At 45.0% G+C, this 57,671-nt stretch carries 44 protein-coding genes, 1 tRNA gene and 2 pseudogenes (2 of these 47 cut by a window edge); 21 read left to right on the plus strand and 26 right to left on the minus strand.

The window, feature by feature from the left end:
• The 7 genes from H6F63_RS04115 to H6F63_RS04145 form a co-directional block, all read left to right on the plus strand.
• Window positions 1–477: the 3' portion of a class I SAM-dependent methyltransferase gene (locus H6F63_RS04115; RefSeq protein WP_190635134.1), read on the plus strand. It extends 384 nt beyond the left edge of the window; only the last 477 of its 861 coding nucleotides appear in the window; its start codon lies beyond the left edge, outside the window; it ends in the stop codon at window positions 475–477.
• A gap of 39 nt (window positions 478–516) precedes the next feature.
• A complete protein-coding gene (locus tag H6F63_RS04120; RefSeq protein ID WP_190635136.1) occupies window positions 517–1,680 on the plus strand; it encodes a glycosyltransferase family 4 protein in 1,164 nt (387 codons plus the stop codon).
• Window positions 1,668–2,567, plus strand: a complete 900-nt coding sequence (locus H6F63_RS04125; protein WP_190635138.1) for an NAD-dependent epimerase/dehydratase family protein — start codon at window positions 1,668–1,670, stop codon at window positions 2,565–2,567. The genes H6F63_RS04120 and H6F63_RS04125 overlap by 13 nt, the downstream gene beginning before the upstream one ends.
• 8 nt (window positions 2,568–2,575) lie before the next feature.
• A complete protein-coding gene (locus H6F63_RS04130) occupies window positions 2,576–3,553 on the plus strand; it encodes a glycosyltransferase family 4 protein (RefSeq protein ID WP_190635140.1) in 978 nt (325 codons plus the stop codon).
• 322 nt (window positions 3,554–3,875) lie between these two features.
• Entirely contained in the window at window positions 3,876–6,437 is a 2,562-nt protein-coding gene (locus tag H6F63_RS04135) for an efflux RND transporter periplasmic adaptor subunit (protein WP_190635142.1), read from the plus strand.
• 55 nt (window positions 6,438–6,492) lie between these two features.
• Window positions 6,493–8,286 carry a pentapeptide repeat-containing protein gene (locus tag H6F63_RS04140; protein WP_190635144.1) on the plus strand — a complete coding sequence of 598 codons (1,794 nt, stop codon included), beginning with the start codon at window positions 6,493–6,495 and terminating at the stop codon, window positions 8,284–8,286.
• Between the two features lie 36 nt (window positions 8,287–8,322).
• Window positions 8,323–9,264, plus strand: coding sequence for a hypothetical protein (locus H6F63_RS04145; RefSeq protein WP_190635146.1), 942 nt, complete (start codon window positions 8,323–8,325; stop codon window positions 9,262–9,264).
• Here the strand turns inward: H6F63_RS04145 and H6F63_RS30380 are convergent, their stop codons facing one another.
• Window positions 9,265–9,393, minus strand: a complete 129-nt coding sequence (locus H6F63_RS30380; protein ID WP_277876338.1) for a hypothetical protein — start codon at window positions 9,391–9,393, stop codon at window positions 9,265–9,267.
• Between the two features lie 170 nt (window positions 9,394–9,563).
• Here H6F63_RS30380 and H6F63_RS04150 point away from each other — a divergent pair, with 170 nt between their 5' ends.
• The 3 genes from H6F63_RS04150 to H6F63_RS04160 are packed head-to-tail and all read left to right on the plus strand — an operon-like array spanning window position 9,564 to window position 13,261.
• On the plus strand, window positions 9,564–10,712 hold the full coding sequence (locus H6F63_RS04150) for an aminotransferase class V-fold PLP-dependent enzyme (RefSeq protein ID WP_190635267.1): 1,149 nt from the start codon (window positions 9,564–9,566) through the stop codon (window positions 10,710–10,712).
• A 59-nt stretch (window positions 10,713–10,771) separates the two neighbouring features.
• The gene (locus H6F63_RS04155; protein WP_190635148.1) at window positions 10,772–12,181 is read left to right on the plus strand and encodes a cytochrome P450; all 1,410 of its coding nucleotides are present in this window, start codon (window positions 10,772–10,774) and stop codon (window positions 12,179–12,181) included.
• 36 nt (window positions 12,182–12,217) lie between these two features.
• A complete protein-coding gene (locus tag H6F63_RS04160; protein WP_190635150.1) occupies window positions 12,218–13,261 on the plus strand; it encodes a glutathione S-transferase family protein in 1,044 nt (347 codons plus the stop codon).
• Between the two features lie 107 nt (window positions 13,262–13,368).
• On the opposite strand, the gene cysS is transcribed toward H6F63_RS04160, so the two are convergent.
• Together cysS and H6F63_RS04170 are read right to left on the minus strand one after the other, a co-directional pair.
• Entirely contained in the window at window positions 13,369–14,883 is a 1,515-nt protein-coding gene (gene cysS / locus H6F63_RS04165; protein WP_190635152.1) for a cysteine--tRNA ligase, read from the minus strand.
• Window positions 14,884–14,975: 92 nt separating this feature from the next.
• On the minus strand, window positions 14,976–15,128 hold the full coding sequence (locus H6F63_RS04170; protein WP_190635154.1) for a hypothetical protein: 153 nt from the start codon (window positions 15,126–15,128) through the stop codon (window positions 14,976–14,978).
• A gap of 26 nt (window positions 15,129–15,154) precedes the next feature.
• Here H6F63_RS04170 and H6F63_RS04175 point away from each other — a divergent pair, with 26 nt between their 5' ends.
• A complete protein-coding gene (locus H6F63_RS04175) occupies window positions 15,155–16,276 on the plus strand; it encodes a GTP-binding protein (RefSeq protein ID WP_190635157.1) in 1,122 nt (373 codons plus the stop codon).
• Window positions 16,277–16,413: 137 nt separating this feature from the next.
• Window positions 16,414–16,866, plus strand: coding sequence for a D-aminoacyl-tRNA deacylase (gene dtd, locus H6F63_RS04180; RefSeq protein WP_190635159.1), 453 nt, complete (start codon window positions 16,414–16,416; stop codon window positions 16,864–16,866).
• Between the two features lie 114 nt (window positions 16,867–16,980).
• Here the strand turns inward: dtd and H6F63_RS04185 are convergent, their stop codons facing one another.
• The 12 genes from H6F63_RS04185 to H6F63_RS04240 form a co-directional block, all read right to left on the minus strand.
• Window positions 16,981–18,249, minus strand: coding sequence for an endonuclease/exonuclease/phosphatase family protein (locus H6F63_RS04185; protein WP_190635269.1), 1,269 nt, complete (start codon window positions 18,247–18,249; stop codon window positions 16,981–16,983).
• 240 nt (window positions 18,250–18,489) lie between these two features.
• A complete protein-coding gene (locus H6F63_RS04190) occupies window positions 18,490–19,845 on the minus strand; it encodes a DUF2330 domain-containing protein (RefSeq protein ID WP_190635161.1) in 1,356 nt (451 codons plus the stop codon).
• Window positions 19,846–19,872: 27 nt separating this feature from the next.
• Window positions 19,873–20,739 (minus strand): RnfABCDGE type electron transport complex subunit D, encoded by an 867-nt coding sequence (locus H6F63_RS04195; protein WP_190635163.1) that lies wholly within the window; start codon window positions 20,737–20,739, stop codon window positions 19,873–19,875.
• A 177-nt stretch (window positions 20,740–20,916) separates the two neighbouring features.
• Window positions 20,917–21,717 carry a CPBP family intramembrane glutamic endopeptidase gene (locus H6F63_RS04200; RefSeq protein WP_190635165.1) on the minus strand — a complete coding sequence of 267 codons (801 nt, stop codon included), beginning with the start codon at window positions 21,715–21,717 and terminating at the stop codon, window positions 20,917–20,919.
• A 166-nt stretch (window positions 21,718–21,883) separates the two neighbouring features.
• On the minus strand, window positions 21,884–22,606 hold the full coding sequence (locus tag H6F63_RS04205; RefSeq protein WP_190635167.1) for a hypothetical protein: 723 nt from the start codon (window positions 22,604–22,606) through the stop codon (window positions 21,884–21,886).
• 172 nt (window positions 22,607–22,778) lie between these two features.
• Window positions 22,779–23,582: a hypothetical protein gene (locus H6F63_RS04210; RefSeq protein ID WP_190635169.1), complete on the minus strand. Its 804-nt coding sequence runs from the start codon at window positions 23,580–23,582 to the stop codon at window positions 22,779–22,781.
• 21 nt (window positions 23,583–23,603) lie between these two features.
• Window positions 23,604–24,746: a hypothetical protein gene (locus tag H6F63_RS04215; protein ID WP_190635171.1), complete on the minus strand. Its 1,143-nt coding sequence runs from the start codon at window positions 24,744–24,746 to the stop codon at window positions 23,604–23,606.
• A gap of 98 nt (window positions 24,747–24,844) precedes the next feature.
• Complete coding sequence (locus tag H6F63_RS04220) at window positions 24,845–25,273, minus strand: hypothetical protein (RefSeq protein WP_190635173.1); 429 nt, start codon at window positions 25,271–25,273, stop codon at window positions 24,845–24,847.
• A gap of 97 nt (window positions 25,274–25,370) precedes the next feature.
• Window positions 25,371–25,967, minus strand: coding sequence for a nucleoside triphosphate pyrophosphatase (locus tag H6F63_RS04225; RefSeq protein ID WP_190635270.1), 597 nt, complete (start codon window positions 25,965–25,967; stop codon window positions 25,371–25,373).
• Between the two features lie 79 nt (window positions 25,968–26,046).
• Window positions 26,047–26,592 carry a photosystem II reaction center PsbP gene (gene psbP / locus H6F63_RS04230; protein ID WP_190635174.1) on the minus strand — a complete coding sequence of 182 codons (546 nt, stop codon included), beginning with the start codon at window positions 26,590–26,592 and terminating at the stop codon, window positions 26,047–26,049.
• 132 nt (window positions 26,593–26,724) lie between these two features.
• Entirely contained in the window at window positions 26,725–27,795 is a 1,071-nt protein-coding gene (locus tag H6F63_RS04235) for an aromatic ring-hydroxylating dioxygenase subunit alpha (protein ID WP_190635176.1), read from the minus strand.
• Window positions 27,796–27,903: 108 nt separating this feature from the next.
• Window positions 27,904–29,850, minus strand: coding sequence for an FAD-dependent oxidoreductase (locus tag H6F63_RS04240; protein WP_190635178.1), 1,947 nt, complete (start codon window positions 29,848–29,850; stop codon window positions 27,904–27,906).
• Between the two features lie 28 nt (window positions 29,851–29,878).
• Here H6F63_RS04240 and H6F63_RS04245 point away from each other — a divergent pair, with 28 nt between their 5' ends.
• On the plus strand, window positions 29,879–30,652 hold the full coding sequence (locus H6F63_RS04245; RefSeq protein ID WP_190421824.1) for an ABC transporter permease: 774 nt from the start codon (window positions 29,879–29,881) through the stop codon (window positions 30,650–30,652).
• Window positions 30,653–30,855: 203 nt separating this feature from the next.
• Entirely contained in the window at window positions 30,856–31,746 is an 891-nt protein-coding gene (locus H6F63_RS04250; protein ID WP_190635179.1) for an ABC transporter ATP-binding protein, read from the plus strand.
• Between the two features lie 84 nt (window positions 31,747–31,830).
• Here the strand turns inward: H6F63_RS04250 and H6F63_RS04255 are convergent, their stop codons facing one another.
• Entirely contained in the window at window positions 31,831–32,448 is a 618-nt protein-coding gene (locus H6F63_RS04255; RefSeq protein ID WP_190635181.1) for a hypothetical protein, read from the minus strand.
• Between the two features lie 436 nt (window positions 32,449–32,884).
• On the opposite strand from H6F63_RS04255, the gene H6F63_RS04260 reads away from it, so the two are divergent.
• Window positions 32,885–33,331, plus strand: a complete 447-nt coding sequence (locus H6F63_RS04260) for a hypothetical protein (protein WP_190635183.1) — start codon at window positions 32,885–32,887, stop codon at window positions 33,329–33,331.
• 87 nt (window positions 33,332–33,418) lie between these two features.
• On the opposite strand, the pseudogene H6F63_RS30880 reads toward H6F63_RS04260, so the two are convergent.
• A pseudogene (locus H6F63_RS30880) lies at window positions 33,419–34,273 on the minus strand (transposase).
• Window positions 34,274–34,477: 204 nt separating this feature from the next.
• Window positions 34,478–35,437, minus strand: coding sequence for an aldo/keto reductase (locus H6F63_RS04270; protein ID WP_190635185.1), 960 nt, complete (start codon window positions 35,435–35,437; stop codon window positions 34,478–34,480).
• An 80-nt stretch (window positions 35,438–35,517) separates the two neighbouring features.
• Here H6F63_RS04270 and H6F63_RS04275 point away from each other — a divergent pair, with 80 nt between their 5' ends.
• Window positions 35,518–36,114: a DUF1802 family protein gene (locus H6F63_RS04275; protein WP_190635187.1), complete on the plus strand. Its 597-nt coding sequence runs from the start codon at window positions 35,518–35,520 to the stop codon at window positions 36,112–36,114.
• 104 nt (window positions 36,115–36,218) lie between these two features.
• On the opposite strand, the gene H6F63_RS04280 is transcribed toward H6F63_RS04275, so the two are convergent.
• On the minus strand, window positions 36,219–39,833 hold the full coding sequence (locus tag H6F63_RS04280) for a PAS domain S-box protein (protein ID WP_190635188.1): 3,615 nt from the start codon (window positions 39,831–39,833) through the stop codon (window positions 36,219–36,221).
• A gap of 1,145 nt (window positions 39,834–40,978) precedes the next feature.
• A complete protein-coding gene (locus tag H6F63_RS04285; RefSeq protein ID WP_190635272.1) occupies window positions 40,979–42,778 on the minus strand; it encodes a gamma-glutamyltransferase family protein in 1,800 nt (599 codons plus the stop codon).
• Window positions 42,779–42,930: 152 nt separating this feature from the next.
• On the opposite strand from H6F63_RS04285, the gene H6F63_RS04290 reads away from it, so the two are divergent.
• Window positions 42,931–43,653, plus strand: a complete 723-nt coding sequence (locus H6F63_RS04290; protein WP_190635190.1) for a Uma2 family endonuclease — start codon at window positions 42,931–42,933, stop codon at window positions 43,651–43,653.
• A 61-nt stretch (window positions 43,654–43,714) separates the two neighbouring features.
• Here H6F63_RS04290 and H6F63_RS04295 read toward each other — a convergent pair whose 3' ends face one another.
• The gene (locus H6F63_RS04295; protein ID WP_190635191.1) at window positions 43,715–47,767 is read right to left on the minus strand and encodes a PAS domain S-box protein; all 4,053 of its coding nucleotides are present in this window, start codon (window positions 47,765–47,767) and stop codon (window positions 43,715–43,717) included.
• 179 nt (window positions 47,768–47,946) lie between these two features.
• On the opposite strand from H6F63_RS04295, the gene H6F63_RS04300 reads away from it, so the two are divergent.
• From H6F63_RS04300 to H6F63_RS04310, 3 genes are all read left to right on the plus strand, one after another.
• On the plus strand, window positions 47,947–49,476 hold the full coding sequence (locus H6F63_RS04300) for a DEAD/DEAH box helicase family protein (protein WP_190635193.1): 1,530 nt from the start codon (window positions 47,947–47,949) through the stop codon (window positions 49,474–49,476).
• Between the two features lie 29 nt (window positions 49,477–49,505).
• Complete coding sequence (locus tag H6F63_RS04305) at window positions 49,506–50,720, plus strand: DUF790 family protein (RefSeq protein WP_190635194.1); 1,215 nt, start codon at window positions 49,506–49,508, stop codon at window positions 50,718–50,720.
• A gap of 262 nt (window positions 50,721–50,982) precedes the next feature.
• Window positions 50,983–51,423 (plus strand): hypothetical protein, encoded by a 441-nt coding sequence (locus H6F63_RS04310; protein ID WP_190635196.1) that lies wholly within the window; start codon window positions 50,983–50,985, stop codon window positions 51,421–51,423.
• A gap of 245 nt (window positions 51,424–51,668) precedes the next feature.
• On the opposite strand, the gene H6F63_RS04315 is transcribed toward H6F63_RS04310, so the two are convergent.
• Window positions 51,669–51,740, minus strand: a tRNA-Val gene (locus tag H6F63_RS04315).
• A gap of 118 nt (window positions 51,741–51,858) precedes the next feature.
• Here H6F63_RS04315 and H6F63_RS04320 point away from each other — a divergent pair.
• Complete coding sequence (locus tag H6F63_RS04320) at window positions 51,859–52,230, plus strand: hypothetical protein (protein ID WP_190635197.1); 372 nt, start codon at window positions 51,859–51,861, stop codon at window positions 52,228–52,230.
• Window positions 52,231–52,311: 81 nt separating this feature from the next.
• Here the strand turns inward: H6F63_RS04320 and H6F63_RS04325 are convergent.
• The 4 genes and pseudogenes from H6F63_RS04325 to tsf all read right to left on the minus strand — a co-directional run.
• Window positions 52,312–53,241 (minus strand): annotated as a pseudogene (locus H6F63_RS04325) (DUF4351 domain-containing protein).
• Complete coding sequence (recG, locus tag H6F63_RS04330) at window positions 53,238–55,724, minus strand: ATP-dependent DNA helicase RecG (protein WP_190635199.1); 2,487 nt, start codon at window positions 55,722–55,724, stop codon at window positions 53,238–53,240. Before recG ends, H6F63_RS04325 begins: the two are co-directional and overlap by 4 nt.
• A 23-nt stretch (window positions 55,725–55,747) precedes the next feature.
• On the minus strand, window positions 55,748–56,530 hold the full coding sequence (locus H6F63_RS04335) for a hypothetical protein (protein ID WP_190635200.1): 783 nt from the start codon (window positions 56,528–56,530) through the stop codon (window positions 55,748–55,750).
• Between the two features lie 220 nt (window positions 56,531–56,750).
• Window positions 56,751–57,671, minus strand: partial view of a translation elongation factor Ts gene (tsf, locus tag H6F63_RS04340; protein WP_190424651.1) — the 3' portion only. It continues 27 nt past the right edge of the window; 921 of the gene's 948 nt are visible here — the last part of the coding sequence; its start codon lies off the right edge, out of view; the stop codon is at window positions 56,751–56,753.

Here is a 57,671-nt window from a genome sequence, read left to right on the forward strand (position 1 = left end):
GTTCTAAATTGCTGTTCTGCTAATTATCTAACATCAGGTTTAACATCTTTACGCACTATCCCCGCTCAATCTGTAGATTATATTTGGTCTAATGCGGTACTCGAACACGTTAGAAAAAAAGATTTTCTCGACACTATGTTGGAATTGCGGCGAATCATCCGCAATAATGGGGTTTGTTCCCATCAAGTTGATCTCAAAGATCATCTCAGTAATGCGTTGAATAATCTCAGATTTCCAGAGCATATCTGGGAAAATGAGTTTATGGCTAACTCTGGCTTTTATACAAACCGGATTCAATATTCCCAAATGTTAGATATTTTCCGACAAGCAAACTTTGATGTAGAAATAATAAAAGTGGAGCGATGGGATAAATTACCAGTACTAAGAGCCAAACTCTCTAAAGAATTCAGACAAATTAGAGATGAGGAACTTTGCATATCAGGATTTTCTGTAAGATTAAGACCTAGTATAAAGTAAAAATATTTATATATAATAATTTATCAGAAGGTTTCAAGAATGAAAGTTTTGCATATCTGCGCCGTTGGCTTTACAGTTAAACATTTGTTATTACCTCAGATTAATTATTTATTGTCCCAGAATTTATCGGTTGAAGTAGCTTGTTCTGCTGGATTAGAAGTAGATAATTTGCGAACGCAAGGATACATTATCCACCCAATCCAGATTGACCGACGACTTGCCCCGTTTTCTAATATTAAAAGCATCTATCATCTAACAAAACTGATGGTAGAGCGTCAATACGATCTAGTTCACGTACATACCCCAATTGCTGCGGTACTAGGTCGAATTGCCGCTAAACTTGCCGGGGTTAAACGTATTGTTTACACAGCTCACGGATTTCCGTTTTACGAACGCTCCTCGCCAAGTCAATACCGCTTCTACTTTGCCGTAGAAAAATTCAGCGCTCTATTAACAGACTTAATCTTGAGTCAAAGTTATGAAGATGTTATAACTGCTCAAAATTTTGGGCTTTGCTCTCCAGAAAAAGTGCGTCACCTCAGCAACGGTGTAGATATTAATCACTTTAAACGCACTCGGATAAATCCCACCGCAAAAGCTGAATTAAAGGCATCTTTGGGCATCGCGAATACCGCTAATTTGCTCATTGGCACAATTGGACGTTTAACCCGGAAAAAAGGTAGTGGATATCTAATTCAAGCCGCAGCGTCGCTATTGCCCGAGTTTCCTAACCTGCATATTCTAGTGATCGGTGGTCAGCTCAGTACCGATCCAGAACAATTTCAAACAGAATTGGTTAAACTAATACACAATTTGGGAATCGAGAAGCACGTTACCCTCACTGGCTACCGAAATGATACACCAGAGCTTTTAGGTTTATTAGACATTTTCACGTTGCCTACCTTCACCCATGAAGGGCTACCGCGCTCTATATTGGAAGCTATGTCAATGGGTTTGCCCATTGTCACTACAGATATTCGGGGTTGTAGAGAAGCAGTGGTGCATGGGAAAACTGGTTTAATTGTTCCACCTGAAGACCAGGATAAGTTAATAGAAGCTTTGAGAATCTTGCTGTCAAACCCTGAACTCAGACAATCTTATGGAAAAGCGAGCCGCGAACTTATTGAATCTAAATATGATGAGCGCATGGTTTTTGAGCGTCTGCAATTTGCTTACCAAGATTTAGGTGTATGGAAAAAATAAAAATACTTCTGACAGGTGCAACTGGTTTGACAGGTACTCTGCTTTTGGAGCAGTTGGCTAAGAATAACCCTAGTGAGACAATCCATTGTCTAGTGCGTCACAGTAGCGATCGCTCCCTACTAAAATTTCTCAACCTCAATCTTTTATACTTAGTAGGCGATAGCGCCACCAGCCAAACCTGGGATGAAATTTTAGCAGAATACGCCCCCAGCACAATTATCCACATCGCCTCAATTCGTCACATCCCTGTTATTCTCAATAGTCTTCAAACAACTACGCAAACACCAAGATTAATCGTAATTGGTACCACTGGTATCTATTCCAAATACAACCAATACTCTGATATTTACAAAAACATTGAAAAGCAGCTGGCTCATTATCCAGGCTCCTACTGTCTCCTGCGACCAACAATGATCTACGGTTCGCACCGCGATAAGAACTTGCACAAGCTGATAAAGTTTTGCGATCGCTACGGCTGCTTTCCCGTTTTTGGCTCTGGTAACTGCCTGCTGCAACCAATCCATGCTCACGATCTAGCAAAAGCGATCCTGTCTGCCTTGGAAAACCAAGATGTTCGAGGTGCTTACGATCTATCCGGTGGTAGCGTCGTCACCTTTCGGGAACTTCTAGCTTTGGTAGAAAAACACCTTGGCAAACCAGTTCGCCCAATTAATTTACCCTTCAAATTAGGAGTTTGGTCGGCTACAGCGCTAGAGAAAATCTTGGGACGGCGATCGCCTGTGCGAGGCGAACAAATTCTGCGCTTGCAAGAAGATAAAACCTATCCCCATGATACTGCTGTCCGGGTGCTTGACTTTTTCCCGCGCTCTCTGGACGTTGGCTTACAGCAAGAAGTAAAGTTACTACGCGATCGAGGAATTATTTAATTCAAGTGATGTACCTAGCACTTCTTGTTGCCAGTTTTATTATTAGCTTGCTTGCTGTTGCCTTGATTAAGCAGCGCTTGAGTCAACATTTTTTAGATATTCCTAACGAACGCAGTTCCCACACTCAACCCACACCACGCGGCGGCGGCTTAGGTTTTATAATTGCTTTCGCTCTTACCAGCAGTTTAGCCTCAGCGTTACAAAGCAATTTTGCTTTCCCCAACCCCACCTTTGTCTGGCTAATTCTCACCCCTCTCGCTATCATTGGCATCATCGACGATCGGCGCGGCGTTCCGGCGAGTCTTCGCTACCTGGTGCAGCTAGTCGCTGCTGTAGTTGCAATAGCTTGTTTCGGAACCTTCCCCCAGCCTTGGTTGGATTTTGGCACTGTAGGCGCGATCGCCAGCATAACTCTGAGTGCGATCGCATTCACCGCCATGATTAATTTTTATAACTTTATGGACGGCTTGGATGGTCTTGTCGCTGGTGTCAGCGCAGTCCAACTCAGTTTTCTAGCACTTTACCTAAATCAACCCCTGTTATTTCTCCTCGTCGCCGCCCTCTTGGGCTTCCTCTGGTGGAACTGGTCGCCTGCTAAAATTTTTATGGGCGATGCTGGTAGCACCGTCCTGGGAGCAACAGTAGCTGTTGCGCTGCTCAACACCTCTGACCCGGTGCAAGCGTGGTCAGCTTTAGCCATCACCACCCCACTCACCGCCGATGCCATTTACACCTTGATTCTTCGTCTGATGCGCCACGAAAATATCTTTCAAGCGCACCGCAGCCATCTGTACCAACGCTTACAGCAGTCTGGTTGGTCGCACCGTCAAGTTGCTAGTACCTACATCGGCTTAACAATTTTTATTGCCATCAGCATCAGCCTTTTTGATGGCAAAGCTGCTTTGCTCAGTGCCGTTGGCGTTGCGGCTACGATAATTTTAGGTGAAGTTTATTTGCGATCGCTCAAAAATTCCTATCAGGAATGAGTCGCCCCAGCTATACCAGCTATATTAGTTTCTATAGGCTCAAAACATCAACAGCAACAAAAGAGCCGCATTGAAATCTGGAAGTTTACATTATAACCTTGTTTAAACTAATACACTAATTAACATAAGTTATGCTAAAAAAGATGCTTCCTGCATGGCATAACATTACCTCGGTACTACATTATCAATGGCTAAAACCTCACGTTGCTGTTGCTCTTAGAATTACTTTGCACTTGCACCATTGCCAATAAACACGGCAACTTTTTAACATTTGTCCAAATCATAGTAACCCAAGGCAAGCGAAATTCAGGGCTTTTTTAACATGTATAAAATATCACAAACCCGGCTGCGACAGGATCTGATCGTTACATTTACTACTAATAAAGAAACAGATAGCAAAACCCATCTCATCAAAGATCCCATTTCTGGAGAAACTTTTGAGTTTGGAGAAGAGGAATATTTTCTCTGTCAATCTATAAATGGAATTTCTACTACATCCCAAATAATCGCCGCATTTAAAAGTCGTTTCGATCTGTCAATTACAGAAAATGATTTTAATCAGTTCGCTGAACAAATAACCAGCTATGGCTTATTAGAACCCTGCGACACTCCAGTTTTTTCTTCATCTTCTTCATTAGTTTCATTCCAGGAAACAGAAGATTTTGGGCAACCAGATATCTCAAAGGAATCAGTAGAGAAAAACCAGGAAGAAAAAGTCAAACAAAAGCCTCGTCCCCAAAAAGTAGAAAATCTTAAAGAATTTAGATGGAAACTTTTTAATCCTGATACATTTTACACATTTGTAGCGAAATTATTACGACCTTTTGGATGGTTTTTTAAAGCTTTAATTTGGTTACTTATTCCGGGCGTACCTTTAGCACTTTTAATTTATTTTAAAGAACAATATGCTATTTGGCAAGACATAAAAACATTTTCAGTACCGGAAGCTTACTTTGTTAAGATTCTGGTTAACATGATGTCAATAAACATAATCAGTAGACTAATTCAAGGCATAGTTTGTACTGCTTTAGGTGGAACAGTAAAAGAGTTTGCCTTGCAGCTAAGATTTGGCATTCTTCCCCGTTTTCAGAACGATAGACGTGGCTATCGACAGCTTAGCCGTAGAGGGCAATTGTGGACAATTGCAAGTCCCTTATTAGCCAGACTTTTCTTTTTCGTTATAGGAACATTTATTTGGTATTGCACGCATGGAACAGGAACAAGCTTGCCGCTGATGGGTCTTTTCTTTGCCCAAGCTGGTCTTTTTGGCTTCTTGATACTTATCCTTCCTATTTGGGGTGAAGGTTATAGATTTTTTGTTCTTCTTTTTAAGCTTCCCCCCCAGTTGTTGCAGCGAGCTTTGCAAACCTTTATGTTTACAATCCAGGGTCGCTCCTTGCCAACAACAATATCCTCCGGTCAGAGGTGGAGTTTACTACTATATGCGCTGGTCATCATATCTTTTTGGTTCTACCTGATGACAAAAGTAGTCTTTTCCACTGCCAAAGGGCTAGTACTAAGTTACCCAGATATTTTTGGTAGAAGTACCAGATTCATCTTTATCGGCGCGATCGCATCAATGGCCTTATATTGGACGAGCAGAAAATGGTCAAGGATGACGCAAAAAGGCAAAAATCCGAATCCCTCTCCCGTAGTTGATCGTGAAGTAAATGTACCGGAAAAGGCACACTTACACATAGCGAAGAAAACCCGTTCCAAAACTAATCACTTAGTCAAAGTTTTACTTCTTGTTGGCTTAGGCATTGTCCTTTTCTTGCCCTACCCCTATAAACCAGGTGGCCCCATTCAGTTAATGCCTCCCGCACAAGCAAAAATTCAAGCTCCAATTTCTGGAAAAATTACCAAAGTATTCTTTGAGGGCGGAAACGGTAAATTGATAAAATCCGGAACCGTAATTGCCACAATGGAATCAACCGATCTAAATAACTCTATCTTAACATTGCAGCAGCAAGTAAACGAACAGCAAGCCGTTCTAGAAAAGCAGCAAGATAAAGTCAATCAACTGCTAAATACTCCCAGCAAACAAGAAGTAGAAGTGGCAAAAAAAGAACTAGAAGTTGCTAAACAAGAAGTAGAAGTTTCTAAAAGGCAGCTAGAAGTTGCCATGACCAAAGCCCAGTTTAGCGCTCGTCAAGCTGCACGTTTTGAAGGTTTATATAAACAAGGGGCTTATTCTTTACAACTACTGGAAGAGGCACAAAAACAGGCGGAAACAGACCGCATCAATACAGAAGCAATGCGCGATATTATTGCTAGGAAGCAAAAAGATGTAGAGAAATCAGAAGCCGATCTCCAGGTAGTTTTGAGTGGAGCGCCTCCAGATGAAATAGAAGCTGCTCGTCGGGATGTTAAAGCTGCTCGCGCTAATCTGAATCGGGTACAACAACAATTGAAATATGCTAATGAGCAACTAAAAACAACCAAGCTACTAATGCCCATTGATGGTCATTTAACCACTTCTTATCTTGGACAAAAACTAGGTACTTACCTAAAGGAAGGCGATACGTTTGCCCTCGCTGAGAACGATCGTAACTTTATCGGACAGATATCGATTCCGGAAGATAACATAGGTGAATTTGCAGTTGGCAATCAGGTGGAAATTAAGCTTTTAGCATATCCCGATAAACCTATATGGGGAAAAATAGTTTCTATTGAACCGATTGCTACCGATGAACCTAGCCAACCCGCGACGCAAGTTGTCAAGGTTAATGTGGAAATCGCCAATTCCGATTCCCAGAGAGTTTTGAAAACCGGAATGTCTGGTTATGCCAAGGTGAATGGAGGGACAAAGCCAGTCATTGTGGCGTTTACTCGCCCAATTGCCCGCTTCATCCAAGTGGAAGTCTGGTCTTGGCTTCCTTAGCACAACAGGAAAATTTCGCTCGCATATTTTTTAGTTTCAGCGATTCTGATAAACAATGCCTGAATATAGCAGTAGAAACGTAATACTGAAACGATATTCTCTAGGCGAACGGGATTTTCGTAAGGTCAATCTAAGTGGTGCAAACCTAAATGATGCAGACCTCAGTAAAGTGGATTTAACTGAGTCAATTCTGAATCAGGCAACTCTATGTCAGGCGATTTTGGCTGAAGCAAAACTAACTGGGAGCAATTTGAGTCAGTCGGCTCTAATTGAGGCAAATCTAGTTAGAGCCGACCTAAGTGAAGCAAATTTGACTGATACAATCTTATGTTGGGCAGACCTAAGGAATGCCAATTTATGTAGGGCAAATTTAAGTGAGGCAAATTTAGTTAAGGCCAACTTGAATCGAGCAAATTTGAATGGGGCTTCTTTGAATCGAGCAAATTTGAATGGGGCTTCTTTGAATCGAGCAAATTTGAATGGGGCTTCTTTGAGTGGGGCATTCTTATTAGAAGCAAATCTGCTGGGAGCAAATTTGAGTGGAGCTTCTTTGCGAGAAGCTAACTTGCAACAGACAAACCTTCAAGGAGTTTTCTACGATGCTACTACCCAGTTCCCGGAAAACTTCGATCCAATTTCAGCAGGAGCGTACTTAATCGCTCCTAAAGTCCATTTAGTGGGAGTAGACTTGCCAGCAGCCAATCTCCCACAAGCCAATCTTGCATCCTCTAACTTAAGTCAAGCCAACTTCAGCAAGGCTAACCTGCAACACGCTAACCTCAGCGCCACAATATTAAATCAAACCAATCTCAGGGAAGCTAACCTGCAACACGCCAACCTCGCAGGAGCGAGTTTAATTGCAGCAGACCTCAGAGCAGCCAACCTGAGTCAAGCCAACCTACAACAAGCAGAATTAGCCCAAGTTCTCTACGACCAGGAAACTCAGTTTCCCAGCGATTTTGAGCCAAATACTGCTAAAGCATACTTAATCGCCCCTTTTTCTGAGTTAGTGGGAGCTAATTTAGCTCAAGCAAATCTCAACAATAGTCAGCTGTGCAAAGCTAATCTTCGCGCCGCCTGCTTGGTGGGAGCCTGTTTACGAAAGACTGATTTAGCTCAAGCAAATCTTACTGATGCTGATTTGAGTGGTACCGATTTAGCAACAGCTAACCTAGTTGGAGCTTGTTACAACCAGCAGACGCGATTTCCCCAGGATTTTGAGCCACATCAAGCGGGAGCGTTCTTAATTGCTCCTTGTACTTCCCTTGTAGGAGTTGATTTGCAACAGCTAGATTTGCCAAATGCTAACCTGAGTGGGGCATCTTTGAGTGCAGCCAACCTGAGTAAAAGCAATCTCACTAGGGCTAATCTTAAAGCGGTTAAGCTGGAAAATGCGAATCTGTGCGACGCTAATCTCACAGGAGCCGACCTCAGACGCGCCGACCTAACTGGGGCTAATTTAATCGGAGCCAACTTACAGCAAGTTGTCTATAACCCAGCTACTCGCTTTCCCCAAGATTTTGACCCGATGGCTTCAGGAGCATACTTAATTGCTCCTGAAGTATCACTCCAAAAAGCTAATTTACAGGCTGTAGATTTGACTGGGGTGAATTTAACAAAAGCTAACTTAACAAAGGCTAATCTGTGCGGTGCTAAGCTATCTGGAGCAATTCTTTTAGGAGTTAATTTGTCTGGAGCTAATCTTCAGGGAGCCGATTTAAGCGGGGCAATCTTGAAAGGAGCAGACTTGAGTAAATCAAATTTAACTAATGCTAACCTGAGAGCTGTAGATTTAAAGCAGGTGATACTAGAAGGGGCAATCATGCCCGACGGAACAATCTACGAGTAATAAGAACAATTTACAATTTATTTTTCCAGTTTTATTGTGTCTTACTTGAATAAGAATATTTTAGAACTAAATCCAGTTGGAATCATAAATAATTTCATTCTTGAGCGATACACTAATAGCGCTAATGCTTTGCGCCAAGTGCCGATTAAAATTTACTACCCGCAAGCATCAGGATTATTCCCTGTCATTATTTTTTCGCATGGTTCGGGAGGGTCAAAAAATGCCTTCTCGTACCTGGGGCGCTTCTGGGCTAGTCATGGCTATATTTCCATCCATCCAACTCATTTTGGCAGCGACAAATCTGTGTTTCAGAGTGGTGGACGTGAGGCACTTGAGAACAGTGCTAAAGACCCTCAACAATGGCGCGATCGCGCTGCCGACATATCCTTCCTCATCGACTCCCTCAAGCAACTAGAAGGCAATATTCCCCCATTAACCCAAAAAATAGACTACTCCCGCATAGGTGTCTCCGGTCATTCCTATGGTGCTTACACAGCAATATTGATTGCTGGCGCGTTAGTGGACATACCCCAACAGCCAAATATTACTTTTCAAGACGAGCGCGCCTGCGCCTTTTTAGGGATATCTTCTCAAGGAAGTGGTACTTATGGTTTAACTAAAAGCTCTTGGAATGAAATTCAAGCGCCTGTAATGACAGTAAGTGGAACCAAGGAAACAGGAGGAAAAGGAAAACCTAAATCGTGGAGGTTGGAACCTTTTAAATATATGCCTCCAGGCAATAAATATCATACTCTTATTCAAAATGCTGATCACTCTTCCTATAATGATTACAAACGCAGCACAGAAATATCCAAATTAGAAATACAAGCTATAAATGATATTCATACTTACCTTCAGAGCGCAAGTATTGCTTTCTGGGATGCTTACCTCAAGCAGGATAATTCAGCAAGAGAATATCTAAAATCCAAAACACTCCAAATTTACAGTAACGGCAAGGCTTCAATTTTTGAAAGATGATTAATGACATTTAGCTGCGTTTAACCATGCTAACTGCACAAGTTCCAGTCCTTGTGTAAATAAACCGATACTACCGACGGCTGGAAGATTGGCGACTTGCTGCAATTTTTGCCGATAGTCAGCAGTCATCCGATTGAGAGTCCCCTGGGATGCGAAACCCAATATTGGTAAGGGTTTGGTGGGTAACGATAAAGCTCTACCTATCCTGCAATCCTACAAATAATTAGATTGATCTACTTACTTGCACCCAGCTAACTTTAAACTCTAAGTTATTGCTCGCTCGATTAACCCAAGAATAAATAATGCTAACATCCTCCATTAACAACACGACTCGACTGCAACTCGCCCCTTTAAAAATACCAACTCGTCTGCTACTGGGGCCAGGGCCTTCAAATGCCCATCCCGCCGTACTTCAGGCGATGAATACCCCGCCTGTGGGACACCTCGACCCAGCATTCCTGGGACTGATGGACGAAATCCAGACCTTGCTGCGCTATGTTTGGCAAACGGAAAATCCACTCACCATTGCAGTAAGCGGTACGGGAACCGCCGCAATGGAAGCAACCATAGCCAATGTTACTGAACCGGGTGATGTGGTTCTAGTTGGTGTAAATGGTTACTTCGGCAACCGTCTTGTTGATATGGCCGGACGCTATGGTGCCGATGTGCGAACCATTACTAAACCTTGGGGACAAGTGTTCGCCCTAGACGAACTCCGCACCGCCTTGGAAACTCATCGCCCTGCTATCCTGGCTTTAGTTAATGCTGAGACATCCACCGGGGCGCGTCAACCATTGGAAGGAGTCGGCGACCTCTGTCGTGAATTTGACTGTCTGCTGTTGGTGGATACAGTCACCAGTTTGGGTGGTGTTCCCTTGTTTCTGGATGAGTGGAAGGTTGACCTAGCTTATAGTTGCAGCCAGAAAGGGTTAGGTTGTCCGCCCGGTGCTTCGCCGTTTACAATGAGTCCCCGTGCGGTTGAGAAAATGCAACAACGTCGCACTAAAGTGGCTAACTGGTATCTGGATATGACGTTGTTGAGTAAGTATTGGGGTCAAGAACGCACTTATCACCACACTGCCCCGATTAACTTGTACTATGCTCTGCGGGAAGCGCTGCGTTTGATTGCCGAAGAAGGAATAGAAAATTGCTGGATGCGTCACCAAAAGAATGTTGAGTATCTTTGGGAGGGGTTAGAAGATTTAGGACTCACCATGCACGTTGAACGAGAGTTTCGTTTGCCTACGCTTACTACTGTTTGCATTCCAGAAGGTTTGGATGGGAAGGCGATCGCGCGTCAGCTGCTGATGGAACACAATATAGAAATTGGGGGCGGATTAGGCGAACTGGCTGGTAAAGTCTGGCGTGTGGGTTTGATGGGCTTTAACAGTCGCCCAGAAAGTGTAGATCGACTTTTGGAAGCACTGCGGCAGGTTTTAGCCAAATAGTGCAGGTGGTTCCTATAGAGATTCTCAACTGCATCTAACATGACACAGCTTGCATAGTTATGAACCAAGATATCGACGAGGTACTGGTACTAGAGGAAGGACAAGCACCACCAAAAGATGCGATCGCCCCACCTCGAAAGCCAAGGTGGTTAGACACATTAAATTACATTGCCAATCCGGATCGCTTCTGTCGCCAAAATCTAGAAAAGTACGGTGCCATTTTTAACACCAGTGTCTTTGGTGGCACTACTATCTTTGTGGGTTCAGCTAAAGCTACTCAAATGACATTTAATGGGGACTTGAAATACACAGAAATTGCTTTGCCAGCGACCACGATGGATATGTTTGGCGAGTACAGTCTGTTTCAGCGTCCCGATTTGCATCGCCAGCGCAAAAGCGCACTGCGTCCCGGACTGACTGGTCAGGTACTTGAGAGATATGCGCCGGCGATTGAGAGTGCCATTTTACTAGGCATTTCCGAGTGGCCCACCCCTAGTAAAATGGCACTGTACCCAGCAGTGGAGAAGATTTGCTTTGATGTACTCGTCCCCCTGCTGCTGGGAGTCAGCTTGAATGACGCCGACCCAACCACTTTTGAGGGACTACCTGTATCCTCCAAAGCCGAACTAAAGGCGTTGTACAAGACCTTTTTTGATGGTTTCTATGGCTTGTTGAAGTGGAAGTCACCCTTTACAGCCTACGGCAGGGGATGGAAAGCACGCGCAAGGCTAATTGACTTCATGGGTGCAGTTGTACGACGACGGCGGACACAGGGCGGAGTCCTTGACCCCACAGTAGACTTCCTATCAATGATGCTAGCCAGTCAGGAAGAAAACCCGGATGGAGTCTTTAGCGATGCCTTGATTGAAAACCAGTGTCTGCTACAGTTGTGGGCTTCACACTATGAAATTTCGGGGCTGGTTGCTTCCCTGATATACCAGCTTGGACACGACCCGCAGGTACTACAGCGGCTGCGGGAAGAACAAACTGAAGTGATGGGCAAACAAAGCAATATCAGCACGTTCTTACCCGAACATCTCAAGCAGATGGTATTCCTAGAGGCAACCATTAAAGAAACGCTACGCACGCTACCTCCTAGTTCTACTGCCAACCGCCGACTCACTAAGTCTGTGGTACTGGATGGGGTGCTGTATAAACAGGGCTGTTCTGTGATGGCAGAACCGCGAATTGCACATATCATGCCAGAATACTTTCACGAACCGGAGGTATTTTCTCCAGAGCGATTCCTGCCCCCTCGCAATGAAGGTAAAATGTATGAGTTCATCCCCTTTGGTGGCGGCGTACACGCTTGTTTAGGGGCGCAGTTGGCGATGGTTGTTACTAAGATATTTGCCTCTAATTTGCTGCAAAAGTTTGATTGGAAGCTGACAGGTGATGCAAAATTTGTGCAATTTCCTCTCAAGAAGATTAGGGATGATTACCAAATTGAAATAACACACCGAGTTTAAGATTTTCTGTATTCTCCCGATACGTTCTTGAGCATCATGTCACAAACCACTGTTGGAATTAACAAAAAAAGTAAGTCCCTTCCTCCGGGAATAATTGTTAAACTCGGAAAGTTTGTCTGGACGACAATCTGGCATCTGATGATGTCTCAGCTTGCCCCATCTCAGAAATCGGGCGAGTACGTCCGCCCTAAGAGTCAGTTTCGGCATTTTGTCGGGACTGAGGAAGGTAATTTATACCAGCCAGCCGCAGGACGTTACCGCCTTTTTGTGGGGTTGGGATGCCCTTGGGCGCATCGTACATTAGTTGCGCGATCGCTTAAGAAACTGGAAGATGTGATCAGCGTGTCCATCGCTTCCCCTTCCTCTGATGCGGGCATCTGGGTATTAGACGACCCCCACGAAGGTTGCGACACCTTACCAGAGTTGTATCAGTTGGCGCAACCAGGTTATAGCGGGCGTTGCACGGTTCCGGTTCTCTGGGACGAACAAACAAAAACCATCGTCAACAACGAGAGTGCAGAGATTATTGTGATGCTGAACTCAGCGTTTAATGAGTTTAGTAAACATCCCGAACTGAATCTCTACCCAGAAGAACTCAAAGAAACCATTGACCTTTGGAACGACAAAATTTACGATGCTGTGAATAATGGCGTGTACCGTTGCGGCTTTGCTCAGTCACAAGCGGCTTATGAAAAAGCCTGCGATGAGCTATTTGTCGCCCTAGATGAGATTGACGCAGTGCTGGCGACAAGTCGATATGTGTGCGGGGACAAGGTGACACTAGCAGATGTGCGTTTGTTTACTACGCTGTTCCGCTTTGATGCTGTGTATTACGGGCTGTTCAAGTGCAACCGCAAGAGAATTAAAGACTATGAAAATCTCGGTGCCTACCTTTGCGATTTATATCAACTTCCCGGTGTTGCTGACACCTGTGATATAGACGCTGTGAAGCGGGATTACTACGGCAATCTATTTCCACTCAATCCAGGCGGGATTATCCCCTCTGGGCCTGATATGAAAAGTCTTTTTGAACCACACGATCGCGATCGCAAAACCAAAACACAATTTGTTTCAACTTGAGGATTGTCAATAAAATTTCTATTTTTAAATTTACGCATTGACAAAGGTATTGGGAGCTAGGGACTAGGTAAGATTTTTTGCTCTTCCCAATCCCCAATCCCCAATCTCTAGCTGCGGTGCCAGCGCGTACCCTCTGGCCTATCAATTAGGGTAATGCCTTGGGCAGCTAGTTCGTTGCGAATGCGATCGCTCTCAGCAAAATTTTTCCCAATCCTCGCTTCCTGTCTCTGCTGAATCATCGCCTCAATGTCTGCATCGCTTAAACCATGCTTTACTACAGCCTGTAAGCTAGCTTTTGAGTTGTCTGTTCGGGTGGTTGCACTTAGGGCAATTGGTTCGCGGACTTCTAACCCTAAGACTTGCGCTAAGTGGACGAGCGTGCGCCACTGCCGCTGTAACACTTGTGAAGGAGTATCTATTCGCTCTACATGGGAGAGGAGATTTCTCTCACGACGTAGATTCTTAGCCAATTCAAACAGAACTGCTAGACCACCTGGAAAATTCAAGTCATCATCAACTGCTGTCTGGAATCGCTCTACAGCATCGGAGTCTAACATTGCCAAGTTGCTGGAATCTGAATTTATGTCAGTTACCCAATTAAGTAATCGATGCGATCCCCACATATAGCCAAACAGCAGAGCTTCTTCGAGCGTATGCCAACCGTTAGTTGCCGCCTGAATTGCTTCATCGGTAAAATCAATCGGCTTGCGGTATTGAGCTGTAAGAACAAATAGCCGCACCGCCATTGGATCGACCCCTCGATCGAGTAACTCGCGAATGGTGATAAAGTTGCCCAGAGACTTAGACATCTTCTCCCCATTGACCGTCACCATCCCGTTATGCAGCCAGTAGTTCGCTAACGGCTTGCCAGTTACCGCTTCCGATTGGGCAATTTCGTTCTCGTGGTGGGGGAAAATTAAGTCAGCACCGCCAGCGTGGATATCTATAGTTTCGCCCAAGCGATCGCGCACCATAGCTGAGCATTCAATATGCCATCCCGGACGACCATCACCCCAAGGCGACTCCCAAGCAGGTTCCCCCGGTTTAGCAGCCTTCCACAAAGCAAAATCAAACGGGTCTTTTTTCTTAGACGCTTCCGGTTCCACCTCAACCCGATTACTCGCGCCAGCCTGCATATCTTCTAACTTGCGTCCCGAAAGCTTGCCATACTCCGGAAATTCACGAACTGCATAGTAGACATCGCCAGCCGAAGGATAAGCAAAATCTTTCTGTTCCAACTCGTGAATCAGCCGCTTAATTCCATCTATCGTATGAGTAGCGCGGGGATATTCATCAGCTTCTTGGATATTCAGCCGCGCCATATCCTCAAAATAAGCTTGGATATAGCGTTCTGCGACTTCCTCCATCGTTGAACCCTCAAGCCTGGCTCGATTGAGGATTTTGTCATCAATATCAGTAAAATTCTGTACGTAGCGCACATCATAGCCGCGAAATTGCAAATAGCGGCGCGTCACATCCCAAACGATACAAGCTCTAGCATGACCCAAGTGGCAGTAATCGTACACCGTTACGCCGCAGTAGTACATCCCGACTTTACCAGGTTCCACGGGTTCAAAGGATTCCTTACGACGGGTTAGGGTGTTGTAGAGTGATAGGGTCATAAACTTTGAATTAGATTGTAGTCAGCGCAGATGATTTTTGTTTGTGTAGCCGTAGAGACGCAATATATCATCGCATCTGTAAAATTGGAGGGTTAACACCAGCGATCGCTTGCCTCCATGTTAAACGGCATCGGCATCTTATCAGCTTCGTTATTTTCCAGGCCGTGTAACAAGCCATAATAAAGGAGGGTAGCAGGGATGCAAATATCTGCATTCAATGCCCTGCCGATCTTTACAAGTTCCATTTTCTGACCTTTTCGACAGTCGCGTTATGCAACCAGCAGTTAAACCTGACCAATCCCCAGCAATCGATTCCCCGAAACACGGCTTGCCTGTCACGATCATTACAGGTTTCCTTGGCAGCGGCAAGACCACGCTCCTCAACCACATCTTAAGCAATCAGGAAGGCGTGAAAACCGCTGTTCTGGTCAATGAATTTGGTGAAATCGGCATTGACAATGAACTGATTGTCACCACCGGAGAAGATATGGTGGAGTTGAGTAACGGTTGTATCTGCTGCACCATTAATAACGATTTGGTTGAGGCAGTTTACAAAGTTCTGGAACGCGAAGACAAAATAGATTATCTGGTAGTCGAAACAACCGGACTCGCAGATCCTTTGCCAGTTGCACTGACCTTTTTGGGGACGGAACTGCGAGACATGACCCGCCTGGATTCTATTATCACGGTGGTAGATTCAGAAAATTTCAGTCTCGATTTGTTCAACAGCGAAGCCGCCACCAGCCAGATTACCTATGGTGATATTATTCTACTAAACAAAGCAGATTTGGTAGATGAAGCTGACTTGGATTCGCTGGAAGTTAGAATTCGGGACATGAAAACTGATGCCAGAATTCTGCGAACCGCACGCGCACAGGTGTCATTGCCTTTGATTCTCAGCGTCGGTTTGTTTGAGTCTGACAGGTATTTAGAGGTTGAATCGGAACACGACCACCACGACCACGACCATCACGATCATCACGACCATCACGATCATAGTGCTTGCGATCATGAACATGATGTTTGCACTCATGACCACGACCACGACCATCACCACCACTCGCACCACCTGGAAAATGACGGGTTTACCTCAATTTCCTTTGAAAGCGACAAGCCTTTTGCTATCAAGAAGTTCCAAAATTTCTTAGATAATCAATTGCCTTCTACCGTCTTCCGTGCCAAAGGGATTCTTTGGTTTGACGAAAGCCCCAGACGGCATATTTTCCACCTCTGCGGCAAGCGCTTTAGTATTGAGGATGAAGATTGGAAAGGTCAACCGAAAACCCAGCTGGTGCTGATTGGTCAGGATTTAGATAAAGAAACCCTGCGCGACCAAATCCAGAAATGTGTCTGTCTCCCCTCTGCAAGTCGTGGCAAAGGGTTCGGAAAGTAGCTTTTAGTCATCAGCTAATTGCTAATGGTTAATAGTTTATAGCGTTTCTCAGTTGGGTCGAATACATTGCGATTCTAACGTTTGGTAGGGACATGGCAATGCCATGTCCCTACAGATGTAATGACTAATGACTAATTATGCGCGTTGTCGTTCAGCGAGTTAAATCATCTCAAGTTGAGGTTGCAGGTAAAGTTATCGGCAAAATTGGGCGAGGACTTAACTTACTCGTAGCCATTGCCGATACGGATACCGAAGCAGAACTTGACTGGATAGCGCGAAAATGTCTGGAATTACGCTTATTTCCAGATGAGGAAAATGGGACGGGACGCTGGGAAAAATCAATTCAAGAAATCGGGGGCGAACTGTTAGTAATTAGCAAGTTCACCCTCTACGGAGATTGTCGCAAAGGTCGCCGCCCTTCCTTCGACCGTTCAGCTGCACCAGATGTTGCCAGAAAGCTTTACGAACAGTTTGTTGAGAAATTGCGCCAAAGTGTGCCAGTAGAAACTGGTGAATTTGGGGCGATGATGCAGGTAGCAATTGAGAATGATGGCCCTGTTACTTTGCTGCTGGAAAGAGAAGCATCTTAGAGAACAATACGGTTCACTTAAGAATATTTCTAGGTTGGGATTACCGTGGGGAAACCCAACCAATGCTTATGGGTGTTGAGTTGAGGAACGAAACCCAACCTAAGCTACGCTAACTCAAACAATCGGTTTGCGGCGACGGCGGGAATTACCAATTATCCCTAGAATGCTAAGGCTGAAAATTCCCAGAGTAGCGGAAGGTTCAGGTACGCTGACGCTATCATCAGCCACCTTAACATCAGCCCACACCAGGCGATGATCGGAACTGGGGAAGGGGAACGTCCCCACTAGAGGAAACAAGGGATCGCTGCTCTTAGGCCAGAATACAGCTGCATCAACAATCTCTAAATCCTGCGATGGCAAAACGTAATCTACGCGCAAATTACCGGGTGTACCATCAGCAAAGTCAGCTGTATCAAATGCTGGGTTGCTTTTATGGGTTAGATTAGCACCGCCTTGCAAAATTGCCTGTTCTGGGCCGCCTTCGCTGGTAGGAGTGACACTGGTATTGACAAGCGGATTATCCAGCAATTGCTGTATTGCACCGGGTAAGCTATCGCCATCAAAAGGATCTGAATTTTGGTCGCCCATAATGACAAAGCTTGAATCAGCACTAAGTCCTCCAAAGGTGCGCTGATCGTCGTAGATGTAATCGCCTTCTCCGGGTGTGATATAGTCTGCCCAAAAGCGAATTTCATCAAAATTCCGCCTACCGTTGCGGTCTTCGGGTCCGTCAAATACTGGGGGGGTAGGATGGCTAAGGAGGGCGTGAACAATCTCTCCGTTAACATTAATTGGGACATCCCAGTGACTCTTGGAGGAGAGACGAACTACCTCAAGTTCTGCTTCCGAGTACCAGTCATTGGGTTCGGGTGTCGCTGGGTTGTCGGGAAGTAAGGCTCCCGGCATATCTTTCCACAGGAAGGTTTGGAAGGTGCGGATGCTTTCTTCTAAAATTGGGTACTTGGAGTACAACGCCATGCCATACTGACCGGGGAAGAATCCGAAGCCATAGGCATCGTTTGGGCCGCCGACTGTGCCATTGTTGTCTAGGTCAAATCCGGAAGGTATGCCAGTGTTGGATGGTGCAACGTAGCGATATTGATATTCAGTGGGGGAAGCACCATTCTGGCTAACTGAAAGGTAGTTATTTTGAAATAGTTGGGCTGCTGTACCGCCTTCTACATAGTCGAATTCATTGATTAACAGCACGTCAGGGTTGACTCGTTGGATGATTTCGGCAACGGTCTTTGCCTGTACGTTGTCGGGGGTTGACAAATCGGTAATTAGTTGACCTTCACCGTTGCGGTTTAGTGAGGCGTTGAATGTGGCAAAGCGGGGGGTGGTGGCTTGGGCTGACCCAGACGCGATCGCGATCGCTCCCATTATCCCTGCTGTCAGCAATCCTCCGGATAAAAGGCGATCGAACCGGGAAATTAGAGCTTTCTGGATCTTCATAGCAACCGTGTTTGTACTTAGCTTTCGTTATTCCTCACACAGTAGCGATCGCACGTTAAGACAACCCTATGAAGCTAATAAGCAGGTTTTAAGACGCCCCATCTTCACGGAAGCTTCATAAAAAACCTGCTTATTTAACAGAAATGTAAAGTTATGACACTTTAAGTGTCAAGGGAAAATATTTTGCCACCAAGGTCTAGAACTGCTTTGTGCCACAGGCATTTTCTTCCGAATATCCTGAATATTCCACCCTGTAAGCTTCGCTAAAGTTTGCGCTTCTTGTTCAAATCGTCCAGCCAAAGACTTTTTATATTGTTGTCCTGCTTGACATTTAACTTCCCCTGTAAAAGCATGGCGGAGGATATAGCGACCCTGGAAATTTTGGCGATTTGATGTTTCTTGGAACATCAAATCTTCCGGAAACTTATCGCGGGTATAGCGGACGTGGAGACGAGTAATAAAAACATTACTGGAGGGAACAATGCCTCTCCGGAAGGGCGCTGACTGCTGGATACCCGAAGGGTAGTTATCTAGCCAAAATACACCAGCTTTCTTCAGTTCTTCTGGATTTAATGGTTCCGCAGAACACGGATCGCAGCTACCCATATCCCACGCATATTCGAGAAAAGCAACTTTTTGATTTTCCCGATTGTATGCGTTTTTGAACATAGATTTGTAGAAATTAGCAAAGTCATTTTTAACGTATACTGGTATTTCAGCATCCGAGGGAACTTTGACTGTCCGGTAGTTGGTAACTTCTGCCTGACCTTTTGGCGATAAGACATAAACAATTAAGTCTTGTTCGCTAGTAGAATTAATCATGCCTAGACGAATCGGCAACATGAATTTAGGAGATTCATAAGCCATCATCAAAGGTCGCAGAAATTGAGTCCCAGACTTTTCAAATTCTCCTAAGTTGACTTTAGCAACGAAGAATTTCATGTTTTGTCGGATGTATGGTTGCAGCAGTTGTTTAGCACCTTTGGGAATGCGATAACCGTTGCGATTTAGCCAAGTTTCTAAACCATTAGATTCTCTGGCGCTGAGGATTACAATGTCATATTCTCCGACTGTAAAACGTTCTTCTACCGTGACACCTAAAGTGCTTTCGTCTCTATTTCCCCTTGCTGCGCCAGGTTCCATCGCTGCTCTTGATACAGGTCTTGGAGCATACATGACAGGATTACACGGATCTTCGTCAAAATATTCTACCAGCCGCGGCGCACTAAAAGCATCTAAACGTTCGATAATTTTGGGTTCGCCAACGCGAACTTGGTCTTTTTTAAGTACCGTGGGAACGGGGACAACTAAGGCGAAGTCTTTAACATCTCCTTGATAGTCATTCGCCATAGTTAAAACAGTGCGATCGCCACTCCGCGCAATCACTACTTGAGAAGCTTTGTTGTATAATTTGGTATCTGCTTTAGCGACATAAAATCCACAAAATGCCCAGGCTGTAGGCGCAAAGCAAATAACCGCTAGACAAGTTATAAGTAAGGTTTTGAAAATCCGAAATAATTTCATTGTCACCTCTTTTATTTTAGTAAGACTTCACGCTTGTATATACTGCTCAGGTTCAGCATTTTCAGGTTTATTTGCTGAATTCCACCACGAGAATCTGGGCGCTTTCCAAACTAAATCCCAAATTACAGTTAAGGGTGCCAGAGCAAATAAAGCCCAGAAAACTGCGGTAGAAACAAAAAAATGATTTCGCAGAATAAAGGTTAATACAGCGATGGAAATAGCCCATATTAAGCGGCTGATTCTGGCGTTGGGAATTGACCGAGGATCTGTAATCATAAACAAGGCAAACAGCAGTAAAGAACCACTGGTTAAACGATGGAAAAATACGTCCCATGTCCAGCCAAGCCAAAGATTGCGAATCGCTTCTAAAAGGGCATAGGAACCTAAAAAAGCAGCGGTTGTGTCCCATCGTCCGACTCGTTTTAATATCATGCCTCCGGTTCCTGCAAATAACAAGGCATACCACCAATCATCCCCCCACTGTCCAGGGGAAACCCAGGCATCGGGTGTTAAAATGAGAACTGAAATAATACCAAAATTGGCAGGATTGAAAAAATGTTTGTTATGAGTTTGAAAAATAAATTTACTAAAAATTGCTAATGAGCCTGCTAAAATCATTGTGGTGTAATTATCAGCTCTTAGCAGCAAACTTAAACCTAAAGCTGTAATTAAAGCACTGCGAAATGAAGATTTGACGGGAGCATTGGTTGTTGATTCAGTTTCTTTGAGTAGGTTTTGTTTGATGGATGTTGCTAGCCACTGAGTAACTAGGCAAGTCACTATTACAACTAAAATTAAATCTAGTCGTAGCGTCCAGTCTCTTGTCGAAATTCCTAAGACAAGAAATGAGGTTAGAAAGAGAATTTGGTAGTCTCGGATATCTTTTAGTAGCATTGCCTGTTGATGGCAGGATTAGCCATGTCTTTGTCTGAATTTAGACGCGATAGGATGCTAGTAGTTGTCCTGTTACAGAAATTGTTACAAAAAGGTAGCAGGGGAGACACGGTTGCTACTGAAGGGGATGGGGGAAACGAACCGCCGAGGCGCTGAGGGCGCAGAGAGGGGATAACTTCAGGTGGCTGTCAGTGTCTTTTTACGATCGAGATGTGCTGCGCCTTCTATGATCACAACGAAAATCGCTGCTATCCAGGTGACGGCGACGTAGAACCAGAAGACTCGCAAATCTCCCCACAGTGTGCCAAAGAAGACAAGTGTAGTATTATAGGCAGCGTGGAAGAATGCGGCGAGTAATACGCTGCCTTTTGTGTGGTTGTAGATCCACGTCATCAGAATCGCGATCGCTATCGTGGAAAGAAGGAAACCTACAAAGGGGATACTAGCTTGAGGTGTTCCTGGGATGAGAAATAAGGGAAAGTGCCATATTCCCCAGCTTAAACCCAGGATGAAACTGGCCCATAAGGCGGTAAAATTTTCCTGAAATCTTGGTAAAGCAAATCCCCTCCACCCAGGTTCTTCAGTTAACAGATGGATGATGATTTGTTCCATGAATAAGGGTAATATTCCTTGCAATGGAATTATGGTGGCGATTTGATGATTCCCGCCCAACAGGATGTGAAGACCAATTGCTGCTAGACTAATGCCAGCTGGTATGAGGAAAGCGATCGCGTACCATTTCCCGCTGACACGCCACCTCATCAGTCGGCTAAAGAATCTGTTAATTCCAGCTTTTCCGTCTGCGATCGCGCTAATCATCACTGCTGATATGCTAATGCCAAAGAAGGCTAAGTTTTCGGGGAGTTGGAAGGAAATCCAGCCGAAGGTTGCGGCGATTTTGCTACCCCAAACTAACCATGCGATCGCATAAACCAAAATAAAGAAGGTAGCAAGCGGGTATTTTCTAATAAATGACATCTACTTTATTCTCCTGACTCTCCCTGAGATGGGATTTCCAGTTATACCTCACCCGTCCCTTTTTCTACAGAAGATGCGTCTTTGACTTGATCTATCTCTGGATATTTTTTTTGAGATACTATCGCCCACATCAACAAGTAAAGCACAATGCCTTGACCCCTGGTATTTATACTCCAAACCACTCTAAAATGCCCTTGGCAATTTTCTTTTCCATCAGATTAGAAGAGAGTAATCGCAATAATAACTGACGCAAAAGCCAGCGATTTAGCAATGGAAAAAATAAATATAATAGACGCTTAAATCCAATTTGCAATAGCCACGATGTTAGCAGCGATACTAACAGGTTCAATAGATTAAGCTGCTGTATATAAACAATAACTGTAGGAAGGACAACTAATAAAGATAGCCCCCAAGATATCCACTTTAACAACAAAGCTGTTTTGAGATGCAGATTGTTTAAAAGTTGAGCGACAAGCCAGTGGTGTGCAGTTGCGATCGCTAAACACCAAGTTGAGTCAACGAGACAATCATGGCGAATTTGGTGAATGATGTCTCCATCCAGAGAAATCACACTCCTCATAACAATGTTATCAGCCACTTTCTCTCTAGTTACATGATAGTAGTAAGTGCAGAAAGTTAAGCCAGATTGTAATCTATTTTCCGCATCTAATAAAGCATAAGAACGCAATTCCCCAAGTCTCTTTGGGGAGATACACAAATCTTTTCCCTTTGTTCTAGCTTGCAGAATTCTGTCTATGACATTCTGATCTAAGTTAAATCGCACGAAGCGAAACACTACTTGTCCCTTTTCGTCTTTGACTTCCTCGACTTGAATGTATGCAGTTAAATCAAGGCATTTTCTGGATGATATTGCAAAATTATTTCCCACTCATTTTTAGCAATATTCGGTTTAATTGGCATCAGTTTGAAAGACTGAGATTTCCACATTTATTCCCAAGAGCAACCTGGGAACCAGAATCCCGAAAACTCACTTCTTTTAAGCCTGCTTTCGCTGGATTTTTGAGCGATTGCAACTTTAGTTGCTAGGCTGTTACGCAATATCAATTTCGGTTAAATATGTTTTTTATCGAACGTTGATTCACCAAAGATTCTACCATGTTTACCATAAACTCTAACAGTCCGTGCCACTGTTTTTCCCCAGCAGTTACTCCTTGTCTATGAATATCTAAAATTATGTCTTTATGCTCGTGTTGAAAAAGTTTTTCATGGTAGCGGTTGATGATATCTCCATCCAACTGAATAACCGATTGAGCATAAATAATGTCGGTTGTCACTGCCTCTTCCGGATTTTCTGATGCAGCAATTTCGCTATTCTTGAGTGCTTCGTTACGATTGTCAAGCGCCGCCTTTAGCTCATCTACCTTCCGTAAACTGCGTAAAAATCTGCCATCGTCAAGCAGACTTTGAATCCTTTTAATTTCAACAGCCGGATTAGCAGATGGGTTGAGTGGGTTAGGTAGTTTCGTCTTTTGCAAATCCAGTTCGGCTGTGGGATCGCTGAGAACTCGGACAAATTCCCTTAGCTGGGAAGCATCTTCTGCAACATCTTCAACGCGGTATAAACAATACTCTATTTCGATTTGCTTACGAAGACTCAGGTAACGCGCGTGCAGGGACGGATGAATTCCCATTCTTTCCAAATATGGCTTGCAAATGGGATAAATATCTCGATAAGCTTGCCAAGGAATGAACTTTGTTCCGGTAATTTGATCGACAACCATTGTATTAACTTCTAGAGCCGTGATGTCGATGAGTACATCGCTTAAAGACTGTAAAAAGTTGTGAAACTTAGGTCGCAAATTAGGGATAATATCTCTACTATTTGTGTCAGGTCTATTCACCACAATTGTTAGCCTCCGGTGCTATTACTTTGGTTTTTTGTTCTTCTCATCAGTAGGATTGTTATCCCCAGGCTCGACGGGTATATCTGAAAAGAAAGGGTCTTCAAAGGTGACGGGCGTTTCCTCGTCGGGCATTTCTGAGTTAGATGGGGGCTTTTCTTCCGGTGGTATATCTCCGAACAAAACTGCCATCGGATTTGAAAGGCGATCACTTGAAGTAAAGTTTCTTTGTGGCTGATTCGGTTGGCTTTGTTCCTCTTCTCCCCAGTTGTCGAACCCTTCCCATTCGTCATCCTGTACACCAGTCTGCGACCACCCGGTGAAGCGTTGTTCTGGTTCCTCTACCTCCACATCTTCCCACTCTTCATCGCTTCCCCAGTTCACTACAGTCTGCTGAGTAGCCGTCCACGCTGGCTCGGATGGCGGTTCCTCTAAGAGGGCTTGTTCCCATTCCTCGGCACTCAACACAGGCTCTACAATTGTTTCCGATGTCTCTGGGGACGGGGTGGGCGCAATTGGTGGGGTTTGTGCGGGAACGGATGCTGCTAAAGGGGAAGTCGAAAAACCTGACGATTCAGCCGCTGCAAGGGGGGAAGGAAAAGAAGAACTTTTGTTCTGGGAAGGGGAATCTAGAAGCCCTTCCCCGCTTCCGGGAGGGGTTGGGGAGGGGTCAGACGGGGCTTCGCTAACAGTGTCAACCTCAATAACGGACTCAGAAGCGATCGCAACCTCTACCACAGAAACTTCAGGCTCCATAACTAAAGGAGCAGCATCGTCTGGAGGTAGTTTAGGACTCTCTACACCAGACAATTTTGGAGGATTTGAGGGTCGCATTTGCGCCCAAATTCCAAATAATTTTTGCAAACTCTTGAGGTTGTCTTGGATAATTTCGCGGCTTTGCTGAACCTGTTCTAAATGAAATTGCCGCAGTTCGCTATAGGGGCCAGTATCGAGAAATTGGTTGCCAATTTCGTTGGTGATGTCGCCATCGACAATATTAATCCGAGTCTGCATCCGAGAGCCTGGTTCGGGCTGCTCTCGATCTGAGTCGGCTTTAGCAACCCAAGTGGTAATTTCCAACTCAATTGCCTCGCTGAGTGCGGTAGAAAGTGCCTCAACAATTTTGCCAGCTTTGAGTTTTTGCTTGAAGTCGTCGCTTGCCGCCATAAAGATATTTTTAGCTAAGTTTTTAGTTATTAATCAATCCGGTAAAAGGTAAAATTAAAGTAAATAATTTTACCTTTTACCTTTGCAGGAGTGCCTTTTTACTCAGATGGGTTGTTTGGCGTGGAAGGAGGAAAAAGGGGTTGACTATTTGAAGACAACCGCGATGTTTGCATTTGAGACAATGTGTTAGTTAAGACTGTAAATAGCTGTTGTAAGTTTGCCAGGTTTTCTTGGATAATTTCACGACCTTCCTGAACTTGCTCTAAGTGAAATTCTCGCAATTCGGTGTAGGAACCATTGCCAAGAAATTCGCTGCCTACTTCATTTTCGATGTCACCATCTACGATGTTGATGCGGGTTCGCATAGAATGGCCGGGTAGGGGTTGATCTCCTGCCGGAGTGTCTGAATTAGCGGATGAAACCCAGGTGGTGATTTCTAATTCTATGGCTTCGCTTAGTGCCAAGGTGAGTGCTTCAACAACTTTGCCAGCTTTGAGTTGTTCTTTGAACTCTTTACTTACTCCCACAATATCCCCTCTCTTAATGTCTTAGTCATTGGTCATTGGTCATTAAGCCATTTGTCATTAGCGCCGAAGACAAAGGACTAATGACTAAGGATAACTTTCATTGTTGCCAGAAGTCTGTGACATCGTATCCCAGTTCACCGAGCATTTGGCGCAGCAGGGGCAAACTAAGACCGATGACATTGGTGTGACAGCCTTCGAGTTTTTCTACAAATAGTCCGCCTCTGCCTTCGAGAGCAAAGCAGCCAGCGCATTTGAGAGGTTCGCCAGTGGCGACGTAGGCGTTTATTTCGCGATCGCTTATATTGGCAAAGTAAACTCGCGTGATGCCGCATTCTACTAGAGTTTTACCCTGCCGTTGGTCAATTAAAGCATGACCAGTATACAGGTTGCCGACAGAGGAGCGCATTTTTTGCCAACGTGCGATCGCTTCTTTCTCATCCGCTGGTTTCCCATGAATTTCGCCGTTGACGGCTAAAACGGAATCGCACCCTAACACCAAACCATCTGGAAATTGACTAGCCACTGTTTCAGCTTTACGCAATGCTAGGGTTTGCACCAGTTCGGCTGGATCGTTCAACTGGACTTGCGATTCATCAAAATCGCTGACTGCAACTACCGGATCGATTCCAGCAGTTTGCAACAAGCGGCGGCGGGCTGGGGACGCGGAGGCTAAGACAAAGGGAGGAATATTCATAGTCATTAGTCAAGTTATCAGTTGAAGGATGGCAAATTGCTCGCTTGTTCAAAAGCCATTAGCCATTAGCCATTAGCTATTAATAAACTGAGAATGAACTGACGACTTGTTTCAACATCGGCTGCATTTTCGCCCAGCGTTTTTCTGTAGTGGAGGCGTTGAAGGTGAAGAGTTTACCTCGACTGATGGCGACTGAGGCGAAATTATGGCGTTGCTGATTTGGGAGTTTGACGGCGTATTCTAAAAAGTAATAAGTTTTAGCGCCAGACTCGGCTTTTTCGGCGTTCACCAATTCGGCTTCGCGTCCCGATCCGGGGGGTGCGATCGCGCTTTTTGATAATTTGTAACCTACTTCACTAGGTGTTCCTAAGTCAGCCAGGGTTTTACCTTCAGGAACTGGGCTAATTACGACTGACACATTTTCGCTTGGCTCAATGATATCGTGCATGACAATATCTGCTGCATTGCCCACGTTGACTTCAACCCAGCCATGAGGATATAGGAACTGATAGCCGTCGGTGCTATCGACATAGCTTCTTAGCCCACTGGTGGCGCTGACAGCAGTGCAACTTTGTAAGCTCAAAGTTAATACTACAAGCAGTATTGCGGCAATTCGTTTCAGCATCTTCCCTCTTCCTCTCCCTGTGTCACTAAGCATTACTCTGTTTCATTTTCCCACTTCGGGGAAACAGGACGAGCGCGCATTTTGGACGAACTTCATTCGACGTAGGGAAACAGAACAAGAGTAAGCGATCGCTTAGTCTTGTTCTACTTGATTTTTCATCAGTCGTTGTACGCTTACCAATGCTCGATTTAATTCATAACCCCGTCGTTCTGGATTATTCAAATATGCCTGTTGTTCTTCCTCAATCATTTGTACATCTTCAACGACTAATCCATCGAGTAATTTTTGAGCAGAACCAAATAAACTATTTTTCACAAAACGGCGAAATGCTACTGGCAATTTGTGCAACCGCCAAAAGGCATTTAATGATGTAAAATGAATGATATAAGCACGAGTTGTCGTTTCATTCACCGGGCAAAGTAGACAGTAAATTTTGAAATCCTTGCCTAACGTTGAAACCCAGTGCGGATAAATATAGCTAACATCCAACGGTTCTGGGTGTAAGCGACGCAAGGCTGGAAAAAACAACTGAGAAATAGACCAAATCTTGTCTATTTTGTAATAACTCTGAGCTTGATAATGAGCATCTACACGATTAACTTCTTCGTGAATATCTTCAAGCACTGCATCAGTCCAAGCTTGCCAATCCTGATGTAAATGTCCGTGGTACATATCCATCAAGTTTTCAATTAAATAGGAGTAATGGGCATTACACTGAATAACTGAAACAGTAGCAATATAGTTGAGATGATCCCATTCAGGAACGCCAAGAGGTTTTAGAGACGAGAAATTTTGCGTCTCTAAATCGGTGCTGTCCCCAGGAAAAAGCCAGATAAAACCGTCCAATTCTTGCACAGGATAGCGGCGAATTTGGCAACTTGGTAATTTTTGATTAGCTGCTAGATAGGGAACTGCTGCACATTCACCCGCCTCATTAAAACGCCAGCCGTGATAAGCACATTCCAATTCATCGCCAGTAACTTTACCATGACTAAGTTTAACTTGACGATGAGGGCAGCGGTCTTCTAAGGCGTGAATTTTTCCTGTGCTATCTCTATAAATTACGATTGGTTGATTCCAGATAACGACACTTAGCGGCTGGGTTTTTACTTCGGTACTGCGTGCAACTACATACCAGTAATTAAGGTTAATTCCTATCTGGCGAATGTTCTGATGTTGGGTAGTTATAGAAGAAGATTGCATAGTTTCACAAAGCAACAAATATCGCCTGCGAATTTAATTCGCAGGCTAATAGCTATCGGATCAAACCGACTTTAATTTTCCTAAATTCAGTGCGGTTCTGGGAAAGGTTCATATCTGCAATACGCCTTCTGGATTCACCGTCAGCAATGGTCGCCTTTGCAATCCTTCGCGGTGTAAAATTTCATTTGCTGCCAGCAACCCGCTACTAATTGCCCGTTCCATTAAGCCAGACGGGAACGGCATTTTCACCCAGTCACCAGCAAATAATAAGTTAGGAATAGCTGTGCTAGTCTCTGGTCTATCTGCGTAACTATTGGGTGGGTACCCTGAGAAGTTCTTTTGGTTCACCAGTTCCCTGTGTAACATATTGGCCGCTTTGAGTTCTGGGACAATTTCATAGAGTTCCTGTTCAAAAGTGGTAAGTAACACTTGCTGAGTAGGAAAATCCTTTTCTTTGTAGGCGTAAGCGTGTAATTCAACAACACTACCGCCCGTTTCTTTTGTCCACTCAATAAATTGATCCTGGATTCGGTGGTAAAGGCAAATGCTGTCAGTTAGCTGATAGCCGGAGAGGGAAGCAAAGTTGCTGTGTTCCCATTCAAAATCGCGGTCAAACCAGAAGCGACAAACGGCAAAGGGATCTGCTACCGCTAATTTTTCAACTTGAGATCGCACTTTTTCCTCGACATCCCCATTCATTCTATTAAACAATTGTTGTACGCCCGGTACATCGGTAGCAAATACGTAGTAATCCGCCTTTACTGTTTCCACTGATTCCTGTAGATGCAAGCTATTATTTGCTCCTACGAGTTGCAGCTGATCTTTCTGACGTTGCATTACTTTAAAACGTGATAAATCTCTAGTTGCAGGCCCTTTTATTACTTTGCCTTCGCTGTCAAAAACTGCGCCGTGGCAAGGACAGTGAAATTTACCATCATCTGCCAGTCCAACTGTACAGCCTTGGTGAGTACAACTAAGGGAAATTGCTTCATTCCCCTGTGGTATCGCCGCAAAAACAGTATCCCCTGCACCAAAATATTCTAGTTGCTCGTTGGCAATAGCAGAATTGCGCTTCACCCAAAATGGCACATCATTACCAGCTCCCTGTTGATAGCTGAGGGAATTTATTTTGCCTTCTTGTGCCTGAATTTCGCTAACTGTTGCACCTTTAATAATCTTGCCACCGTTGCGTTCAATCGCCTTAGCAATTGGTTGCACCAGCGAGGTTCCCATATCCTGTTTGGTGCCGTTGAAAGCTAAACCTTCTGGATTGCCAAAAAAATAGAAGTGGAAAAACTGCATTAATTCTCCCACACTCATTTTATCTGGTGCATTTAAGCTTGATTTCGCAAAGGGGAGAAAATATAAGTCATACAACCCATGTGGGAAATCTTTTTGCACCCATTGTGCAACCGATAAATGATCTAAACGTTGGAAACTTTTTTGAGTTTGAAATCCCGTAATTGCCCGGAAAACTTCCCAATGTCCAACTTTGGTTAAATTAATCCCCCAGCGTAGTCGGTTGGGGGATGCTACAGCTAAATCTACAATATTCCAGGGAAAAGCTGAATTGCTGGGGCGGAACACTTCTGGCTTGTAACTCCCATCCCGGTAAACAACCGAGTAGAACTTTAAATCGATGAAATTCTCAGCGATGTCGAGTTCTTCTACTATGCTCTTGAGGTTGTAATACTGAGGAAAAAACCCGTGGAAGCCATGCTCCATCATAAAACTTTCGTCCCCCACCTGGATTGGCCAGCTGGCGATTTTGCCTCCAAGTTGAGGCGATCGCTCTAAAAGCGTTACAGTAAAACCACGCTGGCTCAGTTCATACGCACAGGCTAACCCAGCCAAGCCAGCCCCCACTACCACAACGCTCTTTGGCTGGTTTAGCATTGGTGGCAACAAAATGTTATCTTGCCGAAAAACAGTTGGCTGGGGTTTGGAGAAGCGAGAATATCCCAGTAATCCAGCAGCAGCACCGACACCAAACATTTTGATCAGCGTGCGGCGGGAGATGGACGGCAATTGTGGGGAAGTGGATAATTGACTCATTATGCTACTCAGCTTTTATCCTCACACTATGAAATACGGGCGCGAAACGCTGGCAGTTTGCCAACGCATCTTGATTGAACTGTTGCGGCGGCGGCGCAGCCTGATTTTTTGGTGTATTTTCCCATTTTCGGTCTTAATACTCAGTGGCTTTATTCTGGCAGAACGTGCCAAGCTGTCAATAGCTCAGGCTTTTGAGTTCGCCGCTCCTTCTACTTTAGTAGGTGCAGCGCTGTTTTTCAGTTGTTTAGGCGGTAGTGTGGCAACCGTGGTGTCAGAAAGAGAACAGCAAACCCTCAAACGCCTTTTTATCTCACCTTTGAGCGGTACGTCCTATTTTTTAGGAATTTTTCTCGCCCATAGCTGCATCGGCATCGGTCAAACGCTTTTAGTTTATACTATTGCTGCCTTTTGGAATGCCAGGTTTCAAGGTTCTTTGCTGTTGGGAAGTCTGATTATCTTACTAAGTATTATTTCCTATGTAGGTGTAGGATTTATTCTCGGTACGCAGTTCGCCCGTCGCACTGAGGATGTCAATGCTTTGGTAGCTGCGTTTGGAGTGCCTTTATTAATTTTGGGAGGTGCGTTTTTGCCTACTTCTCTATTTCCCCAGACGCTCTTAGACATAGCTAAATATAACCCAATTTATCATATGAATGTAGCGTTAGTCGGTGTATCTGCTAACGGCTATAGCCTGGATGAAATCGCCCCGCATTTTTGGTTTTTATGCGTGTTTGCTGTTTTCATGGTTGCAGGAGGATGGCTGTCTTATCGTCGAATGTTGAGCGTTGAAAGAAGACTTTGAATTTTTAACGCAAAGGGTGCAAAGGTTTACGCAAAGGTACGCAAAGTAAAAGATAATATTCTGCCTAATCCGCTTAGTTTTGCGGTAGTTTACGTTAAAGAAACCTTGACAAGTTGTGGAATTTATAGTTTAATATAAGAGGATTGACAGGGTAGGCATGATGCCTACCCTGTAATTTTTTTAATCCCTTAGCAATTGTCTCGATGCTCCACATCAATAAGCTAAGTAAGTCTTACGGAAAGCACCCGGTTTTACAAGATTTATCGCTGCATATCTCACCCGGAGAGATTTACGGGTTACTGGGGCCAAATGGCGCAGGGAAGACGACGACTATTAATATAGTTTGTAATTTGAGTAAGGCTGATAGCGGTGAAATTAGGATTAATAACCAGCCTGTCTCGGAAGCAACAAAAAGGTTAGTTGGTGTAGCACCGCAAGAAAATTTGCTTTATAAAACCTTAAGCTGTGAGGAAAATCTTAATTTCTTTGCGCGAATTTACAGTTTAAATAGTGAGCAGCGTCGTCAACAGGTAAAAGCTTGTTTGGAGGCTGTCAATTTAGCAAGTCGCGCTAAAAGTCCGGTGGAAACTCTTAGCGGTGGGATGCAGCGGCGGTTGAATATTGCCGTGGCGTTGGTTCATCAGCCAAAGTTGGTAATTTTGGATGAACCAACGACAGGTTTAGATGTTGAGTCGCGTTATGAAGTTTGGGAGTTAATTCGGAGCCTCAAAGATAAGGGAATTACGGTTTTGTTGACAACGCATTTGTTAGATGAGGCTGAGCGTCTTTGTCAAAGAATTGGTATTCTAAAAAATGGTTCTATTTTGGCTGAGGGAAGTCTATCACAACTTCGGCAATTAATTCCAGCGGTGGAGGTTGTGGTGGTGCAAACGCCGGAGGAAGAGAGAGCGATCGCGCGTGCTAAAGAATATAATTTCCCTGTCCGGCGTTATGGTAATGATTTGGCTTTCTGGTTAACGGAGCCTTTAGAATTGAAGGAGATTATTGCGCGTTTTGATGGTATTCCTCTGGATTCGATTTCGCGTCAAGCTGTGCGGTTAGAGCATATTTATGTTGAGGTGACGAACCGCTGAGACGCAGAGGGAGGGGAAGAGTAGCGAAGCCGCAGCTAGGTTGAAGAGAAATAACCGCGATCGCTACCAACGATTACAGCATAATCATTCAACAGGGGAAGAATTGAGCGATCGCAATATCTCCCCGTAGCAGACATACCAAAAATAAAGGGCAATATTGATTTCGCTGAACAACTTCGGAATCCCCTCTAGCAAGCTGGGAAATCCATCACCGCTCAACCTCAGCGAGTCCACCGCGATCGCGCTGAATAATAGACCGATGCCGCTGAGTAGCAGAATGTAGGGCGTTGATTTTAGTTTCCGCCGGAAGGCTAATCCGTATCCTAAGCTAACTGCGGCATAGACCACTATAGTCACCAGCTTAGGAATACCCGCCCTTAACAGAATAATGTGAATCCGAAAAATTTCATTAATCAGAAAACCTCCAGTTATCAGCGCCGAATATAGAATAAATAAATTTAGTTTTTTGGGTGATTGAATGGCTCGGAGCAATGCAAAAGTAAAAGTACAAATAATGGGCGGCACAGCGCATAATAATTGAAATGTATGAGTTAACAAACCCGCACTTGGATCTTGTGGGGTAACTGGCGGCTGAAATAATATTCCTGCTGAGTCACCAAACACTTTGGTATAGACAATTAAAGCAACAACTACCAGTAGGGATAAACTATTGACCCAAAACGCAGAGCGGTAATTTTTCATAACTAACCAGAAACGCCATCGCCTCAATAGGGATACACCATTCGAGTTAGCAGTTACGAATTATTACCAGATGGATAAGGAACATGGATTTATTAACCCCAAATTTCCTGCTCTAGGGCATGGAATTGCCATGCCCTAGAGCAGGAAATTTTGTAAATTATTTAATCCACGTTCCTAAGCAGGCTGGTAGTGCGATTGCCCCAACACTTAGCTTGCTGATCTGCGCGATCGCTCTTAATTGCTCCACATCGTGGATATAAGATATTTCCACATCAAACTTAAACTGTAAATGCAGATTACATGACGTTCGTTCACTCAATCTATCGAAAGAGTGAATTTGTCTAACAACTTTAAACGGCAGAACATCTATCTACAGAGCGGTTTGGCTGATGCGCTAAATGAAGTAAATATAGAATGCTAAACCTCATGGTATTGTATGAAACTGAATTATTTTACAAAACGGCTTTCGACTGTAGGACGCTGGCTAGCTACAACTCTGTTTTGCGTGTCAGCGATCGCCTTCGTTTGGCAGGGTGCGTTTTTCTCGAACACCGCAGCAATGGCTTCTCCTGCTGCAAACTTGATCGCCTCAGCAGACGCGGGCGATCAAGTTAAAGAGAAATACCGTGACGACGTGGCTGAACCATCCAAGAATTTCATCGAAGATACGAAAAATAAGGTTAAGGAAGCTGCAAACAAAAATGCCAGCCGAGTTGAGCAATCAACGGATGATAGTGCCGTTGAGGGCAAAGCAAAGAGAGATAGGGATCGAATTGAGAAAAGAGCAGATGAAGATGCGGCTCGGACTGAGAAAGCAGTAGACAACGCAAAGAATGTTGTGGAACGCACTGTTGATAGCATCAAGGATGCCTTTAGCAACTAGAGAATAGATAATAGGAAAAAAGGTTAATGTACATTGTTTCATTCATCGCATTTACTTGTCCCTGAAGAAGCAATGTACATCTAACAATTAGCTTGCTGTTATGCGCGATCGCAGTTCATCCAAAGAATTTACCGTTTTGATTGCTTGCGCGATCGCTTTCAATCTTTCCACATCCTGAATATTAGAGATTTCCGGCATTAGCTGTAAGCCCTCAGTGCCGAATTTTAACTCTAAAGCGAGTTCAATACCTGACAGCATCCCCTGCTGCATCCCTAGTTGTTGTCCTTCTCTTAAAATCTCTTGATACCAAGGAGATTCCCTTAACACAGCCATATCCCACCTCATAATCTGTTGTACTAAACGAGTTTCTAAGACGAAACCAGCAAAGAATGCTAACAGAGGTTCTAGCTCGTTTAACTGCTCATCATCTCTTAGACACTGTACGGCGCGTCTGACTACAGACTCCTCACCTCCACCCCTCAACATTGGCACAAAAGGTAGTAAAGATGGTAGTGATGGTTGAAAAGCAAGTTCAGCGTCTACTTCCCAGAGATTAATTACTCGATAATCTTGACGCGATCGCAACCCCATAAATTCAGAGTTCTAGCGTGAGACTACAACTGTTTCTGAGGGTTGCCTAATATTAATCAGCACCGGATAAACTGGCAAGTTGTACTTTTATTCTGCTAGTGCTGCATAAGCCCACATCCGCTTGGGCATCCGAAGTTGATAGTTTAATTGTATCTCGTTAAGCACTAAAAAGTCGCGGTGTTCCCGGCTATTCGCTTTTACCAAAACATCACTTTCACGGCTGAGCCACTGGAATTGTGAATCAAGAAATTCTCCAGCTACGATGTCGGGGTTTTGTTTCACCCATTGCACCCAGCCAGTCTTCGCCAAACTGATTAAACGTTTGCTGCCAATATCTGCGGCTTTTGCCATAGATTGCAATGTAATTAAGTAGATAGACGTAAAACACTCTGTATATAAAAACCGTGTTTCTATAGCAACTCAAGGGTTGGGTGCGATACATCTGTAGGGACATGGAAATCAAAAAGTCCCTACCAACATTAGAAGCGCAATATATTCTACCCAACTGAGAAACGCTATATACACAGAGTATTTTACGTTTATTTTGTGTGCTACTTACCAATTCCACATGATCGGATTATCATCCAAATGGTCGGTGACAATTCGCCCAATTGCGTCAATTTCTTGCACGTCATCAGCAGATAAATTAATATCACCTGCTTTAGCATTGTCTACGGCTTGTTGCTCGTTTCTTGCACCTGCGATCGCATTCCCCTGTGGTTGGGCAATTAACCAAGCTAAAGCTAACTGAGCTAGGCTACACTGATGGCGTTCGGCAATCGGACGTAGTTTGTCTAAAGCTGACTGAGCGCGATCGTAATTCTCTCCTTGAAAGAGTTTATTTTTAGCACGGTTATCTTGGGGGTCGAATTTATGTCCTGGTTCAAATTTCCCAGTTAATAATCCTTGAGCAAGAGGAGAATAGGCAACGATGGAAATATTGTTTTCGACGCAGTAAGGAGTTAAATCTTTTTCTACCGAACGCCAAAATAGAGAATAAGGCGGTTGCAAACTATCAATGCGTCCATATTGAGCGGCTTCTTCTAATTGAGTGCGGTTGAAATTAGAAACGCCGATTGTGCGAATTTTACCTTGTTCTTTCAGATGGTTCAAAGCGTTCATTGTCTCCTCAATGGGGACAATTTCACTTTTAAATGTGCCAGCAGGCCAGTGAATTTGGTATAAATCGATGTAATCGGTGTTTAGGTTTTTGAGAGAGCGAGCGCACGCCTCTATCACTTGGTCATATTTGAGATGGTTGGCAAACACCTTTGTGGCATACACTGCTTTGTCGCGCACATCTGATAGGGCTTGGGCTACAATCTGCTCAGAGTGTCCTTCTCCGTAGACTTCAGCGGTATCAACTGTTGTGATACCAGCATCAAACGCCGCCCGTATTGCTTTTATACTGTCCGCATCTTCAATTCCCACCCACATCTTTTTGCCAGCTTGCCATGTACCCATGATGATAGGCGTGATTTGGATTTCGGAAGTGCCAAGCGATCGCGTTTGCATTTGTTAGTCCTGACTAATAAGGTTATGCCTTCATCCTAAATGTTGGCGCTAGTCTTGAATCAGGACTCTACCCGATACTTATGCAATCCACTACAACCACTACAAATACTACTCACGCCTTCAAAGAATGGGCAACTGCTGTTGATGCTTTAGAACAAGGCAAAACGATTATGCTGCTACGCAAAGGCGGCATCCGGGAGGAGGGGAACCGCTTTCAAGTTGCCCAAAAAGAAGTTTTGCTTTACCCAACATTTGAACATCAACAGCCGAATTTGCTGAAAGCTGAATATTCCCACCTGGTGGAAACAGTGCCGTCAGGCTGGCATCCTGAAACCATTAGAATTGGTGCCTGGGCTAAAATTACCGATATTTTCCAGGTAAGTGACGAAGCGGCTGTTAAGGCGCTGCTACCTTACCATATCTGGAACGAGCAATTTGTAAGCGATCGCCTAAAATGGAAACCGCGAACTCCCCTTTATGTGCTGCTGCTACGCACTTACAAACTTCCCCAACCACAGATAATTACCTATAGTCCAGAATATGGCGGCTGCAAGTCATGGATCGATCTTGCCCAACCGCTAACAATTGAAGGCGCAAAACCAGTCTTGGATGATGCCCAGTATGCCGAAAAATCAGCCCAAATCCGCCAGATTGTGAATAGGGAGGCTGGGGACTAGGGGCTGGGGGCTAGGGACTAGGGACTAGGGGCTGGGGACTAGGGACTAGGTAAGACTTTTTCCTCTTCCCCAATCCCCAATCCCTAATCCCCAATCCCTATTCTTCAGGAGGATATTAAAGGTAACTCTACGGTAAAAGTTGTTTGATTATTAGCACTTTCCACTCGCAAAGTACCTCCCAAATGCTCTGTGAGTCTCTGCACCAGTGCCAATCCTAAACCAGTTCCGCCCTGCTTCCAGCGATCGCTACTGGGAATACGGTAGAACTTTTCAAAAATGCGGCTTAGCTCCTTCTGGGGAATCTCAACACCAGAATTGCTGACCCTCAATTGCAGCATATTCTCCTTTGCATACACAGTCACGGTAATTTGTTCTTCCGGTGGAGTATACTTGCAGGCATTATTAACCAACTCGCTCACGATCCTCTCCACACTGGTTAAATCGGAGACGAGGGGAGGCAATTCTGGCGGGATGTGAAGTTGTAAGATTTGCTGACGTTCCTGAATGCGCGAACGAAATGGTTCAAGGATGCTAGGTAGCCATTCGGGTATATTTATTGCTGTGGCAAGAAAGCTGGGATAAGACGCAGCGGCTAGGCGCTGCAAATCTAGGAGATCGTTGATAAGCTCAGTTTCTCGATTACACTCAGCTTGCAATATCTGCAAATAGCGCTGACTTCGTTCGGCGGTAGGAGAAATTTTGAGCATTTGGATCGCCATTTTCATATTAGAAATCGGAGTCCGCAACTCGTGAGAAACTGTACTCAAAAAGTCATCTTTGAGTTGATTTAGTTTTTCGAGTTCCTGAACTTGCGCTTGTGAAGTTTGATAAAGTCGGGCTTGACGAATAGCGATCGCGCATTGATTTGCCACCTGCTGCACCAGCCGAATCTCTAAATTGTTGAAAGTGTAATCTGGGCGATGGAGTAACCACAAATCCCCCAACACTCCTTGATTATCAAAAATCGGACACGCCAGCATAGCCGCTTGACCATCATTAGAGTTCGCATTGAGCGAACAAAATTGGAAACACTTACCTTGGCGGAGGGGTTGGTAAATTTCCGGGAAGGAAGCCATCTGCAACACGCGACCTTTAGAGGAAGGCATTGAAATGGTGTATTCATAGCAGATAGTAGCGGTATCTTGCTCCAAGTTGTATAAAGAGGCATGGCAGCTGCCGACGTAGAATGAGAGAGCTAATTCTCTCACAGCAGCAAGGCAAATCTGGCTTTCGTCAAGACTATCGCGAACTTTGTCAGTGATGCGTTTCAGCACTGCTTCAAAGCCGAGAGATTGTTGTAGTTGGGTGGTACGTTTTTGGACTTGGCGTTCCAGGTTAGCGTTAAGTTCCTGCACCTGTTTGAAGAGTGCAGATTGTTCAATAGCGATCGCTACCTGTGTTGCCAATGAAGAGAGCAAATCAATTTCCCACTGCTGCCATTGTCGGGGTTCCGAACAATTATGGGCAATCAACAGTCCCCAGAATCGATTTTGGATCGGGGATTGGGGATTGGGGATTGGGGACAAAGCTTTTTCTCCCAAGTCTGTTCCTTTGCTTGTCTGCTTGTCTGCTTGTCTGCTTGTCTGCTCTCCTCGCAAAATTGGTACTTTTAAGTCAGCCCTGATTTGAAACTGAGCCATTATATCGATGTAATCTTGATCTAAACCTGCTGTATAAATATCTTCTATTGCGATAATGTTTCCTTGTTTATAGCGTTCAAAATAGGTGTCTACCAGGGTCCTTTGGATTACTAATCCCTGCATAGATATCCAACCAGCAGAGACTGATTCTACAACTACCAGAGCATTTCCATCTGGGGAGAATCGGTAAATTACCACTCGGTCACAGGCGAGAAAATTCCGTACTTCAGTAACTGTAATATTCAGAATTTCGTCCAGATTTAAAGATTGGCGGATGCGTTGCGCGATCGCTCCTATCAACCGCTCCCGCTCAGTTTGTTGCCTTAGCGCTGCTTCAGAGAGCTTCTGTTCGGTGATATCCCTGGTTGTGCCAATCATCCGCACTGCCACCAAACCAGTTTCATCACAAAACAACTGGCTTTTTCCCATGATCCAGCGGATACTACCATCCGGTCTGATAATACGGTATTCCTGCTCGTAGTCCTTCTTTTCCTCAACGGCACGACTTATAACTTGATGTGTAGCTTCGCGGTCTTCAGGATGAACGCATTCTTGGAAGGCTTCATAGGTTCCCCGGAAAGTACCCGGAGCCAGACCAAATAGCTGTTCGTTCTTATCCGACCAGGTAACTTCATTAGTTAGGATATTCCAGTCCCAAGTACCCATCTCGGCAGCTTTTAGAGCTATTTTCAGCCTTTGTTCACTCTGCTGCAATGCTTGTTCCGTCTGCTTGCGTTCAGTGATGTCGAATCGAATTGCTAAATATTGAAACGGTCTTCCTTGGCTATTTAGAAAAGGAACAATCGTGGTATTTACCCAGTAATAAGTGCCATCTTTGGCTTGGTTTTTAATTTCTCCTTGCCAAATTCTTCCGTTAGAAATTGTCTGCCACAGGTTTTGAAAGAATTCTTTTGGATGAAAACCGGAATTAATCAGGCGATGGTTTTGTCCTATCAGTTCTTCTCTGGAATATTGAGAAATTTGACAAAACTTATCGTTTACATAGTTAATAATTCCTTTCTCGTCTGTCACGACGACAATCGCAGCTCGATCTATCGCCTGCTTGATGTCTGACAATTCCTTAAGGGATTTTTGTAATGCACTCTCAGCTTGCTTGCGTTCATTAATGTCTTCAACAACAGAAAAGAAATATTTAGGCTTACCGTCAGGTTCTCGTACCAAAGAAACGGTTAAATTAATCCAGATGTGGGAACCATCTTTGCGGATGTAGCGTTTCTCCATTGAATATGTCTGAAGCTCTGATGCCAACACTCGGCGGACATATTCAATATCTGTATTTAGGTCATCGGGGTGGGTAATATCCTGAAAAGTTCGCGTTAGCAATTCCTCTTGCGTATAACCCACAATGTCGCAGAGTTTTTGGTTAACCAGTAGCCACTGTCCGTTTATTCCTACGTGCGCGATGCCAACAGCCACCTGCTCAAATGTTGCTTGGAATAGCCCTTGGAATAGCCTGTCGCTCTCTTTTAGAGCCTCTTGTGCCTGCTTGCGGCTAGTAATATCTGTAAACATACCGAGAACGCCCTGAAATTGACCGTTCTCATCGAAAATTGGATTAGTGCTAGCGAGTACCCACGCTTCTTGACCATTTCGGCAACGCCAACGCCATTCGTACTGCTCTTTGATTCCCTGTAGCATCCGCGGGTAATACCACTGTGCTTGTGGCAAATCTTCTTCAAAGAGAAAATCAAAGGCAGAACGACCAATCATCTCGGCTGTAGTGTAGCCAAGTATATCGGCTGTTTGCTGGTTAACGTAAGTCGTCCGCCCTTCGGCATCGACTAGCCAAATGCTTTCGCTGGTAGTGTCTAGTAGGCGAAGATAAAGCTGTTCCCTTTCCCGCAGCGCTGCTTCTGCTTGCTGGCGCTTATTGATTTCTTGATTCAGTTCTTCATTAGCTAGCGCTAGTTGGGCTGTCCGCTCCCTCACCAGTCTTTCTAATTCTTCATAAGTCATTGGCAATGTCGTTTCAGTCGGCAACGCCTGACGAGCTTTGAGAAGCTGGACAGTGCGCCGATTAACGTGTAATTCTAACTTTTTGCGCTTAAATCTGCTCATTTTGACTAGCCGCGTTGCCAACTAGAGTGCCGCGATTAGTGAACTATTAGTTTTGTGTGGTACGCGAACCCATCGATTTCAATTTCTTTAAATGTAAAGGATTGTCGGGAAACTTTTGATAATTAATATTTTCTAGCTTCCTCGGACGGTTTGTGGGGGCTGCGATGCCAAAGGCTTGCTGTAGGCGCTACTAGGCTGTCTTTTCGCTAAGAAGCGCTACTCGGATTGCACTTGGCAACAGATACACCTACTTAATATTGATATCGTTATGAGTCCTCTGAGATACTCTAGGTAGCTGGATAATTCCGCACTATTTGGTAGATTCAGCTTTGTGCATCATCAATTTATTAGCTCCTCTAAAGCTTTGGTATACTTACACCTTCTCGCTTTGCGTAATTCTCATCTTACTGTGCGACATCTTTTTACAGTAATCTTACAACTTAAATTTTATCAAAAGCATCACACTTTCTGCGGATTTATACTGAATTAATGTGGATTAGGCAGTATTATTACTGGTTGGCGTGCCTTGGAGGCGAGAGATTGTGCGCCCGGTGAAGTGTAGCAAGGCTTACCAGACTAGGTGAATCCACTTCCCTACCAAAATCATGTTTTACCACAAGCGGCTGCTAACAACCTTAGATTGTGAACAATTATATCTAGAGGTGAAAGGCATTTAGTTGTGGGAGTGAAGAATTAGTTTCACTCGGTTCTACCGGGACGATGGTTACTCGTATAGGGAATTAGAATTCAAATCTACAAAATAACTGATTGTAAAATTCCCAATTTGGACAACCAGATTTATCCACTAATTTATCTTAATTTATGGCAATAAGTCAAAAAAACGAATACTGTAAAATTTTAACTTAACAGCTTTTGTAAACAAAATTAGACTAATAAACTTGAGAAACATCAGTAGTTTTTGACTAGTTTGGATAGATAGTTGTTAATCTAAAGTTGCTTATTTTAACCATTTATTTAAACAAAGGTTCATTAAGGGTTCAGCACTATTGTTTAAATAAAAGTCTGGGAAAACTTACGGGAAGCTAATGCAATCGTGTTGGACTTTAATAATTAATAGGACAAGCGATCGCCAAGAATTTAAAATTTTAAAAAGACTTATTTTAAATTCTACATTTTTAATTTATCTAATAACCACTAGGCGCACCTTCACCGCGAGGATCGGCTGCGCCTTCTAAAAATCCGTCTGGTGTTACTACGATCGCGTTAGCATTACCCCAAGGCGATCGCTCTTCGATTTTGTGACCGCGACGACGCAGTTCTGCGATGGTAGCGACATCTAAACCAAAAGGTTCTACACTCACCTGGTCGGGAAGCCATTGATGATGGATGCGAGGGGCGGACACAGCTTGTCCGGCATCCATGCCGTATTCTAAAACGTTGAGAACGACTTGCAGGACGGTGGTAATAATGGTGCTACCTCCGGGCGCACCAACAGCCATGCGGAGTTTACCATTTTCGGTGACAATGGTGGGTGTCATGCTGGAGAGGGGAATTTTGCGGGGCGCGATCGCATTCGCCTCACCACCCACCAAACCATAGGCGTTAGGCACTCCAGGCGCAGCAGCAAAGTCGTCCATCTCGTCGTTTAAGAGAATCCCGGTACCGGGTACAACTACCCCAGAACCAAAGCCGTAGTTAACGGTAAAGGTAAGGCTGACTGTGTTGCGATTCTCATCTACCACCGTTAAATGTGTCGTATCGTTTGATTCGCGGGCATGGCGTTGTAGAGTTTCTTTATCTGCTGGTTTCACTTCGCTGGATAATCTAGCCCTATTCATACTAATTTCCTGCCGTCTTTCAGCAGCATAGGCAGGATTAATTAGTGATGAGACTGGGACTTTCACAAAATCAGGATCGCCTAGATATTCTGCACGATCTGCATAGGCAATTCGCATCGCTTCGATCATTAGATGCAGCGTGTCGGGATGATGCCATCCTTTAGATTTCAGGTCGTTCGCCTCCCCGTCAACTAACGTAGCTTTCACGTCGCCAGACCCCTCAATTAACCGGGGGTTGGGGGATGGGGTTCCCCCAATAATATTTAATATTTCTAGTAGGTGAACGCCTCCGGAGGAAGGCGGCGGCATTGAACAAATACGAGATTGGCGGAAATTTCCGCAGACTGGGGTACGCCAAGTGGTTTTGTAGGTTGTGAGGTCTTCGAGTGTAATTAAACCACCGTTTTTTGCCATGTCGTCGGCTATAGCCCTGGCAATGTTGCCAGTGTAGAAGCTTTGGGGATTTTGCGCGATCGCTTGTAATGTTTTGGCTAAATCTGTTTGTATCAGTTTTTCTCCCGGCTGATACATTGCCCCATTGCGCGTAAAAACTTGACGCGCCGCCGGATTTTTTAATAACGGTTCCTTTCTGCGTTCAGCAGCGGCGACAAAGCGGCGGCTAACAATAAAACCATCTTGCGCCAACTTAACCGACGGTGCCACAACTTCCTGCCAAGATAACTTACCGTACTGGCGATGAATTTCATACAGCCCTGCTACCGTTCCCGGCACCGCCACCGACAGATGTCCATCTACACTGACATTGGGACGCACTTTTCCCGCCGCATCCAGGTACATATCGCGGGTCGCTTTCAAGGGGGCGCGTTCCCGAAAGTCGAGGGCTTTTATTTCGCCAGTTTTCTCCAAGCGCAGCAACAAAAACCCACCGCCACCGATACCTGCGGAAAAAGGTTCTACCACAGAGATAGCGAAAGCTGTAGCCACTGCTGCATCAACCGCGTTACCGCCTTTGCGTAGCATGGAAACTCCCGCTTCACTACCTAATGGATGGGCGGAGACAACCATACCCTGCTTGCTTCTGAGGGGTTGGACAAATGCCGCTGGTGCTGTATGGCACCAAGCAACCGTTACAGAGACAGCAATTGTGATAGATGCAATTCGTTTAGATGGGAGAAAACTTGGCATGGTGTGTTTTGGAGGTAAGAGCGATCGCACTCCTGGCCACCAAATTACCACGGAAATAAACGCGATCGCTTGTGGGCGTGCCAGTCGTTGATAAATTTTGTAATTAGATCACAATAGAAGCAAAAGTCTACTTTATCTTCACCAAAAGAAAAGTGTCTCCGATCACTCAAACCCCCCTGCCGCAACTATCAATTACCTGGCCTCTGCTGCCAGAAGATTTTACCCTACCAGACGATCCTGTGGAAAATACAGATCAACCACCATTAGCTGCTGCTTTGCGCCAGCCTTTGACCGCTTTTCCTAACTTAATACAAGATGCCCTCATCGTGTCTAACTTTGCCTTGTGTGCCGCCATTGAGGGGCGAATCATCTGCAAAGCACCAGACTGGATGTATGTGCGTTCGGTGCAACCTTGGACTCGTTCTTATCCGCGTCGCAGCTACACGCCACATACTGAGGGAACAATTCCCCAAGTGGTGATGGAGTTTCTTTCTGCTACTTATGGCGAAGAATATTCGGTGGAATTTACCGAAGGTGTGGGTAAGTGGTTCTTTTATGAAAGAGTAGTTCAAGTGCCTCGCTATATTATCTTTCGACCAGATACGGGGCGCGTCGAAGTTTATGGGCTAGAGTCGCAGCGTTACCAACTGCAAACACCCGATGAAGCAGGACGTTACTGGATTCCCGGATTAGATTTATTTCTGGGAGTTTGGCAAGGAAGCCATGAAGGTAGAGACGGCTATTGGCTGCGGTGGTGGAATGCCCAAGGAGAGTTGTTGCTGTGGTCAGAAGAACGCGCCGAACAAGAACGTCTTCGGGCTGAAAGATTAGCAGAACGGCTGCGTCAGATGGGGGTTGACCCAGATCAATTGTGATGCAGGAAGAGAAGATGCGTAGGACGGAGTCCGAGGCGAAGCCATCGCACTCTAAAATTACTCAAACTTTTCCAGTGCGTCCGGCGAGGTTGGCAATTACCGCAGCTAACTCGGCTGGATCAACTGGCTTGGGGACGTGTAGCTGGAAACCTGACAAAAGAGCCTGCGTGCGGTCTTCTGCTCTAGCATAAGCTGTCAGCGCCACAGCGGGAATATTTCTCGACGCGGTATCGAGCGCCCTAATTTTGCGAATCAGGCTGTAGCCATTTTCTTCCGGCATCCCAATATCGCTGACGAGGACATCAGGGTTTAAACGTTGTAGTGTTTCAAGTGCAACGCCCGCAGACGGAACAGCGGTGACTTCGGCTCCATACTCTGCAAGCATTGTAGAGAGTAAATCTCGTGCATCTGCCTCATCATCTACGATTAGCACCCGCAAACCATTTAGGGGGATTGGGGATTGGGGATTGGGAATTGGGGTAGGGTGTGCTTTCTGTGTCCCTAGTCCCTTGTCCTTAGTCGCCTGTGCCTTATCGATGAGTGGCAACCGGACTGTAAATGTTGCTCCTTGTCCTTCTCCTGGGCTGTCGGCGTGGACTGTGCCGCCTTGCAGTTCTACTAGATGGCGGACGATTGCCAAACCGAGTCCGAGTCCACCATGCGATCGCGTTGTTGTTCCATCAGCTTGTCGGAAGCGTTCAAAAACGTAGGGGAGAAAATCGGGACTAATTCCCGCGCCTGTGTCGCTTATCTGAATTTGAGCATAGTTGTCTGTTGACAACGTTTCAATTTGACGACTTGACAATTGTTCCCTGACTACTGACAGTTTAATTGTCACCCGACCTTTGCTGGGTGTGAACTTGACGGCGTTAGAAAGCAAGTTCCAGACAATTTGCTGTAAACGAGTGGAATCTCCCAAGATTGATATCACTGAGCGGTCTAATATGGATTCAATGTAAATTTCCTTGGCGTTAGCTGCTGGTAGGACAATATCAATTGCTGCCTCAATAACTGGTAGAAGTTCTACTGGATAAACATTCAGACGCAGTTTACCTGTAATGATGCGTGAGACATCTAGAACATCCTCGATGAGTTGAGAAAGCGATCGCGTGTTCCGGTCAATTGTCTCTAGCGCTTTGGCGGTGGTGGTGGGGTCGAACTGGCGGTTACGGAGTAGCTGAGTCCAACCAAGCATGGCGTTAAGCGGCGTTCGCAGTTCGTGGGACAGTGTGGCTAGGAACTCGTCTTTCATCCGGTTCGCCTGCACAGAGTGGTTGTAGAGGCGGGCGTTGTCAATTGCTAAGGCGGCTCGATCTGCCAAATCTTGCAGAAATACCTGGTCATTAATAGTATACGGGTTGTCGCTCTTGTCGCGGGAAAGAGCGATTGTACCAATGATCCGACCCCGCACCCGCAGTGGTGCGACCAGAAGGCTGTAGACACTAAAGCGTTCCAAACACGGTACATACTCTGGTTTGATTGAGGCGCGTAGCTGCTCTTGTGATACAACTGGGATGAGCAGCGACTCTCCTGTTTCAAACACACGCGCGGTTAATCCTTCATCGACGCGCTGGGGTGCAGCAGCTGACAACTCCCGGACAAAGGCGATCACTTCTGGGTTACGGTGATAAACGGCAACTATATTCAACCACTGTCCATCGTCCGACACTAGGCGAATAGTGCAAGTATCGCCAACTAACTCGACTGTGCGCTGACAGATTGTATCCAAGGCAGTTTGATAATCTAGGATTGCTTCAGCAAAAGTTCGCGAAGCCTCGGCTAGAACTTGTAAGCGATTGGCATAGCGAAGGATTTGCTTTTCTGCCCGCTTGCGTTCTGTAATATTGGTATTTACGCCGATCCATTTTATCGGTTTACCATTTTCGTTTTTGATAGCTGTGGCGCTATCTGTCCAATACAGGTAGATGCCATCTTTTCGCTGGACGCGGTATTCTTGGAAAAATGGTTCGCCTGTTTGCAGATGTTGGTCTACCGCCGCTATGACGCGATCGCTATCGTCCGGATGCAGCATAGTTTTCCAAGCTTGTAGCGTTCGGGGAAACTCTCCCGGTTCGTATCCCAGGTGTTCGTCTATTTTACCGAACCACTCCATGCGATCGCTCTCGATATCCCATTCATAAATCACATCTGTAGCGCATTGTGCCGCTATTCTAAACCGTTTTTCGCTCTCGCTGAGTGCGGTTTCTGCTTGCTTGTCTAGAGTGATGTCGTTTTGAGTTCCCCACGCTCTTACTAATTGACCATTTTCCACAATTCCCACCAAGTTATTCACAAAATATTTGAAATTACCTTGCTTATCAATTTCATAAGATTCTGCTTGGTGTAGTCGGTAGCCAGAACGAATAAATGCCCGCAGGTATTCAATATTATTTATATCTTCAGAAACGATAAAATTTTCCAGTCTTGTTCCTACAATTTCTTCGGCACTGTCATAGCCATACATCTGTGCCATAACATTGTTACATTCCGCTAAGTATCCATATTGATAAAACTGCTCAATTTGCTCATCTTCTGGAGAGTTTATATAAACTGGCTGCTCAATTTCAAACCGCCAAATTCCTTCTGAACTTTGTTCTACAAAAGCTCGGTAGCGTTCCTCGCTTTTCCGTAATGCTTCTTCTGCTTGCTTGCGTTCAGTAATGTCATTGACGAGAACAAAAAATCCTTTAACTTCTCCCCCTTCTCCGAAATGGGGAACGTAAGTACCCTGAACATAACGCTGGTCTCCATTGCTGCGTGTAAAGGCGCTTTCGTAACTTACTTTTTGTCCAGACAATGCCGCTTCTATAAACTTTTGAACTGACTGATAAATCGACTCACCCATAACTTCCTTAAGGTGCTTTCCGGTAATCTGGCTGCGCGAATATCCAAACCATTCTTCGTATGCCCGATTATTAAAGCGATAACGCTGTTCTGAATCAACGTAAGAAATGTATATCGGCACCGAGTCTGTTATCAGACGAATTTGTTCTTCACTATCCTGTAGCGACTGTTGAGTTTGCTTGCGAAGAGTGATGTCGAGGAAGTAAACAGCTAAACCATCTTTGGATGGATAAATACGGACTAATATCCATTTTTGAAAGCGCTGATTCAACTCTTCATACTCGACAGCCACCTGCTCGGAAAGTGCATGATGAGCATAAATATAAAATTGCGAGTTAGGGAGTGGAGGAAATACTTCCCACACGATTTTGCCGATTAACTCTTCGCGGGGTTTCTGGAAAAACTGCTCTGCACGAGTGTTTACGTAGGTGTACCGCCATTCGCTATCTAAGGCAACAAAAGCATCGGAAATGCTTTCTAAAGTATTAGTAATTTGTTCTTTAGCCGCTTGTTCTTTATTGAGTAGTTGAATGCGTTCTTCTTCAGCTTGCTTGCGGAGGGTGATATCAGTAATCATAGCGATCGCGCCCATAAATTGACCGCGTTCGTCTAAAATTTGGCTAGTGGAGACAATCGTCCAAAGCGTTGAACCATCTTTGCGACGGTAACGAAAGTCAAACTGATCTTTATTTGGCTGCTTGCGTTGCTTAATCCTCGCTTGAGCTTCGATTTGAGCTTCGTCATCCATAAAGTCAAAAATCGAGTGTCCCAGCATTTCGTCTACGCTGTAGCCGAGAAGGTGCGCCATCCGCTGGTTGACATACTCGGTTTTAAACTCAGCATTAGTTGTCCAAATACCTTCGTAAGCGGTATCGACAATGCGACGATATTGCTCCTCACTGGCTTGCAGTTTTAGCATACTCGTCTCCAGCCGCTGTTTCGCAGTGCAAAGTTCCGAGTTGAGTGTGCTAATCAGTAGCGTTACCAGCACGAACACGCCTAGCCGCAAGATATCGTTCAAACTAGCGATCGCCAGCGAGTAAACTGGAGCTATAAAGAAGTAGTTGATGACTAAAGTAGACAAAATTGTAGCCAGCAACCCCGGTTTCATCCCGCCATACCAAGCACTAACCGTCACGGCGGCATAAAACAGTGGCAAAATGGTAGGCGCGATTAGTGGCTTTAGCAGTAATGTCAGTTGTAGCGCGATACCTGTACTAATTACAGCAACACCGTAGCGCCGCAGTCGGGGATGCGTTACTCTCCACATCTTTGTTCAGTTCTCCTCTGTCGCTACCGTAAACACGCTGTTTGTTAAGGAAGCATTCCCATTAAAAAAATCTAGCTGGCGATTAAAAATCATCAAGTGCAAGATGTCAGGCGAACTACCATTCTGCATTATGCCTTGACTCTTCTAAAATTATCGGGGACAGAGAATTCAAAAAACAAATGGCTCGTACCCCTACATTATCTTTTGATCGAGGAACTTTAATTTTGCATCCGCCGCCAAGGGGGAAATCTTGGGTAGAATACGCTACTTGGGATGACAGAGTGGAAAAGTTCCGCATCCAGGCGATACATTATCGCCAATTGGTGGAAGTGCTGCAAGCGGAAGGCACTAATTTTATCGATGAGGCGAAGGGTTTTGAGTCTCTCTCCCTGGTGGCGAGTATGGAGATGGAACCTTATCCGCATCAGAGGGAGGCTCTGTTGGCTTGGAAGCAAGCAGGTAGGCAGGGGGTTGTGGTGTTGCCAACGGCGGCGGGAAAGACTTATCTGGCGCAAATGGCGATACAATCGACACCGCGCAGTACGTTGATTGTGGTGCCGACTCTGGATTTGATGCACCAGTGGTATGCTCACTTAACAGCGGCTTTTCCGGATGCGGAGGTGGGGTTGTTGGGTGGCGGTTCGCGGGATAAAACGCCGATACTGGTTGCTACTTACGACAGTGCGGCTATTCACGCGGAGACTTTGGGAAACAAGTATGCTTTGTTAGTGTTTGATGAGTGTCACCACTTACCTACAGATTTTAGTCGGGTAATTGCTGAGTATGCGATCGCGCCTTATCGTCTCGGACTTAGCGCTACTCCTGAGCGTTCTGATGGCAAGCACACTGATCTTAATATGTTAATCGGTGCGGAAGTTTATCGCAAAACTGCTGAGGAATTAGCAGGTGCGGCTTTAGCTAATCATGAGGTGGTGCAGATTAAGGTAAAGTTATCGCAACTTGAACGCGATCGCTACAACGAGCTGATTCAACTCCGCAACAATTTTTTGCGAGAATCAAATATTTCTTTAGGCAGTAATCAAGGGTGGCAGCAGTTTGTCATGGTGAGTGCGCGATCGCAAGCTGGACGACGTGCCATGTTAGCTCACCGCGAAGCTAAAGATATTGCCCTTGGTACTGATGGTAAACTGCGAATATTATCTAATATTTTAGCGCAACATTATCCGGAACGCACGTTGATTTTCACTACCGATAATGCTACTGTTTATCGCATTTCTCACGAGTTTTTAATTCCGGCAATTACCCATCAAACGCCTATCAAAGAACGGCACGAGATATTAACTAAATTTCGGGAGGGAGAATACAAAAATCTGATTGCTTCTCACGTTCTGAATGAAGGGGTTGATGTTCCGGCTGCAAGTGTGGCAATAATATTATCTGGTACGGGTTCGCAGCGAGAGTTTATTCAGCGATTAGGGCGAGTTTTGCGTAAGGGGAATGATGCTAATAAACGCGCTATGCTTTATGAGGTTGTGGCGGAAGATACGAGTGAGGAAGGTACTTCTAGTAGGCGACGGGGTGAGAAGAGGAATGAACCGCGAAGACCCAAAGAGCGCGAAGGAGGAGCAAGAGAGAAGAAAGGGCAGTTGGAGATTTTTTATGGGGCAAATTCTAATGTTACGAAGAAAGCAGCGGAATCACCAGCAAAGTGGGGAGACGATGATGAGGAAAATCTCCCTGAATCTTAGTTATTTCTCTTTTTTGCGGTTCATTCATCATGCTACCAACTGACCTGCTAATCCACAGACATAATGGCGAAACGATAGTCCCAAAACGCCTAAGTATTGATGCGAAAAATTTAGCGGTTGCCAATGAGTTGATTATTTGCTTCCAAGAGGCATTAGGCAACACTCAAGGAGAACTAGATCGTCAATTATCAGAATTAGAAGGTGATAGTCCAGATTATCGCTTAAAGCGAGGATTAGCTCATATTCTCAAAAGCAGCTTGTCTACTTTTGAAGTAGTTAGTCCTCTGGAACCGCCAGAATTACGAGAGCGAGTTTTTGCCCTTTCTGCACAATCAATTCCGAGTCCGCAAGCTTCTGGTGCAACACTTAATATATTAGCTGACAAACTCAGTCAGGAACTAGAAAGAGAAGTTTTACCAAGTCAAATTCAGGCTGGACTTTACGCAGATTTAGCCGAGAATCGCATCTTAACTCAGTTTGATGGGATTACTCCAGAAGATTTGCTACACCGCTACAATTTATCTCAAGTACAAGGCGTTTTCTATCGCGCTAGTCAAATTACTTTGAATGCTCACCGCAACGTCCCAGGAGAGTATAAACTGTTATTTCGCTATCTGAAACTGTTTCAATTGATGGCGTATATTGAGGGCGATGCGGATCATGGGTTTACGATTACAGTTGATGGCCCGACCAGTTTATTTAAGCCTAGTACAAGGTATGGGTTAGCGATCTCTAAACTCCTCCCCGCTTTACTCCACGTTACAAAATGGAGTCTATCCGCCATCCTCCAAAACCGCGACACCTACACCGGAACCTGGAAAACGGGACGCTTTACCCTCAATTCTGACTGTGGCTTGGTTTCCCACTATCCCCCTGGTAAGCCTTACGATAGTATGCTGGAAGCATCTTTTGCTGACCGCTGGGACTCGCTGAAATCAGATTGGGTATTAGAACGAGAAGTAGACCTGATTCCAATTCCTGGTAGTGTGATGATTCCCGACTTTCGCTTAGTACATCCTGATGGTCGCACCTTCTTACTAGAAATTGTCGGCTACTGGCGACCGGAATATTTGCAAAAGAAATTTTCTCAGGTACGTCGTGCTGAATGCGATAACTTAATTTTAGCGATTTCGGAACGGCTGAATCTAGAAAAAGCAGGAGTAAACTTGAAGGATGTACCAGCAAGAATTATTTGGTTTAAAGATAAATTAATACCCAAGGCGGTATTAGCTGCGCTTGATTAAGCATCACTATATGAATCCGATTAATCTACTTTGAAATATTTTTCGCACTCGTACTAGGCTTTCTTCTTTCCAGCTTAAATGTGGCGCTATAGCAGGATAAAAGAATAATTTTCTCAGGTGCAATCGCGCCTAAATTGGTGACATTACCCATCATTCCATCCCTTAGGAAGCACTACTTCTATCTATAGTATGACGACTATGATGTTGAGGATGAGATTTAATCAAGTGCGACCTGATACTGGTAAGAGCCAAATAGAAACTGATGAATACATCTCTGAAAACTCAAATTAAAAAAGGCGTTGGTATGATGTCGGTGGTTACAACTGCTGGAATTTTTCTGGCTTTTCCAGCATTAGCACAAGTTAATAGCGTTAATTCTATTAATGGCAATGCTCGTATTGACTCCTCCGCAAGCAGCCAACAATTATTCGCTCAAACCCAAACACCCGGCACCGCACCTGGAGCTGGCACCACCGACGACAGCGCACCCGCACCTGGAGCTGGCACCACCAACGACAGCGCACCCTCCACTACACCCGGCACCACCAACGACAGCGCACCCGCATCTGGCACCGGCACTACGCCTGCACGCACACCCACCACTAATACACCACAAAGCACTACTGGAGATAGCAATCTTCGTCCAGGAAGTTGGGATTGTTTACATAATCCAAATCCAGTCTGTATGAATCCTAGAAGATAGTTAAACTCTTTGCGTGTATGGCGTGGGAAGGTAGCGATCGGACGCCATTGACATAACCAAAAAGCCCCTATATTTGGGGGCTTTCGCTTTCTGCTAAGTCAGGCTAAGGAAAGCTGTTTTTTTCCAAACATGAGAGGTCACTAATAGTTCAACAACATCAATTTGGCACGATGACATATAATTAATCTTAATGACAATAATCTGTCACAGATGACAAACAATTAGTTACTCTACAACTAAATATATGGGCGATACTGGATTTGAACCAGTGACCCCATCCGTGTGAAGGATGTGCGCTACCACTGTGCTAATCGCCCAAGCTTTCTAAGTATATCACAGGCATTCACAGCCAACAACCATTTTTAATTTTGAAGTCTCTGAGCAATGTTCAATTAACCTAGTTTTTATGGGGTATATGAACATCAAGGAGAAACAATGCCTGAAAATAGCGAAATCAATATTAATAGTGGTGATAGCATCAACCAAGAGGTGACAAATGCGGTTGAACAGTTACCTGAGTCCAATCAAGGCGGTTTACCTGGAATCAGGGAATTGCTGACTCAATTGCAAACAGTAATTCAGGCTGACGATAGCTTGCAACCAGAGAAGAAAACCAAAGCACTTCAGCAAGTGCAGATTTTAGCCGAAGCCGGGAAAAATCCTCAAGTATCCCAACACCAAACGCAAGCAGAAACAGATATGGGTGTTTTGAGAGAAATAAGCGCCGAGTTACCCAAGACGACTACTTTAATTACAACGTTTAATCAGGTATTGCCTAATATAGCCGAGATATTCGCTTTGCGATGAAGCCAACAGATCGCTTTGTAACAAGAGCGCGATCGCTTTAATATTGTAGAACGCGATCGCGTTCTACTTTTAAACCCAAAATTAACCCTTTGGGTGAATTTCTAACCAACTCACCAAATCTGCTGTATCCGCAAAGTCTAACAACACCTCAGCTAAATCTTCTAATTGGGTGAGAGATAACTGGCGAATTTGCTCTTGCAACTCAGGCGCCACTGTACCAATTCGACGGTTGAGTAGCCGCATAATTACTGCCAACTCTCCCTCTTGTCTACCTTGTTCCAACCCTCGTTCTATCCCTTGCTGCATCCAACTGGTAACGATTTCCATAACTACCTCAATTTCAACTGGTTCAAAGGAAGCAATCTCAGCCTGAAAAATTTCTTCTTCTGCTGTATTCAACTGGATATAAGTATCAACAAACCCAGAAATCATTTTCATCTGTGCTGGATTTAGTCGCAGAGTTGCCAGCAGGCGCAGACATTCTGATTTAACTTTAGGACGGTCTTCAGGCGCTATGTTCATTTTAGCCATCAGCGCACTGGCTACTGGATTTTGGTGTTGCAGAAAATCTCGCCAATTCAGGCGATTTAATTGAATCAGCTGATAGTTAAACTCCAAAACCACTGTATCGGGAAATTCTACCCGGTGAAAGTTTGGCTGTGGAAGTTTGGGAGAATTGTACGAAAAGATAGCGATTGGATACACGGGGATGGCAAATTTTTCATACAACCGGGCGAAGTAACGAAACATTCGCCGCCCAAAATCTGCTTGTGGTTGCGCTTGGTGTTATAAGTGAATTAGAAAGTATGATTCTTGTTCTCTGAATCTAGCCTTTACTAATAAATCAGCTTCATATTTTTCGCCAGCCGTGACATCAGTATATATTTCTTTTGGTTCAAAGCTGATTGAATTTGGTTCCAGATAAGCAACTATGTCTGGAAAGAATAAATCTAGAAATTCTATAAAAAACTCAGTGAGTAGTTCTTTAAATAAACGGTCATGGTCAATCATGTTAAAATCGCGCCACCCATTAAGCGCTGGTAGCGATAGTCTAACTCAGCTTTCATTAAAGGATGTTGCTCTAATTTTTTATCTTGCAATATCACCTTTTCAGCTGCATCCCGCGCTATATTTAAAACTTCTTGATCTTCCACTAAACTTGCCAAAGCTAAATCTTGCACCCCAGACTGGCGAGTACCTAACACTTGACCGGGGCCGCGTAACCGCATATCCATTTCCGCAATGAAAAAGCCGTCTTGGGATTGTTCCAACACGTTCAACCGATAACGTGCATCTGCGGTTTTACTGCTGCTCATCAAGAGACAGTATGATTGGTGAGAACCCCGACCAACGCGGCCCCGCAACTGGTGCAACTGAGATAAGCCGAAACGCTCCGCATTTTCAATTAGCATCACCGTAGCATTAGGCACATCGACACCAACTTCAATCACGGTGGTGGAGACAATGATTTGAGTTTGGTTGTCGCGAAATAAGTTAATTGCCTCGTCTTTCTCGGCTGAAGTCATACGGCCGTGTAGCAACCCTACCTGAAACTGGGGGAAAATACTCTCAGAAAGGCGCTGATGCTCCTCCACTGCTGAGCGCACATCCAGCTTTTCTGATTCTTCAATTAAGGGTAAAACGATATACGCTTGCCGTCCCTGAACGATTTCGCGGCGGATCAGGTCATAGGCGTTGGTGCGTTCCCTCCCGGTTAAAACTGTCGTGTGTATCGTCTGACGGCCGGGTGGTAGTTCGTCAATCTGACTGACATCCAAATCGCCATGCACTGTTAGCGCCAAGGTTCGGGGAATCGGGGTGGCTGTCATAGTTAATACATGGGGATGTTCGCCTTTTTGCTGCAAAAGCGCCCGTTGTTCTACACCAAAACGGTGTTGTTCGTCAATTACTACTAAACCCAGCTTATGGAAATTAACTTTGTCTTGAATTAAGGCATGAGTACCTACTAATAGAGGTAATTCTCCTGTTTCTAATTGGGAGTGAATTTCCCGACGTTTGGCGGTTTTGGTGGAACCTGTCAGCAGTTCTACTGGTAAATGTAGGAGGTTGAACCAACCGACTAATTTGCGGTAGTGCTGTTCTGCTAAAACTTCCGTGGGAGCCATCAACGCTGCTTGGTAGCCGGATTGGATGGCGGCGAGGATGGCAATTACTGCTACAACAGTTTTACCAGAACCGACATCCCCTTGTACCAACCGATTCATCGGGCTGGATGATTGCAAATCGTTGAGGATGTCGTTAAGAACTCGCTGCTGGGCGTTAGTTAGCTTGAAAGGTAAAACTTTGTGGAATTGCTCGATGAGTTTACCTCTGGGAGCTAAAATTGCACTTGCTTGCTTTTGGCGTTGGGCTTGACGACGCATGAGGAAACCCAACTGGAGGTAGAAAAATTCATCAAAGACTAAGCGACGACGGGCGGCTTCCTTGGCGGCACTGTCTGGGGGAAAATGGATATTAGCGATCGCTTCGGGTAACTTCATTAACCCATACCCATCCCGCAAAGCAGCAGGTAAAGGGTCTTTTAGCTGTTTAGCAGCAGGTAAAGCGGCAATTACCGCACTCCTGACCATATCAGCCGCCACACCCTCAGTGAGCGCATACACTGGCACCACCCGACCAATCGACATAGAATCAATCGTGTCTCCTGGGTGTGCCAAAACTTCCATTTGTGGTTCTTCGAGAGTAATACCGTATTGACTCTTTTTCACCAAGCCAGATGCCGCCACGATTGTCCCCACCGGATACCGACTCTTTTGACCTTCCTGCCAGCCGCGATTGCTGTAGCGATTGCCCGCAAAAAAGCGGCTGAGGGTGATTTGGCCGGTTCTATCTTTCAGAACCACTTGGAAAATCGTTAATTTCTGGTTTTTGGGACTACTAAAGCACGTACAGCGCTTTACAGTTCCCACGACTGTCACCGTCTCGCCTGCTTCGAGTTCGCAGATATTCACTTGGCGGGCATAGTCGATGTGGTCGCGGGGGTAGTAGAAAAGGACATCCCGCACCGTCTGTAAACCCAGCTTGGCTAAATATCCGCTTTTTCTCACCCCCACATCCGGCAAATGCGAGAGCTGTTGGTCGAGAGATACACCTACATTAGACTGAACTAGGGGAGCCGTTAGCGGGGCTTTGTAGTTGGGGTTTTCAATAGTATATTGTTCTCTGTTTTCCCTTGTTTGTTCTTGGATTTGTTTGTTGCTACATTGTTGCATCTGGTGAAGAAACCGCCGAGTTTCTGCTACCAAATGTTGTCGTTCTTCAAGTGGGAAGTCAGGATAACGGGCAAATTTGTTTGCCATTTCTTGCCACCTGCGGCGTTCCATAGGTATTAAGGTAGCTGGAGGTTTGCCAAACTCCAAACACAAGAATTCACTGAAACGATATTGTTTTCCCATCAAGTCCGTGAAGCCCCGTTCTGCTTCCACCGCCAGGGCTTTTTGCAATCGCAACCAATCCGGTGATTCTGTTTCCATACTTTCTCCTTAGTGCCTAGTCCCTATTCTTCAAACCAACACGCACGCCAAGCGGCTTGAGCATCTGCAACGGTACGCTCACGCTGCTTTTTCTGAAATTCCCGGCGGAGTGTAGTGAACTGTGCGTTGAGGTTGCGAATTTGGTTGCGAAACGCCATTACAGTTGAGTCAGCAAACTCAATTTCCGATAACCGCAAATGAATTGCCACGATTGGCGTGACATTGGAGTTTTGGATAGTTGGAAATTCTGGCATTTCTATGTCATCATTGGCGATTTCGATCGCCAATTTTATGATATTGGGTCGTCCTCCCACTGGTTGAGCTGATGGCTCTGTTTTGACAGCAGCTTCCAGAACCGCGGGCGGGAATTTGTTGGGTAAAATACCAGTTTCCTGTAATAGGCTATTGATGTCGCAAGAGACTGAGATCAAGGTTTCGCTAATGGCGCTTTCTAGCTGATCTTGCCACTTAGCGATATCTTCCAGGTTTGTTGTCGGGACGCTGTTGGCTGCTGTCTCGATGGGGCGAGGCTCCAAGTGCAACAACATCTGTGTTTGAGCTTTACGTGCTAGTTGCAGGAGGTTCTGCTGTAATTTCTGTCTTGCGTCAACAGGCAAGCTTAGGAAGGCTTCTGGGTAAGCCTGAGTGCAAAGATAATAAATAGCTTGGATTAACTGCTGGCGCATTGCTTGCTCCAAGGCAGTCAGGTATTGGTTGTAGGTGTTGTGGAATTCAGACGCGATCGCGTCAGTCGCTTCTTGCAGCACTGCCATATCCCGCTCTATTTGCTCTACTGTTCTCGCCATAGCATCATCTAGACAGCTGCTTATCTGAACGTTACTTGCGTACAACTGTACTACTCTAATTTAGAATAACGGCTTATCGTCATTAGTCAATCGTCAACATCAGGTCTCAGGACTAATGATAAAAGACAGGTCAGCCATGTGAGGGGTTGACCTGTCTTTTCGACTCTTGATAGCAGCTCTAGAACCTAGTAGCTGCTATCAAGGGGAGTGATCGCGCTGATTATTTATTGCCGCCCATTTGAGCTGCAACTTCCTCAGCAAAATTGCTTTCTTGCTTTTCTAGCCCTTCGCCCAGGATATACCGGACAAACTGACGCACTTCGATGTTTCCACCTAACTGGCTAACGTGCTGCTTCACCAAATCTTCCACCGCGATGCTTTGGTCGCGAATGTAAGGCTGATCCATCAAGGTCATCTCTTGCAGGCGCTTGTCAATTCGCCCTTGAACAATCTTTTCCTTGATGTTCTGCGGCTTATTCCCCAGGTCATCCCGCCCCATTTCAATTCCCTTTTCCCTCTCAACGACTTCGGCGGGGATGTCGCTGACTTTCACATATTCCACGTTGGGACAAGCAGCAATTTGCATAGCAACGTTCTGCACCAGAGTTTTGAATTCTTCACTGGCCGCAACCTCATCGCTTTGGCAGTTAACTTCCACCAAAACGCCAACTCGTCCCCCTGTGTGGATGTAGCTCCCGACTAGCCCGGAAGTTCCTTCATCCAGCACAAACCGCTCAAAGCGGCGCACCTGAATGTTTTCACCCAACTGGCTGATGTTTTGCTTCACCAACTCTTCGACCGTAATATTCTGGTCGTGAATGTACGGCTGAGACATCAGCGAATTGACATCTGAAGCGTCCGCTGCTTGCATTGCAATGTTCTGCACCAGGGTTTTAAACGCTTCGTTGCGGGCAACAAAGTCGGTTTGGCAGTTAACTTCCACCAAAACGCCAACTCTTCCCGCAGTGCCAATGTAGCTGCCGATCAACCCATCGGTGGCGGCGCGGGTTTCCATCTTCCCCGCCTTGATCATATTTTTCTGGCGCAGCCATTCAATGGCTTTGTCCATGTCACCGTCGGTTTCTTTGAGCGCTTTTTTGCAGTCCATCATGCCGACACCTGTTTTTTGGCGCAGCTCTTG

The sequence above is a fragment of the Trichocoleus sp. FACHB-40 genome, from assembly GCF_014695915.1.
Taxonomy (GTDB): domain Bacteria; phylum Cyanobacteriota; class Cyanobacteriia; order Cyanobacteriales; family FACHB-T130; genus Funiculus; species Funiculus sociatus.

Coding starts and splice junctions, on each gene's coding strand:
- H6F63_RS04155 (WP_190635148.1), top strand. CDS start 10,772: ATGAACCAAGATATCGACGAGGTACTGGTACTAGAGGAAGGACAAGCA.
- H6F63_RS04125 (WP_190635138.1), top strand. CDS start 1,668: ATGGAAAAAATAAAAATACTTCTGACAGGTGCAACTGGTTTGACAGGT.
- H6F63_RS04335 (WP_190635200.1), bottom strand. CDS start 56,530: ATGGCGAGAACAGTAGAGCAAATAGAGCGGGATATGGCAGTGCTGCAA.
- H6F63_RS04285 (WP_190635272.1), bottom strand. CDS start 42,778: ATGCCAAGTTTTCTCCCATCTAAACGAATTGCATCTATCACAATTGCT.
- H6F63_RS04275 (WP_190635187.1), top strand. CDS start 35,518: ATGCAATCCACTACAACCACTACAAATACTACTCACGCCTTCAAAGAA.
- H6F63_RS04310 (WP_190635196.1), top strand. CDS start 50,983: ATGAATACATCTCTGAAAACTCAAATTAAAAAAGGCGTTGGTATGATG.
- H6F63_RS04260 (WP_190635183.1), top strand. CDS start 32,885: ATGAAACTGAATTATTTTACAAAACGGCTTTCGACTGTAGGACGCTGG.
- H6F63_RS04135 (WP_190635142.1), top strand. CDS start 3,876: ATGTATAAAATATCACAAACCCGGCTGCGACAGGATCTGATCGTTACA.
- H6F63_RS04305 (WP_190635194.1), top strand. CDS start 49,506: ATGCTACCAACTGACCTGCTAATCCACAGACATAATGGCGAAACGATA.
- H6F63_RS04120 (WP_190635136.1), top strand. CDS start 517: ATGAAAGTTTTGCATATCTGCGCCGTTGGCTTTACAGTTAAACATTTG.
- psbP (WP_190635174.1), bottom strand. CDS start 26,592: ATGCTGAAACGAATTGCCGCAATACTGCTTGTAGTATTAACTTTGAGC.
- recG (WP_190635199.1), bottom strand. CDS start 55,724: ATGGAAACAGAATCACCGGATTGGTTGCGATTGCAAAAAGCCCTGGCG.
- H6F63_RS04295 (WP_190635191.1), bottom strand. CDS start 47,767: ATGTGGAGAGTAACGCATCCCCGACTGCGGCGCTACGGTGTTGCTGTA.
- H6F63_RS04130 (WP_190635140.1), top strand. CDS start 2,576: ATGTACCTAGCACTTCTTGTTGCCAGTTTTATTATTAGCTTGCTTGCT.
- H6F63_RS04255 (WP_190635181.1), bottom strand. CDS start 32,448: ATGAAAAATTACCGCTCTGCGTTTTGGGTCAATAGTTTATCCCTACTG.
- H6F63_RS04200 (WP_190635165.1), bottom strand. CDS start 21,717: ATGTCATTTATTAGAAAATACCCGCTTGCTACCTTCTTTATTTTGGTT.
- H6F63_RS04185 (WP_190635269.1), bottom strand. CDS start 18,249: ATGGGAGCGATCGCGATCGCGTCTGGGTCAGCCCAAGCCACCACCCCC.
- H6F63_RS04280 (WP_190635188.1), bottom strand. CDS start 39,833: ATGAGCAGATTTAAGCGCAAAAAGTTAGAATTACACGTTAATCGGCGC.
- H6F63_RS04175 (WP_190635157.1), top strand. CDS start 15,155: ATGCAACCAGCAGTTAAACCTGACCAATCCCCAGCAATCGATTCCCCG.
- H6F63_RS04195 (WP_190635163.1), bottom strand. CDS start 20,739: ATGCTACTAAAAGATATCCGAGACTACCAAATTCTCTTTCTAACCTCA.
- H6F63_RS04320 (WP_190635197.1), top strand. CDS start 51,859: ATGCCTGAAAATAGCGAAATCAATATTAATAGTGGTGATAGCATCAAC.
- H6F63_RS04300 (WP_190635193.1), top strand. CDS start 47,947: ATGGCTCGTACCCCTACATTATCTTTTGATCGAGGAACTTTAATTTTG.
- dtd (WP_190635159.1), top strand. CDS start 16,414: ATGCGCGTTGTCGTTCAGCGAGTTAAATCATCTCAAGTTGAGGTTGCA.
- H6F63_RS04160 (WP_190635150.1), top strand. CDS start 12,218: ATGTCACAAACCACTGTTGGAATTAACAAAAAAAGTAAGTCCCTTCCT.
- H6F63_RS30380 (WP_277876338.1), bottom strand. CDS start 9,393: ATGACTGCTGACTATCGGCAAAAATTGCAGCAAGTCGCCAATCTTCCA.
- H6F63_RS04140 (WP_190635144.1), top strand. CDS start 6,493: ATGCCTGAATATAGCAGTAGAAACGTAATACTGAAACGATATTCTCTA.
- H6F63_RS04170 (WP_190635154.1), bottom strand. CDS start 15,128: ATGGAACTTGTAAAGATCGGCAGGGCATTGAATGCAGATATTTGCATC.
- H6F63_RS04225 (WP_190635270.1), bottom strand. CDS start 25,967: ATGAATATTCCTCCCTTTGTCTTAGCCTCCGCGTCCCCAGCCCGCCGC.
- H6F63_RS04250 (WP_190635179.1), top strand. CDS start 30,856: ATGCTCCACATCAATAAGCTAAGTAAGTCTTACGGAAAGCACCCGGTT.
- H6F63_RS04240 (WP_190635178.1), bottom strand. CDS start 29,850: ATGAGTCAATTATCCACTTCCCCACAATTGCCGTCCATCTCCCGCCGC.
- cysS (WP_190635152.1), bottom strand. CDS start 14,883: ATGACCCTATCACTCTACAACACCCTAACCCGTCGTAAGGAATCCTTT.
- H6F63_RS04270 (WP_190635185.1), bottom strand. CDS start 35,437: ATGCAAACGCGATCGCTTGGCACTTCCGAAATCCAAATCACGCCTATC.
- H6F63_RS04235 (WP_190635176.1), bottom strand. CDS start 27,795: ATGCAATCTTCTTCTATAACTACCCAACATCAGAACATTCGCCAGATA.
- H6F63_RS04190 (WP_190635161.1), bottom strand. CDS start 19,845: ATGAAATTATTTCGGATTTTCAAAACCTTACTTATAACTTGTCTAGCG.
- H6F63_RS04215 (WP_190635171.1), bottom strand. CDS start 24,746: ATGGCGGCAAGCGACGACTTCAAGCAAAAACTCAAAGCTGGCAAAATT.
- H6F63_RS04245 (WP_190421824.1), top strand. CDS start 29,879: ATGAAATACGGGCGCGAAACGCTGGCAGTTTGCCAACGCATCTTGATT.